Annotated in this window: 54 protein-coding genes and 2 pseudogenes (1 of these 56 only partly in view); 12 read left to right on the top strand and 44 right to left on the bottom strand. The window is 72.2% G+C overall.

Annotated features, from left to right (window positions below; genetic code table 11):
- The 4 genes from infB to rimP form a co-directional block, all read right to left on the bottom strand.
- Positions 1–2,271, bottom strand: partial view of a translation initiation factor IF-2 gene (gene infB / locus ABZ321_RS02150; RefSeq protein WP_354888662.1) — the 5' portion only. Its footprint begins 783 nt before the window's first position; 2,271 of the gene's 3,054 nt are visible here — the first part of the coding sequence; it begins with the start codon at positions 2,269–2,271; its stop codon lies beyond the left edge, outside the window.
- Positions 2,272–2,430: 159 nt separating this feature from the next.
- Positions 2,431–2,727, bottom strand: a complete 297-nt coding sequence (locus ABZ321_RS02155; RefSeq protein WP_344507850.1) for a YlxR family protein — start codon at positions 2,725–2,727, stop codon at positions 2,431–2,433.
- A 5-nt stretch (positions 2,728–2,732) separates the two neighbouring features.
- Positions 2,733–3,791 carry a transcription termination factor NusA gene (gene nusA / locus ABZ321_RS02160; protein WP_344507852.1) on the bottom strand — a complete coding sequence of 353 codons (1,059 nt, stop codon included), beginning with the start codon at positions 3,789–3,791 and terminating at the stop codon, positions 2,733–2,735.
- Complete coding sequence (rimP, locus tag ABZ321_RS02165; protein WP_344507854.1) at positions 3,788–4,390, bottom strand: ribosome maturation factor RimP; 603 nt, start codon at positions 4,388–4,390, stop codon at positions 3,788–3,790. The genes nusA and rimP overlap by 4 nt, the downstream gene beginning before the upstream one ends.
- A 278-nt stretch (positions 4,391–4,668) precedes the next feature.
- On the opposite strand from rimP, the gene ABZ321_RS02170 reads away from it, so the two are divergent.
- Complete coding sequence (locus tag ABZ321_RS02170; RefSeq protein ID WP_344507856.1) at positions 4,669–5,133, top strand: hypothetical protein; 465 nt, start codon at positions 4,669–4,671, stop codon at positions 5,131–5,133.
- Positions 5,130–5,561, top strand: a complete 432-nt coding sequence (locus ABZ321_RS02175; protein WP_344507858.1) for a ferritin-like domain-containing protein — start codon at positions 5,130–5,132, stop codon at positions 5,559–5,561. The genes ABZ321_RS02170 and ABZ321_RS02175 overlap by 4 nt, the downstream gene beginning before the upstream one ends.
- Before the next feature lie 270 nt (positions 5,562–5,831).
- On the opposite strand, the gene ABZ321_RS02180 is transcribed toward ABZ321_RS02175, so the two are convergent.
- Positions 5,832–6,566 carry a VIT1/CCC1 transporter family protein gene (locus ABZ321_RS02180; RefSeq protein ID WP_344507860.1) on the bottom strand — a complete coding sequence of 245 codons (735 nt, stop codon included), beginning with the start codon at positions 6,564–6,566 and terminating at the stop codon, positions 5,832–5,834.
- Positions 6,563–7,420, bottom strand: coding sequence for a type I methionyl aminopeptidase (gene map / locus ABZ321_RS02185; RefSeq protein WP_344507862.1), 858 nt, complete (start codon positions 7,418–7,420; stop codon positions 6,563–6,565). Before map ends, ABZ321_RS02180 begins: the two co-directional genes overlap by 4 nt.
- 53 nt (positions 7,421–7,473) lie before the next feature.
- On the opposite strand from map, the gene ABZ321_RS02190 reads away from it, so the two are divergent.
- Complete coding sequence (locus tag ABZ321_RS02190; RefSeq protein WP_354888667.1) at positions 7,474–7,734, top strand: hypothetical protein; 261 nt, start codon at positions 7,474–7,476, stop codon at positions 7,732–7,734.
- Between the two features lie 10 nt (positions 7,735–7,744).
- Here the strand turns inward: ABZ321_RS02190 and ABZ321_RS02195 are convergent, their stop codons facing one another.
- The 9 genes from ABZ321_RS02195 to ABZ321_RS02235 all read right to left on the bottom strand — a co-directional run bounded on the left by ABZ321_RS02195 (position 7,745) and on the right by ABZ321_RS02235 (position 16,841).
- Positions 7,745–8,464 carry a gamma-glutamyl-gamma-aminobutyrate hydrolase family protein gene (locus ABZ321_RS02195; RefSeq protein WP_344507866.1) on the bottom strand — a complete coding sequence of 240 codons (720 nt, stop codon included), beginning with the start codon at positions 8,462–8,464 and terminating at the stop codon, positions 7,745–7,747.
- A gap of 5 nt (positions 8,465–8,469) precedes the next feature.
- Positions 8,470–9,363, bottom strand: coding sequence for an LLM class flavin-dependent oxidoreductase (locus ABZ321_RS02200; protein WP_354888670.1), 894 nt, complete (start codon positions 9,361–9,363; stop codon positions 8,470–8,472).
- Between the two features lie 10 nt (positions 9,364–9,373).
- Positions 9,374–10,060, bottom strand: coding sequence for a gamma-glutamyl-gamma-aminobutyrate hydrolase family protein (locus ABZ321_RS02205; protein WP_344507871.1), 687 nt, complete (start codon positions 10,058–10,060; stop codon positions 9,374–9,376).
- A complete protein-coding gene (locus ABZ321_RS02210) occupies positions 10,057–10,824 on the bottom strand; it encodes a 3-oxoacyl-ACP reductase (RefSeq protein WP_344507873.1) in 768 nt (255 codons plus the stop codon). Before ABZ321_RS02210 ends, ABZ321_RS02205 begins: the two co-directional genes overlap by 4 nt.
- The gene (locus ABZ321_RS02215) at positions 10,825–12,174 is read right to left on the bottom strand and encodes an aldehyde dehydrogenase family protein (protein ID WP_344507875.1); all 1,350 of its coding nucleotides are present in this window, start codon (positions 12,172–12,174) and stop codon (positions 10,825–10,827) included.
- 6 nt (positions 12,175–12,180) lie between these two features.
- Positions 12,181–13,506: a glutamine synthetase family protein gene (locus tag ABZ321_RS02220; RefSeq protein WP_344507877.1), complete on the bottom strand. Its 1,326-nt coding sequence runs from the start codon at positions 13,504–13,506 to the stop codon at positions 12,181–12,183.
- A 37-nt stretch (positions 13,507–13,543) separates the two neighbouring features.
- Positions 13,544–14,281 carry an FCD domain-containing protein gene (locus ABZ321_RS02225; RefSeq protein WP_354888674.1) on the bottom strand — a complete coding sequence of 246 codons (738 nt, stop codon included), beginning with the start codon at positions 14,279–14,281 and terminating at the stop codon, positions 13,544–13,546.
- Between the two features lie 68 nt (positions 14,282–14,349).
- Positions 14,350–15,891 carry an amino acid permease gene (locus ABZ321_RS02230; RefSeq protein WP_354888677.1) on the bottom strand — a complete coding sequence of 514 codons (1,542 nt, stop codon included), beginning with the start codon at positions 15,889–15,891 and terminating at the stop codon, positions 14,350–14,352.
- 17 nt (positions 15,892–15,908) lie between these two features.
- A complete protein-coding gene (locus ABZ321_RS02235; protein WP_354888679.1) occupies positions 15,909–16,841 on the bottom strand; it encodes a phosphotransferase in 933 nt (310 codons plus the stop codon).
- Between the two features lie 190 nt (positions 16,842–17,031).
- Between ABZ321_RS02235 and ABZ321_RS02240 the strand changes: the two genes are divergently transcribed.
- Positions 17,032–19,455 (top strand): FAD-dependent oxidoreductase, encoded by a 2,424-nt coding sequence (locus ABZ321_RS02240; RefSeq protein WP_354888682.1) that lies wholly within the window; start codon positions 17,032–17,034, stop codon positions 19,453–19,455.
- Positions 19,456–19,504: 49 nt separating this feature from the next.
- On the opposite strand, the gene ABZ321_RS02245 is transcribed toward ABZ321_RS02240, so the two are convergent.
- On the bottom strand, positions 19,505–19,852 hold the full coding sequence (locus tag ABZ321_RS02245) for a nuclear transport factor 2 family protein (protein ID WP_354888685.1): 348 nt from the start codon (positions 19,850–19,852) through the stop codon (positions 19,505–19,507).
- 70 nt (positions 19,853–19,922) lie between these two features.
- Here ABZ321_RS02245 and ABZ321_RS02250 point away from each other — a divergent pair, with 70 nt between their 5' ends.
- Positions 19,923–20,813, top strand: a complete 891-nt coding sequence (locus ABZ321_RS02250; protein WP_354888688.1) for a LysR family transcriptional regulator — start codon at positions 19,923–19,925, stop codon at positions 20,811–20,813.
- A 26-nt stretch (positions 20,814–20,839) separates the two neighbouring features.
- On the opposite strand, the gene ABZ321_RS02255 is transcribed toward ABZ321_RS02250, so the two are convergent.
- Positions 20,840–21,547 (bottom strand): SDR family oxidoreductase, encoded by a 708-nt coding sequence (locus ABZ321_RS02255; protein WP_354888691.1) that lies wholly within the window; start codon positions 21,545–21,547, stop codon positions 20,840–20,842.
- A gap of 114 nt (positions 21,548–21,661) precedes the next feature.
- On the opposite strand from ABZ321_RS02255, the gene ABZ321_RS02260 reads away from it, so the two are divergent.
- Positions 21,662–22,480: a helix-turn-helix transcriptional regulator gene (locus tag ABZ321_RS02260; protein WP_344507893.1), complete on the top strand. Its 819-nt coding sequence runs from the start codon at positions 21,662–21,664 to the stop codon at positions 22,478–22,480.
- A gap of 7 nt (positions 22,481–22,487) precedes the next feature.
- Here the strand turns inward: ABZ321_RS02260 and ABZ321_RS02265 are convergent, their stop codons facing one another.
- The 6 genes from ABZ321_RS02265 to aspS all read right to left on the bottom strand — a co-directional run bounded on the left by ABZ321_RS02265 (position 22,488) and on the right by aspS (position 29,104).
- Positions 22,488–23,009, bottom strand: a complete 522-nt coding sequence (locus ABZ321_RS02265; protein WP_344507895.1) for a hypothetical protein — start codon at positions 23,007–23,009, stop codon at positions 22,488–22,490.
- Between the two features lie 76 nt (positions 23,010–23,085).
- Positions 23,086–23,925: a GNAT family N-acetyltransferase gene (locus tag ABZ321_RS02270; RefSeq protein WP_344507896.1), complete on the bottom strand. Its 840-nt coding sequence runs from the start codon at positions 23,923–23,925 to the stop codon at positions 23,086–23,088.
- A gap of 70 nt (positions 23,926–23,995) precedes the next feature.
- Positions 23,996–25,162: a flavodoxin-dependent (E)-4-hydroxy-3-methylbut-2-enyl-diphosphate synthase gene (ispG, locus tag ABZ321_RS02275; RefSeq protein WP_344507898.1), complete on the bottom strand. Its 1,167-nt coding sequence runs from the start codon at positions 25,160–25,162 to the stop codon at positions 23,996–23,998.
- A gap of 34 nt (positions 25,163–25,196) precedes the next feature.
- The gene (locus tag ABZ321_RS02280; protein WP_354888696.1) at positions 25,197–26,498 is read right to left on the bottom strand and encodes a site-2 protease family protein; all 1,302 of its coding nucleotides are present in this window, start codon (positions 26,496–26,498) and stop codon (positions 25,197–25,199) included.
- A complete protein-coding gene (gene dxr, locus ABZ321_RS02285) occupies positions 26,498–27,685 on the bottom strand; it encodes a 1-deoxy-D-xylulose-5-phosphate reductoisomerase (RefSeq protein WP_354888984.1) in 1,188 nt (395 codons plus the stop codon). The genes ABZ321_RS02280 and dxr overlap by 1 nt, the downstream gene beginning before the upstream one ends.
- A 189-nt stretch (positions 27,686–27,874) precedes the next feature.
- Positions 27,875–29,104: an aspartate--tRNA(Asn) ligase gene (aspS, locus tag ABZ321_RS02290; protein WP_344507902.1), complete on the bottom strand. Its 1,230-nt coding sequence runs from the start codon at positions 29,102–29,104 to the stop codon at positions 27,875–27,877.
- A gap of 217 nt (positions 29,105–29,321) precedes the next feature.
- Between aspS and ABZ321_RS02295 the strand changes: the two genes are divergently transcribed.
- On the top strand, positions 29,322–30,356 hold the full coding sequence (locus ABZ321_RS02295) for a YihY/virulence factor BrkB family protein (RefSeq protein ID WP_354888699.1): 1,035 nt from the start codon (positions 29,322–29,324) through the stop codon (positions 30,354–30,356).
- A gap of 946 nt (positions 30,357–31,302) precedes the next feature.
- On the opposite strand, the gene ABZ321_RS02300 is transcribed toward ABZ321_RS02295, so the two are convergent.
- Entirely contained in the window at positions 31,303–32,010 is a 708-nt protein-coding gene (locus ABZ321_RS02300) for a DUF2786 domain-containing protein (RefSeq protein ID WP_344507906.1), read from the bottom strand.
- 20 nt (positions 32,011–32,030) lie between these two features.
- On the bottom strand, positions 32,031–33,632 hold the full coding sequence (locus ABZ321_RS02305) for a Rieske 2Fe-2S domain-containing protein (protein WP_354888986.1): 1,602 nt from the start codon (positions 33,630–33,632) through the stop codon (positions 32,031–32,033).
- 132 nt (positions 33,633–33,764) lie between these two features.
- Here ABZ321_RS02305 and ABZ321_RS02310 point away from each other — a divergent pair, with 132 nt between their 5' ends.
- Entirely contained in the window at positions 33,765–33,983 is a 219-nt protein-coding gene (locus ABZ321_RS02310) for a DUF2631 domain-containing protein (protein ID WP_344507908.1), read from the top strand.
- A 63-nt stretch (positions 33,984–34,046) separates the two neighbouring features.
- Here ABZ321_RS02310 and ABZ321_RS02315 read toward each other — a convergent pair whose 3' ends face one another.
- The 8 genes and pseudogenes from ABZ321_RS02315 to ABZ321_RS02350 all read right to left on the bottom strand — a co-directional run bounded on the left by ABZ321_RS02315 (position 34,047) and on the right by ABZ321_RS02350 (position 41,881).
- Entirely contained in the window at positions 34,047–35,090 is a 1,044-nt protein-coding gene (locus ABZ321_RS02315; RefSeq protein ID WP_344507910.1) for a DivIVA domain-containing protein, read from the bottom strand.
- The gene (gene rlmN / locus ABZ321_RS02320; RefSeq protein WP_344508179.1) at positions 35,087–36,277 is read right to left on the bottom strand and encodes a 23S rRNA (adenine(2503)-C(2))-methyltransferase RlmN; all 1,191 of its coding nucleotides are present in this window, start codon (positions 36,275–36,277) and stop codon (positions 35,087–35,089) included. Before rlmN ends, ABZ321_RS02315 begins: the two co-directional genes overlap by 4 nt.
- A gap of 59 nt (positions 36,278–36,336) precedes the next feature.
- Positions 36,337–37,158: pseudogene (locus tag ABZ321_RS02325) on the bottom strand (phosphatidate cytidylyltransferase); the annotation flags it as partial.
- Between the two features lie 104 nt (positions 37,159–37,262).
- Entirely contained in the window at positions 37,263–37,820 is a 558-nt protein-coding gene (gene frr / locus ABZ321_RS02330; RefSeq protein WP_344507912.1) for a ribosome recycling factor, read from the bottom strand.
- A complete protein-coding gene (gene pyrH, locus ABZ321_RS02335) occupies positions 37,817–38,608 on the bottom strand; it encodes a UMP kinase (RefSeq protein ID WP_344507914.1) in 792 nt (263 codons plus the stop codon). The genes frr and pyrH overlap by 4 nt, the downstream gene beginning before the upstream one ends.
- 100 nt (positions 38,609–38,708) lie before the next feature.
- The gene (gene tsf, locus ABZ321_RS02340) at positions 38,709–39,536 is read right to left on the bottom strand and encodes a translation elongation factor Ts (RefSeq protein WP_344507916.1); all 828 of its coding nucleotides are present in this window, start codon (positions 39,534–39,536) and stop codon (positions 38,709–38,711) included.
- Positions 39,537–39,573: 37 nt separating this feature from the next.
- Complete coding sequence (gene rpsB / locus ABZ321_RS02345) at positions 39,574–40,398, bottom strand: 30S ribosomal protein S2 (RefSeq protein WP_344507918.1); 825 nt, start codon at positions 40,396–40,398, stop codon at positions 39,574–39,576.
- Positions 40,399–40,972: 574 nt separating this feature from the next.
- Positions 40,973–41,881 (bottom strand): hypothetical protein, encoded by a 909-nt coding sequence (locus tag ABZ321_RS02350; RefSeq protein ID WP_354888706.1) that lies wholly within the window; start codon positions 41,879–41,881, stop codon positions 40,973–40,975.
- Positions 41,882–41,995: 114 nt separating this feature from the next.
- Between ABZ321_RS02350 and ABZ321_RS02355 the strand changes: the two genes are divergently transcribed.
- On the top strand, positions 41,996–43,174 hold the full coding sequence (locus ABZ321_RS02355) for a pyridoxal phosphate-dependent aminotransferase (RefSeq protein WP_354888709.1): 1,179 nt from the start codon (positions 41,996–41,998) through the stop codon (positions 43,172–43,174).
- A gap of 682 nt (positions 43,175–43,856) precedes the next feature.
- Here the strand turns inward: ABZ321_RS02355 and dprA are convergent.
- The 5 genes and pseudogenes from dprA to ABZ321_RS02380 form a co-directional block, all read right to left on the bottom strand.
- Positions 43,857–45,062 carry a DNA-processing protein DprA gene (gene dprA, locus ABZ321_RS02360; RefSeq protein WP_354888712.1) on the bottom strand — a complete coding sequence of 402 codons (1,206 nt, stop codon included), beginning with the start codon at positions 45,060–45,062 and terminating at the stop codon, positions 43,857–43,859.
- Complete coding sequence (locus ABZ321_RS02365; RefSeq protein ID WP_354888715.1) at positions 45,059–46,573, bottom strand: YifB family Mg chelatase-like AAA ATPase; 1,515 nt, start codon at positions 46,571–46,573, stop codon at positions 45,059–45,061. Before ABZ321_RS02365 ends, dprA begins: the two co-directional genes overlap by 4 nt.
- Positions 46,573–46,932 (bottom strand): YraN family protein, encoded by a 360-nt coding sequence (locus ABZ321_RS02370; protein ID WP_344507927.1) that lies wholly within the window; start codon positions 46,930–46,932, stop codon positions 46,573–46,575. Before ABZ321_RS02370 ends, ABZ321_RS02365 begins: the two co-directional genes overlap by 1 nt.
- A gap of 87 nt (positions 46,933–47,019) precedes the next feature.
- On the bottom strand, positions 47,020–47,541 hold the full coding sequence (locus tag ABZ321_RS02375; RefSeq protein ID WP_354888988.1) for a GNAT family N-acetyltransferase: 522 nt from the start codon (positions 47,539–47,541) through the stop codon (positions 47,020–47,022).
- 93 nt (positions 47,542–47,634) lie between these two features.
- Positions 47,635–47,934, bottom strand: a pseudogene (locus ABZ321_RS02380) (MarR family transcriptional regulator); the annotation flags it as partial.
- Between the two features lie 77 nt (positions 47,935–48,011).
- Here ABZ321_RS02380 and ABZ321_RS02385 point away from each other — a divergent pair.
- The 3 genes from ABZ321_RS02385 to ABZ321_RS02395 are packed head-to-tail and all read left to right on the top strand — an operon-like array spanning position 48,012 to position 50,550.
- Positions 48,012–48,350 (top strand): hypothetical protein, encoded by a 339-nt coding sequence (locus tag ABZ321_RS02385; protein WP_354888718.1) that lies wholly within the window; start codon positions 48,012–48,014, stop codon positions 48,348–48,350.
- Positions 48,347–49,303 carry a tyrosine recombinase XerC gene (locus ABZ321_RS02390; RefSeq protein WP_344507931.1) on the top strand — a complete coding sequence of 319 codons (957 nt, stop codon included), beginning with the start codon at positions 48,347–48,349 and terminating at the stop codon, positions 49,301–49,303. The genes ABZ321_RS02385 and ABZ321_RS02390 overlap by 4 nt, the downstream gene beginning before the upstream one ends.
- A 50-nt stretch (positions 49,304–49,353) precedes the next feature.
- The gene (locus ABZ321_RS02395) at positions 49,354–50,550 is read left to right on the top strand and encodes an aminotransferase class V-fold PLP-dependent enzyme (protein ID WP_354888721.1); all 1,197 of its coding nucleotides are present in this window, start codon (positions 49,354–49,356) and stop codon (positions 50,548–50,550) included.
- On the opposite strand, the gene ABZ321_RS02400 is transcribed toward ABZ321_RS02395, so the two are convergent.
- From ABZ321_RS02400 to lepB (ABZ321_RS02425), 6 genes are all read right to left on the bottom strand, one after another.
- The gene (locus ABZ321_RS02400) at positions 50,547–51,065 is read right to left on the bottom strand and encodes a M23 family metallopeptidase (RefSeq protein ID WP_344507935.1); all 519 of its coding nucleotides are present in this window, start codon (positions 51,063–51,065) and stop codon (positions 50,547–50,549) included. The two genes, ABZ321_RS02395 and ABZ321_RS02400, sit on opposite strands and share 4 nt — an antisense overlap.
- 94 nt (positions 51,066–51,159) lie before the next feature.
- The gene (locus ABZ321_RS02405) at positions 51,160–51,480 is read right to left on the bottom strand and encodes a DUF2469 domain-containing protein (protein WP_033357832.1); all 321 of its coding nucleotides are present in this window, start codon (positions 51,478–51,480) and stop codon (positions 51,160–51,162) included.
- Positions 51,477–52,223 carry a ribonuclease HII gene (locus ABZ321_RS02410; protein ID WP_354888726.1) on the bottom strand — a complete coding sequence of 249 codons (747 nt, stop codon included), beginning with the start codon at positions 52,221–52,223 and terminating at the stop codon, positions 51,477–51,479. Before ABZ321_RS02410 ends, ABZ321_RS02405 begins: the two co-directional genes overlap by 4 nt.
- On the bottom strand, positions 52,223–52,681 hold the full coding sequence (locus ABZ321_RS02415; RefSeq protein ID WP_354888729.1) for an NUDIX domain-containing protein: 459 nt from the start codon (positions 52,679–52,681) through the stop codon (positions 52,223–52,225). The genes ABZ321_RS02410 and ABZ321_RS02415 overlap by 1 nt, the downstream gene beginning before the upstream one ends.
- 19 nt (positions 52,682–52,700) lie before the next feature.
- On the bottom strand, positions 52,701–53,342 hold the full coding sequence (lepB, locus tag ABZ321_RS02420) for a signal peptidase I (protein ID WP_344507940.1): 642 nt from the start codon (positions 53,340–53,342) through the stop codon (positions 52,701–52,703).
- Positions 53,343–53,363: 21 nt separating this feature from the next.
- Entirely contained in the window at positions 53,364–54,176 is an 813-nt protein-coding gene (gene lepB / locus ABZ321_RS02425; protein WP_344508182.1) for a signal peptidase I, read from the bottom strand.
- Positions 54,177–54,900: the final 724 nt, after the last annotated feature.

Consider the following 54,900-nt stretch of genomic DNA (forward strand, 5'->3'; position numbering starts at 1 on the left):
CAGACCGAGCACCAGGACCGGACGGGCCGGCCCCGCGGACGGCACGGGCGTGCCGTTCTCGTCGAGCATCGCCCGGACGCGGCCGTAGGCACGGCCGGCGACGATCGAGTCACCGACGTTGAGCGTGCCCTTCTCCACCAGCACGGTGGCGACGGGACCACGGCCACGGTCGAGGTGCGACTCGATCGCGATGCCCTGCGCCGGACCGTCGATCGGCGCGCGCAGGTCGAGCGCGGCGTCGGCGGTGAGCAGCACGGCCTCGAGGAGACCCTCGATGTTGATGCGGCTCTTCGCGGAGATGTCGACGAACATGGTCTCGCCGCCGTACTCCTCGGCGACCAGGCCGTACTGCGTCAGCTCCTGACGCACCTTGGCCGGGTTGGCGTTCTCCTTGTCGATCTTGTTGACCGCGACCACGATCGGCACCTCGGCCGCCTGGGCGTGGTTCAACGCCTCGATCGTCTGGGGCATGACGCCGTCGTCGGCCGCGACCACCAGGACCACGATGTCCGTGGCCTGCGCACCACGGGCACGCATGGCGGTGAACGCCTCGTGACCCGGGGTGTCGATGAAGGTGATCGCGCGGTCCTCGCCGTCCTCGCCGTGCGGCACGTGCACCTGGTAGGCACCGATGTGCTGGGTGATGCCACCGGCCTCGCCGGCCACGACGTTGGTGGAGCGGATCGCGTCGAGCAGCTTCGTCTTACCGTGGTCGACGTGACCCATGACGGTCACGACCGGCGGCCGGATGACCAGGCGCTCCTCGTCGACGTCGGCATCGATGTCGATGTCGAAGCGCGCGAGCAGCTCGCGGTCCTCGTCCTCGGGGCTGACGATCTCGACGTTGAAGCCCAGGTGCTCACCGAGCAGCAGCAGGGTCTCGTTGGTGCACGACTGGGTCGCCGTCACCATCTCACCCAGGTTGAACATCTCCTGGACGAGCGAGCCCGGGTTGGCGTTGATCCGGTCCGCGAAGTCGGACAGGGAGGCACCCTGCGGGAGCCGGATCGACTGACCCTGACCCCGGGGAGCGCCCGAACCCATCGTCGGCGCGGACAGGTTGTCGAACTCTTGTCTGCGCTGCTTCTTGGACTTGCGGCCACGGGTGGGCCGGCCACCGGGACGCCCGAAGGCACCCGCGGCACCGCCGCCGCGACCACGGCCACCGGCACCGCCGCCACCGGGACGACCGGCACCGCCGACGCCCGCGCCGGGCGCGCCGCCGCCGCCACCGGGACGGTAGCCACCACCGGCTCCGGCGCCGCCGCCGCCACCGGGACGGAAACCGCCACCGGCACCGCCGCCGCCACCGGGACGGAAACCGCCACCGCCGCCGCCACCGGGACCGCCGGGACGACCGCCGCCGCCGCCGGAGCGGAAGCCACCGCCGCCACCGCCGGGACCGCCACCCGGACGACCGGGACGGTCACCGGGCCCACCGGCCGGGCGACCCGGACGCTGGCTCGGCATCTGCGACGGGTTGGGCCGGGGGCCGCCCATCGAGGCCGGGTTGGGCCGCGGAGGCATCGCGGCCGGGTTGGGCCGCGGGATGTTGCCGCCACCCGGTGCGGGCCGCGCCGGAGCGCCGCCGGAGACACCGAACGGGTTGTTGCCCGGGGAGCGCGCCGGCGGGCGGGCGCCGCCGGGACGAGGCCCCTGGCCTGGACGTGGGGCACCCGGGGTCGGCGCGGCACCCGGCTGGGGCGCCGGCGTCGCCGGACCGGGACGCGGGCCGGGCGTCGGCGCACCACCGCTGGGCGGCGGCGTGCTCTCACGCCTGGTGGTCTCCCGCTGGCGGGCCTCCTTCGCGGCCTTCAGGGCCGCGTCCTGGTCCGCCTTCAGCGCGGCGGCACGCTGCTCGGCGGCCGCCACCTCGATGTCGTGCGCGCTCGTCGGCTTGACCGCGGGAGCCGCGGGGCGCGGCGGGCCGGGGATCGGGCCACGCCCGCCACCGGGTCCGCCACCCGCGGGCGGCTGCGGCCGCTTCGGGGGCGCGAAGGGCTTGGCTGCCGGGACTGCCGGGCCCGGACGCGGTGCCGTGGGCACTGGCGCGGCCGAGGGAGCCGACGATGCCGGCGCAGGAGGAGCCGAGGGTGCCGGTGCGGCCCCTCCGGATTCGAAGCTCGCTCGCAGCCGGCGCGCCACTGGCGCCTCGACCGTGCTGGATGCGGACTTCACGTACTCGCCAAGCTCCTGCAGCTTTGCGAGCACGGTCTTGCTCTCGACCCCGAGCTCTTTTGCCAGCTCGTGTACGCGGGCCTTGCCTGCCACTACACTCCTCACCTCGAGGCCGGGCGGCATGGGTCCGCGCCGACCTCACTCGTGCACTTGAAGCCTGGTCATCTCAGGGACTTCATCGTGTGCTCATGTCCGTCGTCCTACCTTGCGTGTCCGGGTGGGGCATCTCGCGCCCACCATCGGCGGTTCCGATCACTGCGATTGCTCCGCTGCCGCCAGGGTGACGGCTTCGGCCAGCGGGCCGGTGTCGAGGACTCCGGCGATACGCAAGGCCCGCCCGAAGGCGCGCCGACGCTCCGCTAGCGCCAGGCAAGCCGGATCAGGATGCAGGTGCGCTCCCCGACCCGGCCGTCTGCGGGCCGGATCGGGGACGGCCATGAACTGGTCAGGGCCGGACTCGATCGCGACAAACCGCAGTAACTCGGAGGATGACGCACGCAACCGGCAACCAACACAGGTGCGGACCGGGGGCGTGCGACGAACCGTCAAGAAGTCTACCCTGCGCTTTCGGCTTGTGCCGCGCCCGGTCCCGTGACGTGATCGACGTTGCCGGCCGAACCGTTGTCGGCGGCGCCGTCCGTGGCATTGTCCGGGCGGATGTCGATGCGCCAGCCGGTGAGCCTCGCGGCGAGCCGCGCGTTCTGGCCCTCACGGCCGATGGCCAGGGAAAGCTGGAAGTCCGGGACGGTCACCCGGGCGGCCCGGTTACCCGCGTCGACGACCTCCACGTTGAGCGCCTTGGCCGGCGACAGCGCGTTGCCGACGAACTGGGCCGGGTCGTCCGACCAGTCGATGATGTCGATCTTCTCGCCGTGCAGCTCGCTCATGACGGCCCGGACCCGCTGACCCATCGGGCCGATGCAGGCACCCTTGGCGTTGACCCCGGCGACCGTGGTGCGCACCGCGATCTTCGTACGGTGACCTGCCTCACGTGCGATCGCGGCGATCTCGACGGTCCCGTCGGCGATCTCCGGGACCTCCAGGGCGAAGAGCCGCTTCACCAGGTTGGGGTGGGACCGCGACAGCGTCACCTGCGGCCCGCGGAAGCCCTTCACCACGTGGACCACGATGCACTTGATGCGCTGGCCGTGCTCATACCGCTCGCCCGGCACCTGCTCCGCCGCGGGCAGCAGCCCCTCGATCTTGCCGAGGTCGATGGAGACGATGCCCTTCTCGGCGCGCGCGTCGTGCGCCTGGATCACGCCGGTGACCAGGTCGCCGTCGCGGCCGACGTACTCGCCGAAGTGCACCTCGTCGGTCGCCTCGCGCAGCCGCTGCAGGATGACCTGCTTGGCGGTCATCGCCGCGATCCGGCCGAAGTCGTGCGGGGTGTCCTCGTACTCGCGGACGATCGTGCCGTCCTCGTCGAGGTCCTGCGCCAGCACCGACGCCGCGCCGCTCCTGCGGTCGATCTCGACGCGGGCGTGCGGGTTGGCCCCCTCGGTGTGCCGGTACGCGGTCAGCAGCGCGGTCTCGATCGCCGCGAGGATGGTCTCGAACGGGATCTCCCGCTCACGCTCCAGCGCGCGGAGCGCCGCCAGGTCGATGTTCACGCCTCGTCCTCCCCTTCCTCGTCGTCGTCATCGTCTTCGTCATCCGCGAAGTCGTCGTCTTCGTCATCTGGCAGCTCGGCCAGACGCTTCATCTCTACCTGCACCCGGCCGGGGCCGAGGTCCTCGAAGGCGACCGTCCGCGCGGCGCCCTCCACGTCCAGGGTCACCCCGGTGTCGCTCACCGCCGTCACCCGGCCGGTGACGGGCACGCCGGCCGCGTCGACCTGCACCAGGCGGGTCCGGTTGCGCCGCCAGTGCCGCGGCTCGGTCAGCGGCCGGTCGACCCCGCGGGAGCCGACCTCCAGCTCGTACTCCCCCGCGATCAGCTCGTCGCCGCCCGCCTCGGCCTCGTCCAGCGCGGCCGACACGGCCCGCGACACCTCGGCGACGGCGTCCAGGTCGACACCCCGGTCGCTGTCGACCGCGACCCTCAGCAGGTGCCGCCGCCCGACCCGGCTGACCTCGAGCTCCTCCAGGTCGAAGCCCGCCGCCACGACGACCGGCTCGACGACCTTCCGCAGACGCTCGCGGTGCGCGCCGGCGTCACGGGCCCCAGCATCCCGCGAACCGCCGCTGCGGCGATCCCGCTGCTGAGCCATGATCGACACCTTCTCTCTGCACCGCCATGGGCGCGTCACGCCCACCCGGCAGCTCTGGCACGGCCTCACGCCGCCCGCGTCGGTACCCACGGGCGGCTCCCCGCAGAGCGTAACGCGACGTGACCTCCGGCGTTCCGGCGGCGCTCCCACCGTGTCCCCACCCGGGTCCCACCGTGTCCCCACCGTGTCTCCACCCGAGGTCTCACCCGTGTCGCGCCGGAGGCCACGACCGCGGGTCGTGTTCCCCCAAATCGCGCAGAATGGTGTTCACTGTGCGCGTGTCCTCCCGCAGAGCCGTCCTCGCCGCCGCAGCCGGGGTGGTGGCGACCCTCGCCGCCTGCGACGTCCCGAAGCGGTCCGCGGCGACCTGGCACCCGGCGCCCGATGTGCTGTTGCCGCTGCTCACCCGCACGGTGGCGCTGCGGGACCGCTACGCCGAGGTGCTCACCGCGTTCCCCGCCCTGCAGGACCGGCTCGGCCCGCTCAAGGACGACCACGCCGCGCACGTCGTCGCGTTGGCCCGCGAGATCGGCATCGACGAGCACGGCCCGATGCCGGTGGCGAGCGCGTCCGCCGGGCCGGTCGTGCAGGACCAGGCGGCCGCGATCAAGGAGCTCGTCGGGCTGGAGAAGACCGGCCAGGACGACGCGACCGGCGCCTGCCTGGCCGCTCCGTCCTACCGGGCGGCCCTGCTCGGCTCCATCGCCGCCTGCCGCGCCGCACACGTGGAGATCCTGACATGACGACGCCCGCCGACGAGCGGCTCGTGGCGGCGCTGCAGGCCGAGCACGCCGCCATCTACGCCTACGGCACCGCCGGCGCCAAGCTCGACGGCGGGACGGTCGGCCTGGCCCGCAACGCCGAGTCGGCCCACCGCGCCCGCCGCGACGACCTCGTGGTCCGGCTGTCCGGCGCCGGGGTCACGCCACCGCCCGCGGCGCCCGCGTATGCGCTGCCGTTCCCGGTCACCGACCGCGCGTCGGCACTGAAGCTCCTCGCCATGGTGGAGGACCGCACGGCCGCACAGTGGCGGCTGGCGCTGCCGCCGACCTCCGGCGAGGTGCGCAAGCTCGCCGTCGACGCGCTCGTCGACTGCGCCACCCGGGGCGCCGCCCTGCGCCAGGCGGCCGGCACGACGCCGCTGACCAGCGCGTTCCCCGGCAAGGCCTAGAAACCCGACAAACAGGGCGATCCGGCCTCGCGAGATCTGAAACCTCCGGTACTCCCGAAAGCGTGCCATCGCAAGGGCGCAGGACCCCACGGACGTGTCCGCTCCGCGACGATCGTTGCATCACGCCACGAGCGTCCGAACGAGAGGAGACCGACATGCGCCGCACCGCTTGGGCCGGTCCGACGATGCAGCCGCGTCGTTAAACACACCGTCTCGTGAGCCCTGCCGTCCGGGAAGAGCACCACCTGCGCCTTCCCGGACGATCAGGTCTCACACTCCGATGACCCTCCCGACCAGATACGTCGCACCGGCCGCCGCCGCACCGAGCAGCAGCTGCCGGACACCCGACGCCCACCAGCGCCGGCGGGTGTACCGGGCGATCAACGCCCCGGCGACGAACAGCCCGCCACCGCCCGCGGCCAGCGCCGGCCACAGGCTGGTGGCGCCGAGCAGATACGGCAGCAGCGGCACCAGCGCGCCGATCGAGAAGCACACGAACGACGACCCGGCGGCCACCCACGGGCTGGGTGCCTCGTCCGGGTCGACCCCGAGCTCCTCCTGCGCGTGGACCCGGACCGCTTCGTCGATGTCCCGCCCCAGCGTCGAGGCGACCTCCAGCGCCAGGTCCGGCGGCAGCCCCCGGCGCTCCCAGATCCTGGCGAGCTCCTCGGCCTCCTCCTGGGGGAAGCGGGTCAGCTCCCGCCGTTCCTTCGCCACCTCCGCGGCGACCTGCTCGTTCTGCGCGCGGACGCTGGTGAACTCGCCCAGCCCCATCGAGATCGCCCCGGCGACCAGGCCCGCCGCCCCGGTCAGCACGATCGTCCGCGGCGCGATCCCGCCACCGCCGACCCCGGCGATCAGCGCGATGTTGGTGACCAGCCCGTCCATCGCCCCGAACACCGCGGCCCGCAACCACCCACCCGAGACGTCGGCATGGTGATGCGCGTCCAGCGCTGCAGGATGCGCCGCGGGGTGCCCCGCCGGATGCCCCGCAGGACTCGTCACGGCAGGGTCAGGATCTCGAAGCCGTCGTCCGTCACCACGATGGTGTGCTCGAACTGGGCGGTCCACCTGCGGTCCTTGGTGACGACCGTCCAGCCGTCCTTCCAGATGTTGTAGTCGTGCGTGCCGAGCGTGATCATCGGCTCGATCGTGAACGTCATCCCGGGCTCCATCACCGTGGTGAGCCGCGGGTTGTCGTAGTGCGGCACGTAGAGGCCCGTGTGGAACACCTCGTTGATGCCGTGGCCGGTGAAGTCGCGCACCACGCCATAGCCGAAGCGCTTCGCATACGCCTCGATGACCCGCCCGATCGCGTTGATCGGCCGGCCGGGCGCGACGGCCCGGATGCCCCGCATCATCGCCTCGCGGGTCCGCTCGACCAGCAGCCGGGCCTCCTCGGTGACGTCACCGACGCAGAACGTCTGGTTGGTGTCGCCGTGCACCCCGCCGATGAACGCCGTCACGTCCACGTTGAGGATGTCGCCGTCCTCGATCACCGTCGAGTCGGGGATGCCGTGGCAGATCACCTCGTTGAGCGAGGTGCAGCACGACTTCGGGAACCCCTTGTAGCCCAGCGTCGACGGATACGCCCCGTGGTCGCAGAGGAACTCGTGCACCACCCGGTCGATCTCGTCGGTCGTCACCCCCGGCTTGGCGTGCTCCCCCGCCAGCACCGTCGCCTGCGCGGCGAGCCGGCTCGCCACCCGCATCCGCTCGATGATCTCCGGGGTCTGCACGTCCGACCCGCGCTGCTTGCTCGGCCCGCGCTTCCCCACATACTCGGGGCGCGCGATCGAGGCCGGAACCTGACGCCAGGGTGTTTGCGTGCCGGGGGCGAGCGGTGCGCGGACGGTCATGCCGAAAAGCCTAACGCGCATCAACACGACATGGTCTGGGTAACCCCCTGAGCATGATCGACGACGACCGCGTCTCCCAGCGCGCCGAGGACCTCCTGCCCGAAGAGCTCGCCGCCGGCAGCGACGACCCGAAGGCCCAGGCCGAGGCCCTCCTCGCCGACTCCGAGGACCGCGAGCACTACCGCGAGACCGCGCCCGACCTGCGCATCGACCACCGCACCTCGGACGAGGCCGCCGCCACCGGAGACGAGGCCGCCGCCACCGGAGACGAGGCCGCCGCCACCGGAGACGAGGCCGCCGCCACCGGCGAGTAGCCGAGCCGGCTCACGGCCGCGCGTACGCCGAGGCGCGGTAGGCGCGGGCGGCTTCGATGAAGGCGGCGAAGACGCGGAAGTCGGTGGTGTCCTCGGGGTGCCACTGGACGCCGACGGCGAAGGGCTTCGACGGGTCCTCGACGACCTCGATGAGGTTGTCGTCGGGGCACCAGCCGGTCGGGGTCAGCGTGCCGGGATCGGCGCAGCCCTGGTGGTGGAACGAGTTGACCATCACCGAGTCGCCCAGGATCTTGGCGGCGAGGGTGCCACCGGTCAGGACGACGGGGTGCTCGCCGAACTTGGGGCCGCTGACGGGGCGGTGGTCGTTGTGGCCCAGGACGTCGGGCAGGTGCTGGTGGAGGCGGCCGCCATACGCGACGCACATCAGCTGCATGCCGCGGCAGATGCCCAGCAGCGGCAGATCCAGGGCGAGCGCGGCGCGCATGAGCAGCAGCTCGGCGGTGTCACGCTCGGGCTTGACCTTCGTGGTGGCGTGGGGCGGCTCGCCGTAGAGGTCCGGGTTCACGTCGGAGCCGCCGGTGAACATGATCCCGTCGAGGCCGTCCAGGACGTCGATGTCGGGGTCGTCGGGGGTCACGAGGACCGCCCGGCCGCCGGAGGAGTGCACCGCGTGCACGTAGGACAGTGGAAGCACGGCCGAGAAGGTGTCGTTGAGCCCGAAGCGGGTCTCCTCGGCGTAGGTGGTCAGTCCGATCACCGGTCGCGACATGCCCATCAACTTAATCCCACCGGGGCGAGGTTGTGGAGGATCTCGAGTGCCCTGTCGCGGGCGGCCTCCGGGGCGAGGGTGATGAGCGGGTCCCAGTTCAGGTCGTAGAAGACCTCGGTGACGCCCTGCGTGCCGAGCCACGCGGCGCCCTCGCGGACCTGCTCGTAGCTGCCGGACAGCGGCGGCCGGCCGTCGGAGTCCAACTCGGTCTCGGTGAGCTTGACCACACCGCGGCAGACGATCCTCGGCGAAGCGCGACCCGAGGACCTGGCGCCCTCCCGTACAAGAGCGACATCCGACGCGATGTCGGACAGGTCGGTGGCGGAGCGGCTGACCCAGCCGTCGCCGATCTCACCCGCCCGGCGGATCGCGGCCTCGACGGCGCCGCCGAGGAGGATCGGCACGCCGGGGCGCTGCACCGGACGGGGCTCCATGCGGCCGTCCGGCACGGTGTAGAACTCGCCGTCGAACGAGGCGGCGCCCGACCACAGCGCCCGCAGCACCGCGACGTATTCGCGGGTCCGCGCCGCCCGCCGCGCCATCGAGGCGCCGGTCGCGGTGAACTCGTCGGACGACCAGCCGGCGCCGAGCCCGAGATCGACCCGGCCGCCGCTGAGCACGTCGAGGGTGGCGACCTGCTTGGCGAGCACGACCGGCGACACGAACGGCAGGTTGATCACGGCCACGCCGAGGCGGATCCGGCTGGTCCGGGCGGCGGCGAAGGTCAGCGCGACGATCGGGTCGAGGACGCTGCGGTACATCGGACCGTCCGCCGACAGCAGCCGCTGGAAGGTCCACAGCGAGTCGTAGCCGAGCCGCTCCGCCTCGGTGGCGATCTCCGCAAGGATCTCCGGCGTGGCCCACGACCCGGACACCGGCAGTCCGCACCCGATGCGCATGGCTCCCAACCTACCCAGGAATCGCCCGCACGAGGGCGGCAAACGGGCGGACGTCCAGGGCCTCCTCGGGGTGCCACTGGACACCGAGGACGAAGCGGCGCTCCGGGTGCTCCACGGCCTCGATCACGTCGTCGTCGGCCCATCCGGTGACGGTGAGCGCGCCCGCGTCGTCGACGGCCTGGTGGTGGTAGGAGTTGACCTCCGCCGTCCCGCCGAAGATCGCCTCGGCCCGGGAGCCGGGCGCGAAGCGGGCCGGGTGCGCCCCGTAGACGCCGGGGCTCGGCTGGTGCCGCTCGTTGCCCAGGACGTCGGGCAGGTGCTGGGTGAGCGTGCCGCCGCAGGCGACGGCGAGCAGCTCCATGCCGCGGCAGACCCCCAGCACCGGCAGGTCGGCGTCCAGCGCCGCGGCGAGCACGGCCAGCTCGCCGCTGTCGCGGTCCGGGCGGGTCTTCGTCGACGGGTGGGCCGGCGCGCCGTAGTGCGCCGGCTCGATGTCGGCACCGCCGGCCAGGACGAGGCCGTCGAGGCGGCGGACCAGGTCGGCGGCGTCGTCCGCCGACGGGGGCAGGATGACCGGCCGGGCGCCGGCCGCCCGCACCATCCGCACGTACCCCTCGGGGACGAGCACCGCCCGCGTGTCCCACACGCCCCAGCGGGCCGGCTCGACGTACGCGGTGATCCCGACCAGTGCGGTCACAGCGGCGTCACGTACGCGCCGGTGATGCCGCCGTCGACGAGGAACGTGGAGGCGGTGATGAACGACGCGTCGTCGCTGGCGAGGAACGCGACCGCGCCGGCGATCTCCTCCGGGGCGCCGAAGCGGCCCATCGGCACGTGCACGAGGCGCCGGGCGGCCCGCTCCGGGTCCTTGGCGAAGAGCTCCATGAGCAGCGGGGTGGCGATCGGGCCGGGGCACAGCGCGTTCACCCGGATGCCTTCGCGGGCGAACTGCACGCCGAGCTCGCGGGTCATCGACAGCACCGCGCCCTTGCTCGCGGTGTAGGCGATCTGCGAGGTGGCGGCGCCGAGCAGCGCGACGAAGCTCGCGGTGTTGATGATCGAGCCCTTGCCCTGGGCGCGCATGTGCGGGATGGCGTACTTGCAGCAGAAGTAGACGCTGGTGGTGTTGACCTTCAGCACCCGCTCCCACGCCTCGAGGCCGGTGTCGAGGATCGAGTCGTCGTCCGGCGGGGAGATGCCGGCGTTGTTGAAGGCGATGTCGAGCCGCCCGTGCCGCTCGGCGACGCCGTCGAAGAGCGCCCTGACCTGCTCCTCGTCGGAGACGTCGGCGGCGACGAACTCGCCGCCCACCTCCTCGGCGGCGGCCTTGCCGGCGTCGGGGTTGAGGTCTACGACGACGACCTTGGCGCCCTCGGACGCGAACCGGCGCGCCGTGGCGAGCCCGATGCCGCTGCCGGCGCCGGTGATGACCGCGACCCGGTCCTGGAGACGAGCCTGCACTTAGACCTCCGTGCTGAAGAAGACGTTCTTGACTTCGCTGAACGCGGCGACCGCGTCCGGGCCGAGCTCACGGCCGAGGCCGGACTGCTTCACGCCGCCGAACGGCGTCCAGTACCGCACCGAGGAGTTGGAGTTGACGCTGAGGTTGCCGGCCTCGACGCCACGGGCGACGCGGATCCCGCGGCCCAGGTCGCCGGTCCAGATGGAGCCGGACAGGCCATACTCGGTGTCGTTGGCGAGACGGATCGCGTCGGCCTCGTCGTCGAAGCGCAGCACCGACAGGACCGGGCCGAAGATCTCCTCGCGCCAGTGCCGGTCCTGCGTCGACTCCGCGGCGAGCACGGTCGGCGCCATCCAGTAACCGGGTCCGCCGGGCGCGGTGCCCGTGATCAGCGCGTTGTCCACATAGGACCGCACCGATGCCAGCTGCCCCGCGGAGATCAGCGGCCCCATCTGCGCGGTCTCCAGGGCGGGGTCCTCGCACCGGAATGCCGTCACCGACTGCTCCAGCAGGCCCATGAACTCGTCGTACACGCTGGCCTGGACGAGCAGGCGGGACCGGGCGCAGCAGTCCTGGCCCGCGTTGTCGAAGACCGCGCCCGGCGCACCGGCGGCCGCCTTCGCGAGGTCCGCGTCGGCGAAGACGATGTTGGCGCTCTTGCCGCCCAGCTCCAGGGTCACCCGCTTCACCTGCTGCGCGCAGCCGGCCATGATGCGCTTGCCGACCTCGGTGGAGCCGGTGAAGCAGACCTTGCGCACGAGCGGGTGGGTGACGAACCGCTCCCCGACGACCGAGCCCTTGCCCGGCAGCACCGTGAACACGCCCTCGGGCAGGCCGGCCGCCAGGGCCAGCTCGCCCAGGCGAAGGGCGGTCAGCGGGGTGAGCTCGGCGGGCTTGAGCACGACGGTGTTGCCGGCGGCGAGCGCGGGGGCGAAGCCCCAGCCGGCGATCGGCATCGGGAAGTTCCACGGCACGATGACCCCGACGACGCCCAGGGGCTCGTAGAACGTGACGTCCATGCCGCCGGCGACCGGGATCTGCCGCCCGCTCAGCCGCTCGGGCGCCCCGGCGTAGTAGTTGAGCACGTCCCGGACGTTGCCGGCCTCCCAGCGGGCGTTGCCGATGGTGTGCCCGGAGTTGCGGACCTCCAGCTGCGCGAGCTCCTCGTTGTGCTCGTCGACGAGCGCGGCGAAGCGGCGCAGCAGCCGGGCCCGGTCGCCCGGCGCCACGGCCCGCCATGCCTGGAACGCCTGGTGGGCCTTCTCGATCGCGGCGTCGGTCTCCTCGACGCCCAGGGATGGCACCGTGGCGACCACTTCCTCGGTCACCGGCGAAATGACGTCATGCATGCGTGTTCAGAGCCTTTCGAAGCCGCGCTGGAGTTCCCAGTCGGTGACCGCCGCGTCAAACGCTGCCAGCTCGACCCGGGCGTTGTTGGCGTAATGGGCGACGACGTCCTCACCGAATGCCGCGCGGGCCAGGTCGCTGCCCTCCCACAGGGTGAGCGCCTCGCGCAGCGTCGCGGGCACCCGGGGCGCGGTGTCGTCCTGGTACGCGTTGCCGGTGTAGATGTCCTCGAGGGGCAGCTCGTTGCGGATGCCGTGCAGCGCGCCGGCGGCCATCGCGGCGATCGCCAGGTAGGGGTTGACGTCGGCGCCGGGCACCCGGTTCTCGACCCGCAGCGACGGGCCGTGGCCGACGACGCGCAGCGCGCAGGTGCGGTTGTCGTTGCCCCAGCGCACCGCGGTCGGCGCGAACGAGCCCGCCTGGTAGCGCTTGTAGGAGTTGATGTTCGGCGCGTACATGAGGGTGAACTCGCGCATGGTCGCCAGCAGGCCGGCCATGGCGTGGTGGAAGGTCGGTTCGTCGACCCGCTGCCCGTCTCTTCTCAGGGAGAAGTGGATGTGGCAGGAGTTGCCCTCACGCGCGTTGGGCTTGGCCATGAAGGTGATCGACACGCCCTCCTGGGCCGCGATCTCCTTGGCGCCGTTCTTGTAGAGCACGTGCCCGTCGGCGTTGCGCAGCGCCTCGTCGTAGCGGAACGCGATCTCGTGCTGGCCGAGGTTGCACTCGCCCTTGGCGCTCTCCGGGACCAGGCCGGCGCCCGCCATGTCGTTGCGGATGCGGCGCAGCAGCGGCTCGATCCGGGCGGTCTGCAGCAGCGAATAGTCGGCGTTGAAGACGTTGGCCGGGGTGAGGTCGCGGTACCCCTTGGCGTACGCCTCCTCGTAGCTGTCCCGGTAGGCGATGAACTCCAGCTCCGTGCCGGTGTAGGCGGTGAGGCCGGCGTCGGCGAGCCCGGCCAGCTGCGCGCGCAGGATCTGCCGGGGCGAGGCGGCGACCGGCGACTCGCCGTCCAGCCAGCGCAGGTCGGCGAGGACCAGGGCGGTGCCGGGCTGCCACGGGATGCGGCGCAGGGTGGCGAAGTCGGGGATCATCGCGAAGTCGCCGTAGCCGGAGGACCAGGACGACATCGCATAGCCCTCGACGGTGTTCATGTCGACGTCGACCGCGAGCAGGTAGTTGCAGCCCTCGGTGCCGTGGGCGACGACCTCGTCGAGGAAGTGCTGGGCGTAGAACCGCTTGCCCTGCAACCGGCCCTGCATGTCGGTGACCGCCACGACGACCGTGTCGATCTCACCCTCGCTCACCGCAACGCGCAGCTGCTCGATCGTCAGCATCGCCCATCCCCTAAAGGTCTAGAAACAAACCATAAACTCAACCGAGCAGACCGCGCAACAGGGCGGCGGTCGCGTCGCAGTGCTCTTCCATCTCGGTGCGGGCGACGACCGGGTCGCCGCCGAGGATCGCCTCGACGACCCGCTCGTGCTGGGCGTCGGAGTGGTCAAGGTTGCGGCGCAGCACCGGGATCGCGGCGAGCAGCCGGTCCAGGCGCAGCTGCACGTCGGCGATGGAGGCGGCCACCGACGTGGAGCCGCTCGCCGAGGCGATCGCGAGGTGCAGCCGGGAGTCGTTGACCCGCCGGGTCCGCGGGTCGCGGGTGCGGGCCGCGGCCAGGCAGGCGACCAGGTGCGCCCGGTCCGCGGCGGACAGCGACCTCGTCGCGGCGAGCGCGGCCGCGCCCGGCTCCAGGACCCGCCGGAAGTCCAGCGCGTCGTGCAGCGCGTCGCCCATCTCGCGGGCGAGGGCGGCGGCGTCCTGCTCGGCGGCGTCGGGGTGCGAGTCGCCGGTGGCGCGCACCACGAACGTGCCGCCGGAGCGCCCGCGCCGCGACTCGAGGAAGCCGGCCTCCCGCAGGGCGGCGATCGCCTCGCGCAGCGTCACCCGGCTCACCTGCAGGCGCTCCGCCAGCTCGCGCTCCGGCGGGAGCCGCTCGCCGACCGGCACGAGACCCAGCCGGATCGCCTGGGCCAGGCGTGCCACGGTGATCTCGAAGGCGTTGCCGCCCCGGACCGGACGCCACATCGGCACACCCGACAGGGGCTCAGTGGCCACCGGCATCCGCCCTCCTCGCCTCGATGGGTCCGGACGGCGTTCGCGCGCCGCCCGGACCACATCATTCCCTAGTCGACGGACGCCGCGGTGTCCTCCGCGATCGCCTCGTCGATCGTGCGGATCGGGCCCTTGAACCAGTGCTTCGCCGACAGCGTCCACCACAGCGCGGCGCCGCCGATGACCAGCAGGATCGCCAGCGGCGCGTAGTTGACGTTGAGCCAGGAGAAGTCCTTGTTGCCGGGGATCGCGGCTGGCGACAGCGGCAGCACGAAGTAGACCGAGATGACGGCGATCTCGGTGACCGCGATCCAGCCCAGCACCTTGTACTTCGAGCCGAGCGTCCACGGGCCGGGCACGAACCTGTCGCCCATCCGCAGGCGCAGGTAGATCGGGATCAGGAAGGCCAGGTACAGGCCGATGACCGCGACCGAGACCACCGCGTAGAAGGCGGTGGGCGCGCCCGTCGGGCTCTTGTACAGCGCGGGCAGGGTGAGCACGAGCCCGGCCGCGGTAGCACCCAGGATCGCGTTCACCGGGGTGCCGTTGCGGTCCACCTTGGACCACAGCTGCCAGCCCGGCACGGCCCGGTCACGACTGAACGCATAGGTCATCCGGGACATGCTCGTCACGCAGCTCATGCCGCAGAAGAACTGCCCGATGGTGGAGATGAGGATGACCGCCTTGAAGAAGCCGGAGCTCAGCGACGTCTCGAAGATCGCGCCGGAGAAGCCGGCGGCCTCGGTGATCGCGTCGACGTCGGTCGCCGCGAACAGGAACGACAGCAGCAGGATCCAGCCGCCGATCGCCGAGTAGAAGATGGACTGCCACAGGCCCTTCGCGGCGGCCGTGGACGCGCCCTTCGTCTCCTCCGACACGTGCGCGCACGCGTCGAAGCCGGTGATCGTGTACTGGGTGAGCAGGAAGCCGAACGGCAGCACCAGGAACCAGTACAGCCCGTCGGAGTAGCCGGAGTGGTTGAAGCGCTCGGTGAAGACGAACTGCAGGCTCTGGTGCTTCTCCGGCACGATCACCAGGATCAGCACGACCGCGGCGGCACCGAACACGTGCCACCACACCGAGACGTTCTGCAGCACGTCGATGACGTTGTGCCCGAAGATGTTGATCGCCGCGTGCAGCACGAGGATCACCACGAACAGCAGGAACGTCAGGTACAGGTTGCCGCTGTCCCACGAGGTGTACGCGTCGAGCACCAGGCTCAGGAACGTCGCGCAGCCGTAGTCGACCGACGCGGTCACGGCGATCAGCCCGATCAGGTTGAGCCAGCCGGTGAACCAGCCGTGGATCGGCTTGCCCATCTTGGCGGCCCACCAGTAGATGCCGCCGGCCGTCGGGTACGCCGACACCAGCTCCGACATGCAGAAGCCGATGATCAGGATGAAGATCGAGATGAGCGGCCAGCCCCAGGAGATGGCGACCGGGCCGCCGTTCATCCACGCCTGGCCGAACGTGGTGAAGCAGCCCGCAAGGATCGAGATGATGGAGAACGAGATGGCGAAGTTGGAGAAGCCGCTCCACTTGCGGCGCAGCTCCTGCTTGTAGCCCAGCTCGGCGAGCCGCTGTTCGTCTGCGTCGACGGTCGGTGATGCCATGGGCACCTCCTCGGTTTTTAGGGGTGGGGGTTCCTTCCGTTGGCCGCCGCCAGGAGCCTGCCGAGGCCGGGGTCGTCGTCCAAGGCATCCTTGGCCTGGCCCCACTTCTCGGCCGCCTCCGCCGCGTAGTCGAACGCGGCGGACTTGAACAGTCCATGGTGGACGGTGAACCACAGCGTCCAGGTGACGTTGGACGCGACTTGATACAGCCGAACCCTCGCGCGGAGGGCCTCGTCGGCTTCGGCGAAGTACTCCCCCGCCAGCAGGCCGACCAGATCCGGGTCGTAGTCGGCCTCCGCGGCGATGTCGCCGAGCTCGAATGCGGGGTCGTTGTTGCCGGACAGCTGGTAGTCGATGATCCGCACACCGTCGCCGGTGGCGATGAAGTTCTCGGCGAGCAGGTCGTTGTGGCACGGCACGCGCGGCAGCGGCCGCGCCGCCAGTGCCCTTTCCAGGGCATCCACTGTGGACGAGCGGTCCAGGTAGCCGTCCGGCAGCGGCAGGTCGTGCCGCGCACAGACGCCGAGCAGCTCGGCCCGCTTGGCGAAGATGTCGAATTCGTTGCCGAACGCCGGGCCGGCGTGCAGCCGGCGGCAGGCGGTCGCGATGGACGGGACGATCTCGGGGCGGCGCACGTCGGCGGCGCCGAGGGTCCGGCCCGGGAGGTACTCGATGACGACCGCCGGGACGTCCGGCAGGACCTCGTAGACCTGCGCACCGACGGTCCGCGCCGCGAGCACGGTGTTGGCGATCTCCTGCTCCGGCGGGACGCCGAGGCCGGCGGCGGACACCGCGGGCTCCAGCACCCGCAGCACGTAGGGCACCCGGTCGACGTCGACCCGGTAGATGTGATGGGACAGCCCGCCCTGCAGCCGCTGCCATTCGACCGCGCGGCCCACCCACGACGGGACCCGCTCCAGCAGGTCCGCGATGGACGGCACCGCAGTCATGGCACCCGGCCCCTTCGCCGCGCGGTCCACGCCGGTTACAGACCTTTTACACCCCGGGGACTGTAGTGACCGACGTCATAGTGGGGCACAGTTAACGCCTGCCACGGCCGGTCGTCAAGAGGGATCTTCGCGTTTACCGGTATCGCTTCAGACCTTTTACAAGCCCGGCACGCGGGATCACAATCATGCAATGTCGGACCTTCCAGCAGCCGCCCGCGCGGTGGTCGTCGGCGGCGGCGTCGCCGGTTGCAGCGTGGCGTATCACCTGGCGCGACTCGGCTGGACCGACGTCGTGCTGCTCGAACAGCACGAGCTCACCGACGGCACGACCTGGCATTCGGCCGGCTTCGTGGGGCAGCTGCGCTCCACGATCAGCCAGACCCGGATGATCATGTATTCGTCCGGCCTGTACGCCGAGCTGCGCACCCTCACCGGGCTGGACCCCGGCTGGCGGGGCGTCGGCGGGCTGCGCCTGGCGACCACCCCTTCGCGCGTCGAGGAGCTGCGCCGGCAGGTCAGCTCGGCGACCACGTACGGCCTGGAGCTCGACCTGCTGACCGCCGCGCAGGCGAAGGAGCGGCTGCCGCTACTCGACGTCGGCGACGTCCTCGCGGCCGGCTGGCTGCCCGGCGACGGCTGGCTGGAGCCCGCGCAGCTGGCCGCCGCGCTCGCCGCGGGCGCGACCGCGCTCGGCGTCCGGATCGTCACCGGGGTCCGCGTCACCGGCGTCGAGACGGTCTCCGGCCGGGTCGCCGCGGTCACGACGAGCGCCGGCCGGATCGCCACCGAGGTCGTCGTCAACGCCGCCGGCGCCGCCGCGGGGCACGTCGGGCGGCTCGCCGGCGTCGACATCCCGATCGTGCCGATCAAGCACCAGTACGTCGTCACCGGCGCGCTGGACGGCGCCGGCTCCACAGTGGACATCCCTACGGTCCGGGACCCCGACCGGATCGTGTACTTCCGCGGCGCCCCCGCGCCGGTCGGCGGCCTGCTCGTCGGCGGCTACGTGCGGCAGCCGGCGCTGTGGGACGACCCCGACCCGCTGTCGGCGGCGCGGACCCTGTTCGAGCCCGACCTGGACACGTTCGCCGAGTCGTGGGGCAACGCGCGGCACCGCGTCCCGGCGCTGCGCACGGTCGGCATGGACCGGATCGTGCACGGGCCGGAGGCGTTCACCCCGGACGGGGAGTTCCTGCTCGGCGAGACCTCGGTCGCCGGCTTCTGGGTCGCCGCCGGGTTCTGCGTGCACGGGCTCGCCGCGGCCGGCGGCGTCGGCAAGGTGATCTCCGAGTGGATCGTCGGCGGCGCCCCGGAGTGGGACGTGTCCACGATGGACGTCCGCCGCTTCGGCGCCCACGCGGCGAGCCGCACCTGGGCGGCGGCGAAGGCGCTCGACGGCTACTCTCGCTACTACGACGTGGTGTACCCCGGGCAGGAGTGGACCGCCGGCCGCCCGCTGCGGCGCTCCCCCGTGTGGCCGCGCCTGGCCCCGCTCGACGCCGCGCTCGGCGAGAAGGCCGGGTGGGAGCGGGCGAACTGGTTCGGCGTCAACGCGGCGCTCGCCGTGCCCGGCGTCACCGCGCCGCGCGGATGGGCCGGGCGACACTGGTCGCCGGCGATCGCCGCCGAGGTCGCCGCGACCGCCACCGCCGCCGGGCTGTTCGACCAGTCGTCGTTCGCGAAGCTCGACGTGCGCGGCCCGGGCGCGCTGCGGCTGCTGCAGCGGCTGTGCGCCAACGACGTCGACCGTCCGGCGGGCGGGCTCACGTACACCTCGATGCTCAACGCCCGCGGAGGGGTCGAGGCGGACCTGACCGTGACGCGACTCGGCGAGGCACACTTCCGGATCGTCACCAGCACTGCGAGCGGGGTGCGGGACGCGGCCTGGATCCGCCGGTTCGCGGGTCCGGACGTGCTGGTGGACGACGTCACGTCGGCGCACGGCTGCCTGTGCCTGTGGGGGCCGGCGGCCCGCGACATCCTCCAGCCGCTCACCGACGCGTCGCTGGCCAACGCGGACTTCCCGTTCATGCGTGCCGCACGGCTGACGGTCGGCCCGGTGCCGGTCCTCGCCCAGCGGGTCACCTTCGTCGGCGAGCTCGGCTGGGAGCTGTACGCGCCGGCCGAGTACACGCTGACGCTGTGGGACCTGCTGATGGAGGCCGGCGCCCCGCTCGGGCTGCGGCCGGGCGGCTACCGGGCGATCGACTCGATGCGCCTGGAGAAGGGGTACCGCGTCTGGGGCGCCGACCTCACCACCGACACCGACCCGATCTCCGCCGGCCTCGGCCCGTTCGTCGCGCGGTCGAAGGACTTCATCGGCCGGGACGCCCTTCCCGACGCCCCCGACCGGGTGCTGCGCTGCCTCGTGCTGGACGACCCCGCCACCGTCTGCCTCGGCGGCGAGCCGGTCCGCGTCGACGGCGTGCCGTGCGGACGGGTCACGTCCGGCGGGTTCGGCTACCGGGTCGGGGCGTCGATCGCCTACGCGTACCTGCCGGCAGCGACGCCGATCGGCACCCCCGTCGAGATCTCCGTCTTCGACCGCTGGTCCCCCGCCGTCGTGCGCGCCGAGCCCCTCTACGACCCGAAGATGCTCCGGGTGCGCGCCTGATCCTGCTTCGCGGACGCCGGTGCGGGTGCGGACGCGGGTGCGGGTGCGGTCAGGGCTGCTCGGGCCTGTCGATGACGCGCAGCCAGGAGCCGTCGGGCTGGCGGCGCACGACCTGGACGCGGCCGCCCTTGCCATCGGCGGACCGGGTCCCGGTCAGTGCCAGGTCGCCGTTGAGGACGGTCGGCGTGAGCGGCTCCAGCGCGAAGTGCGGCACGTGCCCGATCATCGCCTCGCAGACCTTCCGGATGGCGTCGCGACCGACGGTGGTCTCGCCCGGCGGGTAGGCCAGGACGGCGTCCGGCTCGTACAGCGCGGCGAGCCCCTCCGCGTCGCCGGCGTTGGCACGCTCGACGAAGAGTCGGGTCAGGTCCTCGGGTGTCTTCGCTGTCGCAGTCATGCCTCCACCGTGCGCCCGTTCGACGTATAACTCCAAGACCTGTTCCTGCTGACTTCTAGCATCGGTGCTTATGGAGCTGCATCAGCTGGTGTACCTGGTGACCGTCGCCGAGGAGGCGAGCTTCACCCGCGCGGCGGCCCGGCTGCGGGTGGCGCAGCCGGGGGTGAGCGCGCAGGTCAGGAAGCTGGAGCGGGAGCTGGGGCAGGAGCTGCTGGACCGGTCCGGCCGGGAGGTCCGGCTGACCGCGGCCGGCGCGGCGGTCCTGCCCTACGCCCTCGCGGCCCTCGCGGCCCTCGCGGCCCTCGCGGCCGTCGAGGGCGCCCGGCAGACCGCCGCGGAGCTCGCCGGGCTGGCCCGCGGCCGGCTCGCGATCGGCACCGTGACCTCGCACGACGTCGACCTGCCCGGGGTGCTCGCGGACTTTCACGCCGCGCACCCGGGGGTCGAGATCACCCTCACCGAGGACACCACCGACCGGCTCGTCGAAGGGCTGCTCTCCGGGCGTCTGGACGCGGCGGTCATCGCGTACGACACCCCGCCGCCCGACCTCGGCGTGCGCATGCTCACCGACGAGGCGATCGACGCCGCGGTCGCCACCGGTCACGCCTGGGCCCGGCGGTCGGCGGTGCGGATCGCGGACCTGCGGGACCGGCCCCTCGTCTGCCTCCCCGGCGGCACCGGCATCCGCGGCATCCTCGAGTCGGCGTGCGCGGCCGCCGGGTTCGCACCGCGGGTGGCGTTCGAGGCGGGAACGCCGCAGGTGGTGGCCCGGCTGGCCGCGCGCGGGTTGGGCGTGGCGATCCTGCCGGCGTCGATCGCCCGCGGCTTCGACGGGCTGCACGCGCTGCGGATCACGCGCCCCGCGCTGAGCGGCCGGCTCGGCCTCGCGTGGCGCCGCACCGGCCCCCGCTCGGCCGCCGCCGCGGCGTTCCTCGCCCGCTTCCCGTCCCACGGGGCCTGATCACGGTGCCTGATCACGGTGCCTGATTACCAGGGCACCGGACCGTCCTCGTCGTAGAAGCCCCCGGTCGGGCCGTCCGCCGGGAGGGTGGCCAGGCGGACCGCCGCGATCGCACCCTGCGCCGGGGTCCGCGGGCCGGCGTGGCCGTTCATGTCGGTCGCGCAGTAGCCGGGGTCGGCGGCGTTGACCTTGATCGCCGTCGCGCGCAGCTCGTTGGCGTAGGAGACGGTGACCGCGTTCAGCGCGCTCTTGGACGCGTTGTACGCCAGGAGCGGGTTCTGCGCGTACACGTGCGACGGCTCCGTGGTGAACGCGAGGGACCCCAGCCCGCTGCTGAGGTTCACGATCCGCCCCGCGTCGGAGCGCCGCAGCGCGGGCAGCGCCGCGTTGGTGACCGCGACGACGCCGAACACGTTCGTCGCGAACGTGTTCCGCAGCAGGTCGACCGGGGTCCCGCTGGGCGGCGCGCCCCGCTCCAGCAGCACGCCGGCGTTGTTGACCAGCACGTCGAGCCGCTCCAGGGCCGCCAGCCGGCCGGCGCTGTCCTCGTCGGTCACGTCCAGGGTGATCGCCGTCGCGAACGGGCCGAGCGCCGCGGCCGCCTCCTTGCCGCGCACCGCGTCCCGCGCGCCGACCAGGACCTTCATGCCGTGCCTGGTGCCGAGCAGCTTCGCGATCTCGAATCCGATGCCTTTGTTCGCGCCCGTGACGAGGGCGACGCGTGGTTCGTCCATGCCCGCCACGCTGCCCGCCGGGCGGCGATCGCGGCAGAGCCGTGCCGAACATCGGATCGGCGGTCCCTGGTTGGCGCCTGGCCTGCCGCCGCGCGGTCCGGCAGCATGGAGCGCATGGACCGGGAACAGCTCGCCGCGTTTCTCCGCAGCCGTCGGGCGAAGGTCCTCCCGGCCGACGTCGGCATCGACGGCGGCGCCCGCCGGCGCACCCCCGGCCTGCGCCGCGAGGAGGTGGCCCGGCTCGCGGGCATCTCGGTCGACTACTACGCCCGCCTGGAGCAGGCCCGCGGCCCCCGCCCGTCCCGGCAGGTGCTGGGCGCGCTCGCCCGGGCGCTGCGCCTCCACGACGATGAGCGCACCTACCTCTTCCAGGTCGCCGGCGAGCAGCCCGCCCTCCCCGCGGGGCCGTCGCCGCACGTGTCGCCGGGCATCCTGCACCTGCTGGACCGCCTCGACGACACTCCCGCGTTCGTGATCGACGCGAAGTACGACCTCCTCGCCTGGAACCCGATGGCCGTCGCGCTGATGGGCGACCCCACCGCGACAGGCTCACGCAACATGATCTGGAACCTGTTCACCGGCCCGACCGGCCTGACGTCGCAGGAAGCGTCCCGGTTCGCCGACGAGTGCGTGGCGGACCTACGGGCGGCGTCCGTCCGGTACCCCGGCGACCCCGGCATCCAGTCGCTGATCGCACGCCTCCGCTCGACCAGCCCGGACTTCACCCGCCGCTGGGACGAGCACCAGGTGTGCGTCCGCCGCGTCACGACGAAGCGCTTCGAGCACCCTGTCCACGGCGAGCTGGTCTTCGACTGCGAGGTCCTCGACCTCGCCGACGCCGGCCAGAAGGTGATCTTCTACACCGCCGAGGCGGGCTCGCACAGCGCGTGGGTGCTGTGCTCGCTGCGCCAGCGCCCCGCGTACGCGGGCTGACTCGCCGTCAGTGGCGGGCGGCCTGGGCGATCTGGTTGCGGAAGCCGGGGCCCAGGGTCGAGGCCTTCGCCGACTCGTGGGTGAGGCGGGCGCTGAGCAGGCCGCCCTGGCGGGCGATCCCCGCGGCGAGCGCCGGCACCAGCGGCAGCAGCCAGTCGGCCAGGAGGCCACGGGCCGGCAGGTATGCGACGAGCAGCACGGCGAGCGCGACCGCGACCCCCTCGACCATGCCGCGCCAGGCGCCCCGGCCCGAGGCGGCGACCGCCTCGCGGCGGGTGATCGTGGCGGTGTCCAGGCCGTCGAGCGCCCTGGTGTCGCGGCGGCCGAGGTTGAAGCAGGCACACCCGACGCTCGTGGAGACGCCGAGCACCGTCGCGGCGACGACGCTCCTGGTCAGCAGGACCGTCAGCCCGAACACCGCCCCGCCGGCCCCGCAGGCGACGAGGGCGCGCAGCCACTCCTTCTTGTCCCCCGGGTACCAGTAGTAACGCGTGGTGTTGGGCGTCAGCTGCCGGATGATGTGGCCCATGCGAAGCTTCCCTTGTTCAGCCGGGTGGCCTCTTGATCATCCTGCACGCGGGGGCAGTTTGCGGGGAAATGGCGGTTTAGAACAGTACGGTCGCGAAGGTGCCCACCTGCTGGAACCCGCACCGTTCGTACACCGCGCGGGCAGGGGTGTTGTAGTCGTTGACATACAGGCTTACCGATGGCGCCACCCGCCGCAGGGCGTCGCGCACGATCGCGGCGATCCCGCCCCGGGCCAGCCCCCGGCCGCGCCACTCCGGCGCGGTCCAGACGCCCTGGATCTGCGCGGTGTGCTTGGTGACCACCGCCAGCTCGGCCTTGAACACGACCTTGCCGTTGATCACCCGCGCGTAGGCCCGGCGGGCCCGGACGAGCTCGCCGACCCGCTCCCGGTAGGAGCGCTCGCCGCCGTCGGCGGTCGGTGAGACGCCGACCTCCTCGGTGTACATCGCGACCGCCGCCGGGAAGAGCAGGTCGATCTCGTCGGGCCGGACGAGGCGCACCCCGGGGTCGGCGGGCACCGGCGCCGGCGACGAGGTCGCCATCAGCGGCTGGTTCGGCCGTACGTCACGCGCCGGCCCCCACGAGGGTGCCAGCCGGCTCCACAGGCCGAGGACCGCGTCGGCGGACCCGACGATCGACGAACAGCCGCGCGGCTCACCCGCGACCATGTCCGCGAACGCCGCGACGGCCGGCGCCGAGGCGTTGACGGGGATCAGGTTGGCGCCGAGCCAGCACAGCGACTCCAGGTGGCGGCGCGAACCGTAACCGAAGATCCGGGCGTCCTGTCGCCACCACGCGAGCCCGGCCATCGAGATCCGCTCGGCGACCTGGGCGCCGCCGAACGGGTCGCCGTCGAGCAGCCGCTCGACCGCGCCGCGCTCGGCGTCGCCGAGGAGCCTCGCCGCCACCGTTAGCATGCGTACAAGCCTGCCAGATCCACCCGGGGACAGCCGCACATACCCGCCGCCGCCGTCCCCGTGTCAGGCACTAGTGGACCGTGACCGAGGGTCCGAGGCCGCGCAGCTCCTCGGGCAGATCGACGCCCATCTCCTCGGCGAGGCGCAGCGCCTCCTCGACCAGGGTCTCCACGATCTGCGACTCGGGCACCGTCTTGATGACCTTGCCCTGGACGAAGATCTGCCCCTTGCCGTTGCCGGACGCGACGCCGAGGTCCGCCTCGCGCGCCTCACCCGGACCGTTGACGACGCAGCCCATGACCGCGACCCGCAGCGGCGCCGGGAACCCGTCAAGCGCGGCGGTGACCTGCTCCGCCAGGGTGTAGACGTCGACCTGGGCGCGGCCGCAGGACGGGCACGAGACGATCTCCAGGCCGCGCTCGCGTAGGCCGAGCGCCTCGAGGATCGCGTTGCCGACCTTGATCTCCTCGACCGGCGGCGCCGACAGGGAGACGCGGATCGTGTCGCCGATGCCCTCGGCGAGCAGCGCGCCGAACGCGACGGACGACTTGATCGTGCCCTGGAACGCCGGGCCGGCCTCGGTGACGCCCAGGTGCAGCGGGTAGTCGCACTGCTCGGCGAGCTGCCGGTACGCGCGGATCATCACGACGGGGTCGTTGTGCTTGACCGAGATCTTGATGTCGCGGAAGCCGTGCTCCTCGAACAACGAGCACTCCCACAGCGCCGACTCGACCAGCGCCTCGGCGGTCGCCTTGCCGTACTTCTCCAGCAGGCGCTTGTCGAGGGAGCCGGCGTTGACGCCGATGCGGATCGGGATGCCCGCGTCGGAGGCCGCCTTCGCGATCTCCTTGACCTTGTCGTCGAACTGGCGGATGTTGCCCGGGTTGACCCGGACGGCCGCACAGCCGGCGTCGATCGCCGCGAACACGTACTTCGGCTGGAAGTGGATGTCGGCGATGACCGGGATCTGCGACTTCTTCGCGATCGCCGGCAGCGCCTCGACGTCGTCCTGGCTGGGCACGGCGACCCGCACGATCTGGCAGCCCGAGGCGGTGAGCTCGGCGATCTGCTGGAGCGTGCTGTTGACGTCGGCGGTGAGCGTGGTCGCCATGGACTGCACGGACACCGGCGCGCCGCCACCGACCGGCACGGAGCCGACCATGATCTGGCGTGACTTGCGGCGCGGTGCGAGCGCCGGCGGGGGGACGGCCGGCAGGCCGAGGCTGACAGCGGTCATGGAATGCGCCACCTGTTTCAGGTCTTGTGATCGTCTACTTGAGGCTGATCGGGTTCACGAAGTCGGCGGTCACCGTCAGCAGGACGAAGACGCCGAGGATGCCTATCACGCCCAGCGTGATGGGCGCCAGCTTGTAGTAGTCCACCCGACCTGGGTCGGGTTTGCCCAGCTTGGCCGCGAACCAGGACCGCACGCGCTCGAACCAGGCGATCGCGATGTGACCGCCGTCCATCGGCAGCAGCGGGAACAGGTTGAAGATGCCGAAGAACAGGTTCAGGCTGGCGAAGAGCAGCAGCAGCGAGGCCCAGTCGCCGAGCTCGAACAGCTCGCCGCCGATCCGGCTGGCGCCGACGACGCTGACCGGGGTCTCCGGGTCGCGCTTCTCGCCGAAGATCGCCTTGAACAGGTTGGGCACCTTCTCCGGGATGTCCTTGAACGAGGCGAACGTGCGGTCGATCAGCGACCAGGTGATGGTGAACGTCTTGTCGACGCCCTCGACCGGACCGTACGAGACGTGCGGGATGTCCGAGGTCCGCGGGGCGATGCTGATGCCCAGCAGGCCGCCCTGCTCCAGGTCGTCGGCGGTGATCTTGTCGGCGGGCTTGACGACGTCGGCCTTGATCCGCTGTGCCTCGGGGATGGCGGCGGTGCCGCTGAGCGTCTTGCCGTCGCGGGTCCACGTCACCGCGACGCTCTTGTTGGTGGCCTTCTTGAGCTCCTCGCGCAGCACGCTGGAGCTCGGGGTCGCGACGCCGTCGATGGACGTGATCAGGTCGCCGGACTGCAGGCCGAGCTGCGCCGCCGGGCTCTTCGGGTCCCCCTTGGCCAGGTCGCAGGCCTTGGGCGCCTTGGTGGCGGGGTCGTACTCCCACTTGGTGCTGATGCACTCGGCGACCGGGCCGACGCGGACCGGCCAGGAGTCCTGCTTGGTCTCCGGGTCGGGGATGCCGACGAACGAGAAGAGCACCCACAGCGTGATGAGGGTGATCGCGAAGTGGGTGATCGAGCCCGCGCTCATCACGATGGTCCGCTTCCACACCGGGAAGCGCCACATGGCCCGCGGGTCGTCAGCGCCGGCGACGCCGGTCACCGGGTCGACGTCGTCCTCCTGGGGGGTCATCCCGACGATCTTCACGAAGCCGCCGAACGGCAGCGCCTTGATGCCGTACTCGGTCTCGCCGCGCTTGAACGACCAGATCGTCGGGCCGAACCCGGCGAAGTACTTGGTCACCCGCATGCCGAACCATTTGGCGGTCAGCATGTGCCCCGCTTCGTGCAGACACACCGCGAACAGGATCCCCACCGCGAAGAGGACGATCCCCACCGTGAACGCCATCAGGCCCCTTCCCCGCCCGCGATCCGCTCGCGCGCATAGGCCCGCGCCCAGGATTCGGCGGCGAGCACGTCATCGACGGTACCTGGTTCGGCAAAGTCCGGTGCGTCCGTAAGGGTCTGCTCCAAAGTCTCCACAATTCCGAGGAATGGAAGCTCACCCGCTGTGAACGCGGCAACACATTCCTCGTTGGCGGCGTTGTAGATCGCCGGCCGGCACCGGCCCGCCTCCCCGGCCGCCTTGGCGAGGGCGACCGCGGGGAACGCCTCCTCGTCGAGCGGGCGCAGCTCCCACGTATGGGCCTTGGTCCAGTCCACGCCCGGCGCGGCGTCGGCGACCCGGTCGGGCCAGCCGAGGGCGAGCGCGATCGGCAGGCGCATGTCGGGCGGGCTGCACTGGGCGAGCGTCGAACCGTCGTGGAACTCGACCAGCGAGTGGATCACCGACTGCGGGTGGACCATGACGTGGATGTCGCGGTACGGCACCCCGAACAGCTCGTGCGTCTCGATCACCTCGAGGCCCTTGTTGACGAGCGTGGCGCTGTTGATCGTGACGACCGGGCCCATGTCCCAGGTCGGGTGGGCGAGCGCCTCCTGCGGGGTGACCCCGACGAGCTGCTCGCGGGTCCGGCCGCGGAACGCACCGCCCGACGCGGTCAGGATCAGGCGCCGGACCTCCTTGGCCGCGCCGCCCCGCAGCCCCTGTGCGAGGGCCGAGTGCTCCGAGTCGACCGGGACGATCTGGCCCGGCCGGGCGGCGGCTCGTACGAGCGGACCACCGGCGACCAGGGACTCCTTGTTGGCCAGGGCCAGGATGCGCCCGGCGCGCAGGGCGGCGAGCGTCGGGGCCAGGCCCAGCGAGCCGACGACCCCGTTGAGGACCATGTCGCACGGCCAATGCGCCAGCTCGGTCATCGCGTCGGGGCCGGCAAGGATCTTCGGCAGCCGGAAGTCGCCGGTCGCCCAGCCGCGGCGGGCGGCCTCGGTGTAGAACGCGAGCTGCAGGTCCTGCGCGGCGGTGGCCTTCGCCACGCCGACCGCGTCGACGCCGAGCTCCAGCGCCTGCTCGGCGAGCAGGCGGACGTTGCCACCGCCGGCGCCGATCGCGACCACTCGGAACTTGTCGGGATTACGACGGACGATGTCGATCGCTTGGGTGCCGATCGAGCCGGTCGAGCCCAGCAGGACGATCTCGCGGGGGATCACCCGTCCATTGTCTCAGGCGTGCACGTGTCGAGGTGGCCGACCGGGTGCCGATGCCGCGGGGGCACACAGTGGTGCGCCCCCGCGACCGACCGTCATCGCGGTGAATCCCAGATGCCGTCCCCGTTAGTACACATGTACCAATTATAGATCATCACTTGCCACCGAGCAATCGAATTACGGAGCCACTCGGTGCAGGTCACGCGGGAAGAGCGTGGTCTCGCGGACGTTCGAAGCGCCGGTCAGACGGGCCATGAACCGCTCCAGCCCGATCGCGAACCCGCCGTGCGGCGGCATGCCGTGACGGAACGCCTCGAGGTACGTCTCCAGCGACCCCGTGTCGTGGTTCAGGGCCGCCAGGTAGTCCTCGTGCCGGTGCAGCCGCTGACCGCCCGTGACCAGCTCAAGGCCCCGGAACAGCAGGTCGAAGGAGTTGGACCAGCGCGGCTCACCCGGCTGGGGGTGGGTGTAGAAGGGCCGCTTGCGCATCGGGTAGCCCTCCACGTAGAGGAAGTCCGAACCGTGCTCCCGCGCGGCCCACTCCCCCAGCGCGCGCTCGTGCTCCGGGGCGAGGTCGGGCTCGTCCTCCGGTGCCCCCGCGATCTTGAGCGCCTCCTGGAAGTGCAGCACCGGGATCTGCGCCGGCACCGCCGCCTGGAACCCGAACTCCTCCACGGCGCCGACCATCGCCCGGATCACCTCGGTGAGCACGGCCATGACGTCGCGGTGGTTCTCGATGAACCCCAGCTCGGCGTCGAGGGACGTGTACGTCGCCAGATGGCGGGACGTGTCGTGCGGCTCCGCCCGGAAGACGGGGCCGACCTCGTACACCCGCTCGAAGACACCGACCATGGTCTGCTTGTAGAACTGCGGCGACTGCGCCAGGTACGCCTTCGCGCCGAAGTAGTCGATCTCGAACACGTTGGCGCCGCTCTCCGTGGCGCTGCCGACGATCTTCGGCGTGAACACCTCGGTGAAGCCCCGCTCGTCCAGCGCCCGGCGGAACGCGCCGACCGCCTTCGCCGACGCCGCGAACACCTTCTTGCGCTGCGGGTGCCGCAACGTCACGGCGGCGTGGTCCAGCAGCATCGGCAGCGACGCGTTGAGCTCCGGCCGGAACAGCTCCACGGGCGGCGGCTCGGCCTCCCCCAGCACGGTGAACACCGGCTCGACCAGCTCCACCCCGCCGGGCGCCGCCTCGTTGGCGACGACCCGCCCCGTCACCGCGACGACCTGCTCCTCCGCCGGCACCGCCGACTCCTTGCACACGATCTGCAGCAGGCCTTCGCGGTCGCGCAGGACCACGAACGCGACCTTGGCGAGCAGCCGCCGCCGATGGACCCAGCCAGCGACGTTCACCGTTTCGCCGATGTACTGAGGAAGCTGGCTGGACAGGATGCGATGCATGACACCTCCCGAGAGACTCCGCTCCCCGGAGGTGTGGGCGATGGGGCCGGTCGCGGTGCCACCACACCTTCGCCACGGCATGCCGCCGTGACCTCGATGCAACGGCTCAGCGGTAGCACCACCATGCGTTCGTCAGGCGCGGATGCGTCCGCCTCATCGCCGTACCCATCGATCATAGGCAAGTTTTCGGTTCCGCCGCGACGGGAAATCAACCCGCGTGAGCAGCACCCGGCAGGTCCCCGAAACGCGCCTGATGTCCCGCGACGACCTCTCCGCCGACGACGCCTGGCACACGCTGCGGCGACACGGCGGCTGGTGCCTGCTGCGCGACGCCTTCCTGCGCTTCCGGTACGGCGACGGCTTCAGCCACGCGCGCGCCCTCGGGCTGCAGCTCTGCCTCGCGATCGTGCCGTTCCTGATCGCCCTCACCGGTCTTGTCAGCAAGCTCGGCGTCGCCGAGGGCGGCGAGGTCGTCGCGGACACCGTCCTCGCCCTCACCCCCGGCGCCAGCGACCAGCTCGTCCACGACCTGCTCGCCGACTCCGAGCGCGCCGAGGACATCGGCGAGTTCGCCCTCACCGCCGGTCTGCTCACCGGGATGGTCGCCCTCACCACCGCCATGGCCCAGATCGAGCGCGGCGCCAACCGCATCTACGGCGTCGAACGCGACCGCCCCGCCCACCTCAAGTACGGCCGCGCGGTCCTGCTCGCCGCCGGCGCCGGCATCCCCGCCCTGGCCGGCTTCCTCATGCTGGTGGCCGGCGGCGACCTCGGCCGCTCCGTCCGCGCCCACTACCCCTCCTGGGGCGCCCCCGTCGACGCCGTCTGGCAGTTCCTGCGCTGGCCCTTCAGCGTCGCCCTCGTCGTCACCGCGGTCGCCGCCATCTTCCGCTTCGCCCCGCGCCGCCGCCAGCCCGCCTTCTCCTGGCTCCTCTTCGGCGCCGCCCTCTCCACCGCCTTCTGGTGGCTCATCAGCGCCCTCCTGGCGTTCTACGTCAGCAGCAGCGACGCCTTCGGCGCCACCTACGGCGCCCTCACCGGCATCATGGCCCTCCTCCTGTGGGCGAACCTGACGGGGATCGCCCTGTTCCTGGGGATCGCCTTCGGCGCCCAGCTGGAGGCCCTGCGCGTCGGCGTCCCCGAACCCGTCGTCGAGGACCAGTGGGTCCCCGTCGACGAACAACTCGACCGCGACCCCGACACCGACCCCCATGCCTTCGCCCACAACCAGCTCAACACCCCCACCCGCTGACTCCCCTGCTCCCAAGCGATTCCGGCAGCCAGAACCACCACAACCATCCGGGGATCACGAGACGAGCCACCTCGACACCGCTGCGGAAGCGGGACTCCGAGCCGACCGGGAATAGCTTGGTCGCCGCCGCCCGGCCGAGACCAGCGCAGCAACGCCGCTTCCCCGATGACCGCGGACCCCAGCCAGGATCAGCCCGGCCAGCCAACGACGACGCCCCCGGCGGTCGGACCGGAGTCCGCGAACCCGAGAGCAGCCAGCAGCCGTGCCACGACGGATACCCCGACTCGGACGCTCCCGGGACAAGCCCAAGCTGACGCGACCAACCAGGCGAGCGACTGGCAGCCACCAGCTGGGACACAGGGGTTGCCGCCACCGGCAGCTCTGCGACCAGCCGACGACAACACCGCAGCCAACGGTGCCGCACAGACGAACCCCCCTCGGCGTCCGCGGCGTTCAGCCCCGTGGGCAGGCCCAGGCTGGTGCGGGACGAATCAGGCAACACCGACGGACACCAGCCAGAACACGGGAAGGTCTCCACCGACGACCCCGCAGGCAGCCGAACACACCACCGCAGCCAACGGCCCAGCGCAGACGACCCCTCCTTGCCACCCGCGACGGCCAACCCGTGGACAAGCCCAGACCGGCGCGGGGCAAGTCAGGCGAACACCCACAGACAGCGACCGGAACACGGGAACGCCGCCGCCGACCCCCGCGACAGCCGGGGAGCGGTCAGGAGCGGGTCAAGTCCGCCTTCAGGTGCGGGCACCGGCATTGCATGATCCAGTCGCCCAGCTGGCGGCCAGGAGCCCAGCCAGCACGCCCAGCCAGCACCCCAAGCACGCCGAGCACCCCAAGCACGCCGAGCACGCCGAGCACGCCGAGCGGGAACGCCGGAGCCGGGTCAGGCGGTGGGGGTGAGATCCCGGGTGAGTCCCGGGTGGGGCGGTCAGCCTGGTAAGGGCTGGCGGGCGGCGGTGGGAACGCGGGGGTTGCCGAGGTCGGCGCGGTGGCCGGCGGCGCTGCCCGCGTCGAAGCCGCCGCCCGTCAAGCGGCGGGGGCGGGCGGTGCGCAGGTCCGGATACTGCTCGTCGACCGCCACGTCGACGGCGCGGCCGCGGTCGGCCAGGACGAGGGCCATGCCCGGCTGGTCGGGGGTGGCGGCGCGGCTGCGCTCGTCGGCCTCGGCGAAGCGGTGGGCGACCGCCGAGCCGAAGCCGATGAGCCAGGAGCGGCGCCAGGCGGCGACCTGCTCGCCGGGCGGGACGGGCTCGGTGAGGACGCCGCGGGCCGCCTGGACGAGCAGGGACGCGAACAGCAGCTCGACGCCGGCGACGTCGGACTCGAAGCCGAACAGGTGCATGGAGATGCGCAGGCCGTCGCGGGTGCGGTGCTGCAGGCGGACCGAGCGGCAGCGCAGGGAGGTGGCGACCACGTGCAGGAGATGGGCCTTCTCGCGCAGATACGGCGGGTGCAGCTCGACCAGCCGGTTGCCGACGGTCTGCGGGCGCAGGCCGTCGGTGGCGGCGAGCAGTGCCTGATCGATGCCGTACTTGCCGATGAGCTCGGCGGCCTTGGCGGTCAGCGCCTCGGCCTCTTCCCGCGTGCACGCGGGATCCTCGGCCTTGGCGAGCAGCTTCCGAACCTTCTCCAACACGAACAGAGGCTACCGCCGACCTACGACAATTCCGCCGCAGCGCCGTCCCCGGAAGCAGGAGCAGGAGCAGGAGCAGAAGCCGGCGCCGAAGCACCGGCAGCACGGGAGCGCAGCTCGTGCCCCACGCTCGTCAGGCAGCGCCCGCTGGGCAGGTCGAACTTCCAGCCGTGCAGCTGGCAGGTGAGCGTGTTGCCGTCGACGATGCCGAAGCGGGTCAGGTCGGCCTTCAGGTGCGGGCACCGGCGCTGCACGATCCAGTCGCCCAGCTTGATGTCCTCGGCGTCGGGCTTCTGCTCGGCGAACCAGCCCTCCGCGTACTGCAGGCGCTCCTCCGACAGGCACTTGAAGAACGAGTAGACGAACTCGTTGTACTGGCCGATGCGGGTGGCGGTGAAGCGGCAGGACAGGAAGAGCGAGTTGACCCAGTCGACCTCCTCGATGAAGAGGAGGTGCTCGATGAGGGCGCGCTCGGTGCGGAAGCGGTAGCGGACCTTCTCGTCGGCGTACTGGCGGACCTGCTTGCCCGGGAAGTCCACGACGATCGACTCGACGGAGGTGCCGTCATACCCCACCAGGTCGAAGCGGACCGGGCCGCCGACGCCCTTCGCGAGGTAGACGGACTCGTCGAGCAGCGGCTCGATGCGCCGCTTCATCTCCTTGAGCACGTCGACCTCGGGGTGCCGCCAGGACGCCTTCGCGGCCTCGATGATCGGCCGCTTCCGGTCACGCATCTCCTCCAGGTGCTCCCGCTTGTGCGCGAAGAACTCCTCCACGTCGACCGGGTGCACGGTGGAGACCGAGTCGGGGGTCACCGTCATCACCGACCCGGGCAGCAGCACCGTGGAGTTGGTGCCGCCGTGCTTGGCGTACTCCTGCTGGAACACCCACTGGTCGGGGAAGATGTTGCCCTCGTCACCGAAGATGTCGTTGAACTGCCAGAGCTCGTCGTCGAGGAAGCACGGCGGCCCCGCGATGGGCACCACGTGCGAGGCCTTGAGGTCGTCGATGTACCGGAAGGTCCGGTCGAACTGCCGGTCGCGCTTCTGCTTGCCGAACGCGGTCTTCGCGGCCTGCGGCAGGTCGTAGACCATCGGGTACCAGATGGCGCCGGAGAACTGGAGCAGGTGCGCGTGCACGTGGCCGAGCTCGGCATACGTGGTGAGGTCGGTCGGGCGGGCGTCGTTCTGGTTGAGGATGCGGACGCCGTTGTGCTCGACCCACAGCGAGGAGTCACCGATCGGCCCGTCGGTCGGCGAGGTGAGCGCCTGGATCATGATCTTCAGGCCGCCGTCGAGCTCGTGGACGTGGTCGCTCTTCGTCTCCAGGAACCTGGTGAAGCCGAGCGCCTCGAGCTCGTCGCGCATCTCCGACGTGGGGAACTCGGGCAGCAGCACCGTCGCCTTCTTCGACACGAAGCGCTTCAGGTGCTCCGCGTCGAAGTGGTCCCGGTGCAGGTGGGACACGTAGAGGTAGTCGCAGTCGCCGAGCGTCTCCCAGTCGAGCAGGGAGTTGTCGGGGAACGGGAACCACGACGCGAAGTACGCCGGGTTGACCCACGGGTCACAGAGGATGCTGCCGGCATCGGTGTCGATGCGCAGGCTGGCGTGTCCCGTCCCGGTGATCCGCACCGCGTTCCTCCCTCGAACTACAACTGGCATGCCGCTCCGACGCTACCCGACCGACCCGCAACCGTCGGTCCGGGTGCCGCATGCCAGACTTTGTCGCGAAGCACACCTGCAGCGAAAGGACGCGTCGTGGCCGAGCACGAGCCTGTGACCTCTCCCGACCAGCACAAGCCGGGACACCCGCGGGCCGCCCGCTTCGGTGCTGCCGTCACCGTGCTGCTCATCCTCGGGATGCTGGTCGGCAACCACAAGGGCCGGGTCGAGGACATCTGGTTGATCGCGACCGCCGGTGTACTGGTGCTCGCCCTCGTCGGGGACTGGGTGCTGCGCCGGAACGGCCTTCGGTAGTCGCTGGTCGTACATGCGGCAAAGGCGCACCGGAAGCACCGGTGCGCCTTTTCGCGTCTGCGCTCAGCGGCGGCGCATCACGAGGTCACGGACCTCCTTGAGGGCGGCGTCGACCTCCGCCTCGAAGTAGCCGCCGGGCACCAGGTTGAAGTGCGACGGGTCGAGGTCACCGTCGGTGAGCGGGCCGCCACGGCCGGACAGCGACGCCATGACGCCCTCGAACAGCCGGTCGACCTGCGCGCGGTCGTAGCCGCTGCCGAAGCGGCGCAGCTGGAACGTGCGGCGCAGCTGGTCGATGCGGGCCACCTCGGTCGACTGGTGCTGCACCGGCGCGCCCTGGGGCGGGCCGCCGTAGGGCTCGCCGTACGGGTCGCGGTCGGGGCCGCCGCCATACGGGTCGCGGTCACGGTCGGGCGCGCCGCCGTAGGTCGCCGGCTCGGGCCGGTCGCGGTCCATGCGGATCTCGGCGGTCATGTCCGCGCGCGGCTGGCGCGGCGCCTCGTAGCCCCGGTCGTCGTCGAAGGCGCCACCGTACGTGGGCTCGTCGTAACGGCCGTAGTTCGGGTCGCGGGGCGGGCCGGCGGGAGCGGGGGCCGGCCGCGGCGGCAGGGGCGGCGGCGGCGCCATCGGCGGGGGACCCATCCGCTCGGGCTGCATCCGCTCCATCGGGGGCGGACCCATCCGCTCCGGCTGCATGCGCTCCATGGGCGGGGGGCCCATGCGCTCGGGCTGCATCCGCTCCATCGGGGGCGGGCCCATGCGCTCGGGCTGCATGCGCTCGGGCATCCGCTCGGGGGCCATGCGCATCTCGCCGCTGCGCATCTCGCCGCCGCGGGAGTCGAGGGCGCGGCCGAAGCCACCGCCGCCGCGCTCCTCCAGCTCGGCCAGCTGGCGCTCGACCCGGTCGAGGTGCAGGTCCACCTGCCACTCGTCATATCCGCCGAAGCGCACCCGGAAGACCACATCGTGGACCTCCTGAGCGCTCACCGGCGCGCCCATCGGGTCACCGGAGAGGGTGGCCTCGACCCGGTCGAGGAACGAGTCGACCTCGTCGACCTTGTATCCCCGCCGCAGCGCACGGCGCCGGAACCGTTGACCCTGACTCACTGTGTCTCCTCGTTCGCTCGCCGTGCTAGCAAGCCTGTTTCACGCTCTCCCACCTTGCCACCGTTTGAGGCGGCAAGCTGCCCGCAGGCCCCGTCGATCTCCCGGCCGCGGGTGTCGCGCACCGTGGTCGCGACCCCTGCCGCCCGGAGGCGCCGGACGAACTCTCGCTCCACCGGCTTGGGACTAGCGTCCCACTTACTCCCGGGTGTCGGATTGAGCGGGATGAGATTGACATGCGCGAGACGGCCGGACAAGAGCCGGCCGAGCAAATCCGCCCGCCACGGGTGGTCGTTCACATCCCGGATCATTGCGTATTCAATGGACACGCGCCGACCAGTGCGAGCCGCATACTCCCACGCGGCATCAAGCACTTCGGCGACCTTCCAACGTTGGTTGACCGGCACGAGCGTGTCGCGCAGATCATCATCGGGTGCGTGCAGCGACAGCGCAAGCGTCACCGACAGCCCCTCCTGCGTCAACCGGCGCATCGCCGGGACCAGCCCGACGGTGGACACGGTGATGTGCCGCTGGGAGAGCCCGAGCCCTTCCGGGGCGGGGTCGGTGAGCCTGCGGACCGCCGCGACGACCCGGTTGTAGTTGGCGAGGGGCTCGCCCATGCCCATGAACACGACCCGCGACAGCCGGTCCGGGCTGCCGGGCAGGACCCCGCGGGCGGCCATCCCGGCGAACCAGACGACCTGGTCGACGATCTCCGCGGTGGAGAGGTTGCGGGTGAGCCCGGCCTGGCCGGTGGCGCAGAACGGGCACGCCATCCCGCAGCCCGCCTGGCTCGACACGCACACCGTCACGCGGTCTGGATATCCCATGAGGACGCTCTCGACGAGGGAGCCGTCGTGAAGCCGCCACAACGTCTTGCGGGTCGCCCCGTCGTCGGTGGCTTTCTCATGTACGGGGTGCAGCAGGCGCGGCAGCAGCGCTTCCGCGATCGCGTCCCTGCTCCTGGCGGGAAGGTCCGTCATGTCGGCGGGGTCGCGGACCAGCCGGCCGAAGTAGTGCGCCGACACCTGCCCCGCGCGGAACGCCTGCTCCCCCAGCTCGGCGACGGCGGCCCGGCGCCCGGCGAGATCGAGGTCGGCCAGGTGACGCGGTGGCATGGTCGCCCGGCGGCCGTCACTCGTCGTGCCGGTCGCGGTGGATTCGAGGTTCAGAACGGGAAGCTGTGTCATGACGTCTTCAAGTGTCCCATGCCGAGTCGCGTGATCTTCAGTACCGCTGGCCAAGGGCACTAGGACGGGGGCACCAGGAACGCCAGAACGGCGTACGCGGTCGGCAGGGCGAGCAGGATCGAGTCCAGCCGGTCCATGAGCCCACCGTGACCCGGTAGCAGGTTGCTCATGTCCTTGACGCCCAGGTCGCGCTTGATCAGCGACTCGCCGAGGTCACCGAGCACCGACGCGGCCGCGACCGCGACCCCGAAGACGACCCCGTGCCACCAGACGGCGTCGGACAGGAGCAGCGGAATCGCCACCGCGCTGCCGGCACCGGTCCACACGACCGACCCCGCGAAGCCCTCCCACGACTTCGCCGGGCTGACGGAAGGTGCCATCGGGTGCTTGCCGAGGAAGACACCGGTCACATATCCACCCGTGTCGGACAGCACCACGGCGACGATCGTCACCAGGACCCGCACCGCGCCGTCGGAGACGTCCTTGCCGGGGTGCGCGAGCAGCGCCGCGAAGGCGCCGAGGAACGGCACGTACACCGCGATCAGGGCACCGGCCGTGACGTCCCGCTGGTAGTCGCGGGGACCGCCGGCGAACCGCCACACGAACACCGCCAGCAGCGTCAGGAGCAGGCCGACCGGCAGGACCTCGGCGCCGCCGAACCAGGCGAGCACCACCATGGCCGACCCGCCGACGAGCAGCGGTGCGAGCGGCGGCCTCGCCTTGTTGACGCTGACGGCCCGGACCATCTCCCAGATGCCGACCAGGACGGCGAGCACCACCAGACCGAGGAACGCCGGGATCCACACGAAGAGCGAGGCGATGACCGCGCCGCCCAGGCCCACGCCGACACCGATCGCGGCGGGAAGGTTGCGGCCGGCACGGCGCTTGGGTTTCTCGCCGGCCGGCACTTGTTCGTTTGGCATAGACGCCTCGGGCGCGGCATCAACGTGCCGCGCCCTGGTCGAAGGGTTACCGGGGGGCGTCATCAGACCTCGAGGAGCTCTGATTCCTTGTGCTTGAGCAGCTCGTCGATCTGGGCGACGAACCTGTGCGTCAGGTCGTCGAGCTCCTTCTCGCCGCGGCGCCCGTCGTCCTCGCCCGCCTCGCCGTCCTTGACGATGCGGTCGAGCTCTTCCTTCGCCTTGCGGCGCACGTTGCGCACGGCGACCCGGGCGTCCTCGGCCTTGTGCCGCGCGATCTTGATCATCTCGCGGCGCCGCTCCTCGGTCATCTGCGGGAGGTTGATCCGGATCTGCGTGCCCTCGTTGTTGGGGTTGACCCCGAGGTCCGAGTCGCGGATCGCCTTCTCCATCGCACCGATCACCGAGGCGTCGTACGGCTTGATGATCGCCATACGAGGCTCCGGGATGGCGATCGACGACATCTGCGGCAGCGGGGTGGGCGTGCCGTAGTAGTCGACCATCACCTTGCCGAACATCGCCGGGGTCGCTCGGCCGGTCCTGATGACCGCGAACTCCTCCTTGGCGTGCTCGATCGCGCGCTCCATCTTCTCTTCGGCCTCGAAGAGAGCTTCTTCGATCACGTGGTCTTTCCTCCTCGGTCCGGGATGGGCTCAGCGGTGATGAGCGTGCCGATCCTCTCACCACTCAACGCGCGAGCCACGCTGTCCTCCCCCTCGGCGCCGAACACGAGCATCGGCAGCGCGTTTTCCTGGCAGAGGCTGAACGCGGTCTGGTCGACGACCCGCAGGCCCTGCAGCAGGGCATCGGCGAACGTCAGGCTGTCGAGTTTGCGGGCCGTCGGGTCGGTACGGGGGTCGGCCGTGTACACACCGTCGACGCCGTTCTTGCTCATCAGGACCGTGTGCGCGTGGATCTCCAGGGCGCGCTGCACGGCGACGGTGTCGGTCGAGAAGTACGGCATGCCGGCGCCGGCGCCGAAGATCACGACCCGCCCCTTCTCCATGTGCCGGATCGCGCGGCGCGGGATGTACGGCTCCGCGACCTGCGCCATGCTGATCGCGCTCTGCACCCGCGTGTCGATGCCTTCCTTCTCCAGGAAGTCCTGCAGCGCGAGGCAGTTCATGACGGTGCCGAGCATGCCCATGTAGTCCGCGCGGGACCGGTCCATGCCGGCCCGGGACAGCTCGGCGCCCCGGAAGAAGTTGCCGCCACCGACGACGACGGCCACCTGGACACCGCGGCGGACCACGGCCGCGATCTGGCGGGCCATGTGCCGCACCACGTTCGGGTCGACGCCGACGGCGCCACCGCCGAACACCTCGCCGGAGAGCTTCAGCACGACGCGTCGCACCCCGATCGGGGCCGGCGTCAATGCCTGCCTTGCCGCTTCCACAGCGGTGTGCGTCATCTGGGCAACCTCTCCGTGTCCGTTCTGCCGCTGGAAGGGGATATGACGAGGGGGTCCCGGCATCCAGTGTGGATTCCGTGACCCCCTCCGCGCCCTGCTATCAGGCCTGGCCGACCTCGAAGTGGACGAACCGTGTCACCTCGATGCCGGCTTCGGCCAGCACCTGCTTGACGGTCTTCTTGTTGTCGCTGACCGACGCCTGCTCGATGAGGACGAAGTCCTTGAAGAAGCCGTTGACCCGGCCCTCGATGATCTTCGGCAGGGCGCCTTCCGGCTTGCCCTCCTCGCGAGCGGTCTGCTCGGCGATGCGGCGCTCGGACTCGACCGTGTCGGCCGGGACGTCCTCGCGGGTCAGGTACTTCGGCCGCATGGCCGCGATCTGCATCGCGACGCCACGCGCGTCGGCGAGGGCAGCCTCGTCGTCCTTGCCGGTGAACTCGACCGCGACGCCGACCTGCGGGGGCAGGTCCGGGCTCTTGCGGTGCATGTAGATCGCGACCGGCGAGCCCAGGACCGCGAGGCGGTTGATGACGAGCTTCTCGCCGATGCGCGCCGACTCGGTCTGGATCAGCTCGGCCACCGTGCTGTCGCCGAGCTTCGAGCCCAGCAGGGCCTCGACGTCGGCCGGCTTGGTCTCGTCGATGTGCTTGGCCAGCTTCTGGCCGAGCTCGACGAACGCCTCGTTCTTGGCGACGAAGTCGGTCTCACAGTTGATCTCGACCAGACCCGAGCCGACGTGGGCGACCAGGCCGTTGGCCGTGGTGCGGCCGGCGCGCTTGCCGACGTCCTTCGCACCCTTGATACGCAGCAGCTCGACGGCCTTGTCGAAGTCGCCCTCGGCCTCCTCGAGCGCCTTCTTGCAGTCCATCATGCCGGAGCCGGTCAGATCGCGGAGTCGCTTGACATCCGCGGCGGTGAAGTTGGACATGACTCTCTCTCGCTTGAGTTCGCCTTGACGGCTCGTGTCAGGCCTGGGTGGGTTCGGCGGCGGGAGCGGCGTCGTCGGGCTTGGCACCCTCGAGCAGCTCACGCTCCCACTCAGCGAGCGGCTCGTCGCCGGCCACGACGCCCGGCTCGGGCTTCTGGTCGGCACGGGTGGCGCGGCCCGACCGGGCGATGAGACCGTCCGCGACCGCGTCCGCGACCACGCGGGTCAGCAGGGCGGCGGAGCGGATGGCGTCGTCGTTGCCCGGGATCGGGAAGTCGACCTCGTCGGGGTCGCAGTTGGTGTCGAGCACGGCGATGACCGGGATACCCAGCTTGCGGGCCTCGTCAACCGCGATGTGCTCCTTCTTGGTGTCGATGACCCAGATCGCCGACGGGAGCTTCTGCATGTCGCGCAGACCACCGAGCGTGCGGCTCAGCTTGGTCTGCTCGCGCGACAGCTGCAGGGTCTCCTTCTTCGTGTAGCCCTGCGCGGTGCCGGTGAGGTCGAGGGACTCGAGCTCCTTCATCCGCTGCAGCCGCTTGTAGACGGTCTGGAAGTTGGTCAGCATGCCACCCAGCCAGCGGTGGTTGACGTACGGCTGACCGACACGCGTCGCCTGCTCGGCGATCGCCTCCTGCGCCTGCTTCTTCGTGCCCACGAACAGCACCGAGCCACCCTCGGCGACGGTGTTGCGGATGTAGTCGTAGGCCTTGTCGATGTAGTCCAGCGTCTGGCGCAGGTCGATGATGTAGATACCGTTGCGCTCCGTGAAGATGAAGCGCTTCATCTTCGGGTTCCAACGGCGGGTCTGGTGTCCGAAGTGCACGCCGCTTTCCAGCAGCTGACGCATGGTCACAGCCATGTTCGTGGGATCCTTTCGATCCTGGTTTCCACGGCGGTCCGGTCGGTCCGCCGTCCTGGCGCCCGGTCGTCGGCCGTCTCACCCGACCCAGCGCGTGGCTGCGGATCGGGACCAGGGCGGCCGCCGCCCTGATTTCTGGCCCGGCGCGAGAAAGCGGCGGGCTGCGGGAGGGCGCGCGAGGTCGACCGTGCGTGCACGGTCGCCGTCCGGAAGTGTACGCGCAGTCGCCGCCGACCCACGAATCCGCCCCCGGCTGCCGCGCCGACCAGGCCGATCCGTCACCCGGCAGGGCCTCGTCCGCCCACCGCGGCGGAGGGCCTCGGTCGCCGGTTCAGCGCTCGCCGGTCAGCCGGTCGTCGGCTCGTCACGTGGGCAGGGCCGCAGCCCGTCGGGCTGGACAAGCCGAGGCTGGTCACGTGCGCAAGCCGCGGCGCGTCCGGTGGACAGGCCGAGGCTGGTCACGTGGACCGGCCGTGGCTCGTCACGTGGACAGGGCTGCGACTCGTCCGGTGGACAGGCCGCGGCTGGTCACTTGGACCGGCCGCGGCTCGTCACGCGGGAACGGCGCGGCCGGTCAGGTGGACAGGGCCGCGGCGATGAACAGCAGCACCGCGATCGGCAGGTACGCCAGCGGCGTGCGCAGCCAGGCCCGCGCCCCCGAGGCGGCGGCCGCGGCGCCACCGATCAGCCCGTACAGGCCGAGGGCGAACATCGGCAGCCCAAGGATCATGAAGATGCTCGCAAGCGTGCCGGTGGCCTCGATCTTGTCGGCGGTCATCGCGGTCAGGAACAACCGCAGCACCGGCACCTCGAAGACGATCGTGAGCAGCACCAGCACGACGGCCAGCCCCGGCCGCTTCGACCGGTACACCGCACCGCCCGGCTCCGCGGCAGCGGCAGCGGCCGCGGGCGCTGCCGACGGCGGCGGGATCGCCGCGGTCAGGGTCGTCGGCGCCGCGAACGCGTCCTGCTGGCTCTGCTGAGCCTGCTGGCCGTACCCGCCCTGCGGCGCCGCCGGAGGCGCCGGCACCGTGGGCACCGTCACCACGGGCGACGACAGAGCACTCACGGGCGCGCTCGGCGCACCGCCTGACACCGGCCGCTGCAGCGCGCTGCGGTCGATCGCCTCGGAGCGCCGCGACCTGGAGACCGACTCGGCGGCGTCGGGGTGCTCGGGAGCCGGCGGGAGCGGGGCGCTGAACTGCCCGCTCGGGCTGTCGCCGTACGGCAGGGAGTCGCCGCCGTAACCGCGGGACGCGCTGCGCGGCTCCGGGACCCGGTAGCCGTCGTCGTACTCGCGCTCGTCGGCGTACCGCGTCGGCGTGTAGCCGCGGTCGTCCCCGTAGCCCCGGTCGTCGCGCGACCGGTCTTCCCGGCGGTCGTCGCGGCGCTCGCCGCGGCCAGGCTCGTCGTATCCACGGTCGTCCGGGTACCAGCGGGGCTCCGCATCCGGGTCCGGGGAGTAGTTCCGGCGTCCATCCACGGTCCGTCACGGTAGGCGGTCCGGATGATCCCCGCCACTCCGGTGCACTGCCGGATATCCGCCGGTGACGGTCCTGGGCAACTCCAGCAGTGACCGGCGTCGCATACTCGGTGGGTGACTGACGCCTCGCGTGATCAACTCGTCGCCCGGATGCGCCCCTTCGGCACGACCATCTTCGCCGAGATGTCGGCACTCGCGGTCCGCACCGGCGCGGTCAACCTCGGCCAGGGCTTTCCCGACACCGACGGCCCCACCGCCATGCTCGACGCCGCCGCCGAGGCCCTCCGCTCCGGCCGCAACCAGTACCCGCCGGGCCCCGGCGTCCCCGAGCTCCGCGCGGCGATCTCGGCCCACCAGAAGGCGTTCTGGGGCCTGGACTACGACCCCGACGGAGAGATCATCGTCACGGCCGGCGCGACCGAGGCGATCGCCGCCACCATCCTCGCCCTCTGCGAGCCCGGCGACGAGGTCGTCTGCTTCGAGCCCTACTACGACTCCTACGCCGCCTCCATCGCCCTCGCCGGCGCGGTCCGCCGCCCGGTGACCCTGCGCGCCCACGACGGCGGCTACGCCTTCGACCCGGCGGAGCTGCGCGCCGCCTTCGGCCCCCGCACCCGGCTCGTCCTGCTCAACTCCCCCCACAACCCGACCGGCAAGGTCTTCACCCCCGACGAGCTGGCGCAGATCGCCGCCCTCTGCGAGGAGTTCGACGCGGTCGCCGTCACCGACGAGGTCTACGAGCACCTGGTCTTCACCGACGCCGACGCCCCCCACGTGCCGATCGCGTCCCTGCCCGGCATGCGCGCCCGCACGCTGCAGATCTCCTCCGCCGGCAAGACCTTCTCCTGCACCGGCTGGAAGATCGGCTGGATCTGCGGCCCCCGCGACCTGGTCTCCGCCGCCCTGCGCGTCAAGCAGTTCCTCACCTTCGTCAACGCCGGCCCCCTCCAGCCCGCGATCGCCGTGGCCCTGAACTCCCCGCCCTCCTACTACGAGCAGTTTCGCGACGACCTCCAGCGCAAGCGCGACCGCCTCTGCGAGGGCCTGACCGCCGCCGGCTTCGCCGTCCTCCGCTCGGAGGGCACCTACTTCGTCACCGCCGACATCACCCCCCTCGGCGGCACCGACGGCGTCGACTTCTGCCTCGCCCTGCCCGACCGCTGCGGCGTCGTCGCCGTGCCCACCCAGGTCTTCTACGACGACGCCGCCGCCGGCCGCCACATCATCCGGTTCGCCTTCTGCAAGCGCGACGAGGTCATCGAGGAAGCCATCACCCGCCTCCGCCGCCTCTGACCCCCGCCCCCGTCACATGATCGTGGGTGTGGGCGGCCACAGCAGCCGTTCGACAAGCGGCACAGCACCACGCCCAGAGCGCTGAACATCCACGAACCCGGCCGACCCGACTGATCAGAGAACACATCTGGCTGCCGACGCCGCCAGACACGACGCCCCCGGACACGAGCCGCCCAGACGCAACCCGACCCAGACCCGCCCCCGCCTGACACGACAACCCGGACACGACAACCCCGGACCCGACCCCCGCCCAGACTCGACCCCGCAGGACGCGACGCCGCCCAACCGCAACGCCGCCCGGGGGCAACGCCGCCCAGCCGCAACGCCGCCCGAACGCAACGCCGCCCGGACGTGACGTCGCCCGGACGTGACGTCGCCCGGAGGCGCGGGGCGAATCGGCGACGGCCGGGGGCCAGGGCTGCGGGCCAGGGCTGCGGGCCAGGGCTGCGGGCCAGGGCTGCGGGCCAGGGCTGCGGGCCAGGGCTGCGGGCCAGGGCTGCGGGCCAGGCGTCCGCAACCCAGGCAGGGCATCCCGGGCGGCCCGGCGCTCCTTCCGCGGGGGCGGTCTGGCCACTGCTCGGGGGCGGTCTGGCCACTGCTCGGGGGCGCACCAGTGCGGACGCGGCCGGCGTGCGCGGTGGCAAGGACGGCCGGCTGACGGCGTGCCGGGTCGGGGATGCTGTCACGAGCGGGCCTTCGGAGCGAGGCGGTAGCCGGCTTCGGTGCTGACGACGAAGCCGTGCTGCTCCAGAACGGGAAGGGTCCGGCGGGCGGCGCGGGTGGCGACGCCCGCGATGGCGGCGATCTCCTCCGCCGAGCGGGCGGCGCGAGGGGCCACCGCGTCGAGGACCCTGGCCTGGGTGGCGTCCAGGGCGTCCTCGGGGCGCTCGTCGCCGTGGATGGGGTCGGCGAGCTCCCCGAGCCGGCCGACCTCCTCGACGATCTCGTCGACGCGGGTGACGAGGACGGTGCCGGGGGTGCGGAGCTCGACGTGGCAGCCGACCGACATCGCCGAGGTGATCGGGCCGGGGACGACCATGGCGGAGCGCTCCAGGCGGCGGGCATAGGACAGCGTGTTGCGGGCGCCGCTGCGGGAGCCGGCCTCGACCATCACGGTGCCGCGGGTGGCGGCGGCGATGACCCGGTTGCGGGTCAGGAACCTGGTCTTGTGCGGCCGGGTGCCCGGCGGCCACTCGGTCAGCAGGAGCCCCTCCTCGGTGATGCGCTCGAACACGGCCGCGTTGGAGACCGGGTAGACCTGGTCGATGCCGCAGGCGAGCACCGCGCAGGTCACCCCACCGGCGGCGAGGGCGCCCCGGTGGGCGGTGACGTCGACGCCGAGCGCGCCGCCGGAGACCACCGCCCAGCCGCGCTCCGCCAGGCCGAAGGCGAGCTCCGACGCGACGAACTCGCCATAGTGGGTGATGGCCCGGGCACCGACCACGGACACCGACCGCTCCAGCGCCTCCTCCAGCCGGACGGGCCCGCGCAGCCACAGGCACAGCGGCGGGTCGGTGTCGCGGCGGAGCGCGTCGGCGCCGTCGCGGCTGACCCGGGTGAGGTCGTCGAGCGCGGTGAGCCACTCCTCGTCGACGGCGGTGACCATGCGAGCGCCGAGCCGGCCCGCCCGCTCGGTCATCTCGCCGGCCAGGGTGAGCGCGACCCGCTCGGCCCACGCGTCGGCGGAGCCGGTGCGCGCGTCGAGCAGGGTGGCGTCGAGGCGGGCGTGGACCGCGCCGGCGAGCGCCTCGGTGACGCCGTGCCCGTGCAGCACCATGACAAGCGCCTCCGGCGCCCCGACAGCCCGCACCAGCAGCCCGAGCTCCCGGCTGCCGGGCTCCACCAGATGGGCCAGCGCCAGCCGCGCCGCCCGGTCGATGGTGCTCATCGGCCTCTCCTTGACCGCATCTCGAGGGCTTCGTGGACATCGCCGATGGTGGGGCGGTCACGGCCGTCGAGGTCGGCGACGGTCCACGCGACGCGGGTCGCGCGGTCCATGCCCCGGGCCGACAGCTGGCCGCGGTCCATCGCGGTGGCCAGCGGGTGCAGCACGGCGCGCGGCAGCCGGAAGCGCCGGTCGCGCAGGACGGCGGCGGGGACCTCCCCGTTGGACCGGGCGTGCGGCGCCCACCGGCTCGCCGCCGCCTGCCGCGCCCGCACGACCCGTGCCGCGACGGTCGCGGACGACTCGGCCGGCTCGGTGCCGAAGAGCGCCGCCGCGCGCACCGCCACCACGTCGACCTGGAGGTCGACCCGGTCCAGCAGCGGGCCGGAGAGCCTGGACCGGTACCGGACGCGCACCCCCGGCGGGCACTGGCACATGGCGTCGCCGCCGGGCCTCGCGCACGGGCACGGGTTGGCGGCGAGGACCAGCTGGGCCCTGGCGGGATAGACCGTCTCGCCGTGGACCCGGCGCAGCCGCACCTCACCGTGCTCCAGCGGCTCACGCAGGGCATTGAGGGCGCTGGCCTGGAACTCGGCGCACTCGTCGAGGAACAGCACCCCGTGATGGGCGAGGCTGATCGCGCCGGGCTTGGCGATGCCGGAGCCGCCGCCGACGAGCGCCGCGATCGAGGACGTGTGGTGCGGCGCCTGCAGCGGCGCCCGGCGGATCAGGCCGGCGCCGGCAGGCAGCTCGCCGGCGACCGAGTGCAGCGCCGTGACCTCGATGGACTCCCGCTCGGTGAGCTCGGGCAGGATGCCGGGCAGCCGCTGGGCGAGCAGCGTCTTGCCGGCGCCGGGCGGGCCGAACATCGCCAGGTGGTGCCGGCCGGCGGCGGCCAGCTCGATGGCTCGGCGGCCGCGCTCCTGGCCGAGGACGTCGGCGAGGTCGGCCGGCGGGCGCTGCGCCGGTGGCGGCTGCGTGGGCGGGTCGAGCAGCGTCTCGGTGCCGTGGACGAAGCCGATGATGCGGCCGAGGCAGTCGGCGGCGCGGACCCGCACGTCGGGCACGAGCCGCGCCTCGTCGACGTTGCCGGGTGGGACGACGACGAGGCCGGCGCCGGCGCGGCTGGCGGCGAGCACGGCGGGCAGCACCCCGCGGACGGGCCGGAGGGTGCCGTCGAGGCCGAGCTCGCCGAGGATGACCGCGTCGACCAGCAGGCGCGTCGGCAGGTCGGCGCCGGCGGCGAGCACGGCGAGCGCCATGGCGGTGTCGAACCCGGAGCCGTGCTTGCGCACGTGGGCGGGCAACAGGTTGACCGTGATGCGCTGCTGCGGCCAGGTGGCCCCGGAGTTGTGCACGGCGGCCCGGATGCGGTCGCGGGCCTCGGTGAGCGCGGCGTCGGGCAGGCCCGACACGACGAGGCTCGGCAGCCCGGGCGCGACGTCGGCCTCGACCACGATCACCTGCCCGGCCACCCCTTGCAGGGCGACGGAGCGGATCTTCGCGTAGCCCATCAGAAGACCCCGCGGAGGTGCCGCACGCCGACGGTGTCGGCGCCGAGCAGGACGGCCACCACGTCGAAGCGGACCTGCCGCCGGTCGCCGGCGCCGTGCGTGGCCAGCCAGCGGGCGGCGAGCCGGCGCACGCGGCGGGCCTTGTCCGCGCTGACCGCCTCCGCCGGCGCCCCGAACTTGGCGCCCCGGCGGGTCTTCACCTCGACGAACACCAGCACCGGCCCATCGCGGGCGACCACGTCGATCTCACCGGACGGGCAGCGCCAGTTGCGGTCGAGGGGGACGAGGCCACGGGCGATGAGGTGCCGCACGGCCAGGCGCTCGCCGAAGCGGCCCACGATCTGGTTGGTGTTGGTCATGTGGGGAGCCTGCCGCGTTTCGCGAAACGGGGCGCGACGCGAGCGGGCAACCTGTGGACAACGGGCCGCCTGTGGAAAACGTGAACGTCACAGCGACAGGCGCCACTGCTCCTCGGCGACGTCCACGCCGTACACGAACGCCGGGGCGGCGCTCTCCAGCACGAACCCGGCCCGCTGGTAGATGCGCCGGGCGGCGAGCAGCACGTCCTGCGTGTAGAGCACCATCTCCCGGTACCCGGCCCGGCGCGCGAACCGCACGCACTCGTCCACCAGCGTGCCGCCGACGCCCATCCCCCGCGCCGCCGGCTCCACGAACAGAAGCCGGAGCTTCGCCACGCCCTCGTCCGCCCGTACGCAGAAGATCGACCCGACGGGAGCGCCGTCGACCTCGGCGATCCACCCCGCCTCGGTCCGCGGGTCGTGCAAGGCCGCGTAGTCGGCGACGATGCGGGCCACCAGCGCCTCGAAGGTGGCGTCCAGCCCGTACTCCGCGGCGTAGAGCGCGCCGTGGCGCTGCACGACCCAGCCCAGGTCGCCGGGCAGCGGCGGCCGCAGGACCACGGCGCGCGGCGGCAGGACGCCCTCGAACACCGACCGGATCGTGTCCATCGCGCCGACCAGCCGCCGCCGGTCGACCTCGCCGACGGAGGCGAGCAGCCCGGCGATCTGCTCCTCGGAGCGCGCGTCCAGCGCCGCGAACGCCTCCCGCCCGGCCGGCGTCAGCTCGATGTGGCGGCGGCGCGCGTCCGATGCGGACCGGGACCGCGCGACGAGCCCGTCGGCCTCCAGCCTGCCGAGGATCCGGCTCAGGTACCCGGCGTCGATGTCGAGCAGCCGCCGCAGCTCGGCCGTGTCGTGCGCGCTGTCCACGGCCAGCTCGTACAGCACCCGCACCTCGGCCAGCGAGTATGCGGAGTCGTGCAGGCCGGCCCGCAGCACCCCGATGAGGTTCGTGTAGTAGCGGTTGAACTCCCGTACGGCCGCGACAGTCATAATTGACATAGTCAACGATTTTCCTGACGGAGTCAAAGAACTCAAGGCGATATCGCACAGCGATAGCGGGCACTATCGTTGGTGGCATGACTGCCCCTGCCGACAAGCTCGTGGAGCTGCTCGAGACGCTCCCCGCCCCAACCCGCCAGGAGATCACCGTCTGGCTCCTCGACCGCGGCACGCCGGCCCAGGTCGGCGGCGGCAACCTGCTCGCCGCAGCCGTCGAGATGCGCGCCGGCGTGCTGAACAACGCCCTCGGCGGCGCCCTGCCGGTGGGCGAGGAGAGCCAGCTCGTCACGTTTCGCCTGCCGACCGAGCGGCACGCCGAGCTGCGCGCCTGGTGCGCCGAGCACGGTTTCACGATGGCGGCGGTCGTCCGGGGCCTGATCGAGCGGTTCCTCGAAGACCAACTCCGTCGCAAATGACGAGAAGACCAGCTCCGCCGCAGACGACCGGCGTCGCGGAGCAGCACGAAGCGCTACCGGACGGCATGCGCACGGCGGTCGACGACTTCGCCCGCCACCTCGCCGCCGAGCGCAACCGCTCCGAGCACACCGTCCGCGCGTACGTCGGCGACGTCGTCTCCCTGCTCGACCACGCCTCCCGCGCTGGCGCGACCGCCCCGGGCGAGCTGACGCTGGCGGTGCTGCGCGGCTGGCTCGCCCGCCGGCGCGCGGCCGGCGCCGCCCGTGCCAGCCTGGCCAGGCACGCCGCCGCCGCGCGGACGTTCACCGCCTGGGCCCACCGCGAGGGCCTGCTCGCCACCGACCCGGGCCAGCGCCTCGCCAGCCCGAAGGCGCACCGCGACCTGCCGACCGTGCTGCGCGCCGACCAGGCCGAGACGCTCGTGACCGCCCCCGCGGGCCGCGACGACGCCGTGGGGCTGCGCGACCGGCTGGTGCTGGAGCTGCTGTACGCCACCGGCATCCGGGTCAGCGAGCTGTGCGGCCTGGACGTCGGCGACGTCGACCGGATGCGCCGCGTCGTGCGGGTCATCGGCAAGGGTGACAAGGAACGCGCGGTGCCCTACGGGCTGCCCGCCGAGCAGGCGCTGACCGAGTGGCTGCGCAGCGGCCGCCCGGCCCTCGCCGGCCCCGCGAGCGGCGCGGCGCTGCTCCTCGGCGCGCGCGGCGGCCGCCTGCAGCCCGCGGCCGCCCGGCGCCTCGTCGACGGGCACGCCAGGGCGACCGGCCTGCCGCACACCTCCCCGCACGACCTGCGCCACTCCGCCGCGACCCACCTGCTCGAGGGCGGCGCCGACCTGCGCTCGGTGCAGGAGCTGCTGGGGCACGCCTCGCTGGCCAGCACCCAGATCTACACCCACGTGTCGATCGAGCGGCTCCGGTCCGCGTACGAGCAGGCCCACCCCCGCGCCTGACTCCGGCAACGCGACCCGGAAGGGCGGCGCAGGACCTTAAGATCGTGGATATGTCCGCTCCGGAGCCGATTCCCGGCGCACGCCTGCTGTTCTCCAACGACGCGGCGGTCGCGCAGCTCAACCACGGCTCCTTCGGCCTGGTGCCGATCCCGGTGCAGCGGGCCCAGCAGCGGCTGCGCGACGAGGTCGAGGCCAACCCGCCACGGTTCTTCAGCGTCGGCCTGGAGGAGCGCATCGCGCACGTGCGCCGGCACCTCGCCGCGTTCGTCGGCGCCGACCCCGACCTGACGGCCCTCGTCGACAACGCCACGACCGGCACGTCCACGGTCCTCGCCGCGCTCGGCGGCGGCGATGGCGGCGACGGCGACGACGGCGGGAGCCTCGGCAGCGGCGACGAGATCGTCACCACCGACCACGGCTACGGCGCCGTCGACCTCGCCGTGGACGCCTTCTGCCGCCGGACCGGCGCGAGCCGGAGGGTGGCCCGCATGCCGCTCGCCCCCGACGACGACGCCGCGGTCGAGGCGGTCCTCGACGCCGTCACCGGCAGGACGCGGCTGGTGGTCGTCGACCACATCACCGCGGCGACCGCGCGGGTCCTGCCGGTCCGCAGGATCGTCGAGGCGGTCCGCGGCCGCGCCGGCGAGCGGGCCGCGGTCCTGGTCGACGCGGCGCACGCGCCCGGCATCCTGCCCGACCCGGTCGCCGGCATCGGCGCCGACTTCTGGGTCGGCAACCTGCACAAGTGGGCCTACGCACCCCGCGGCACGGCACTGCTGTCGGTGGCGCCGCGCTGGCGGGGGCGGCTCCAGTCGCTGGTCGTGTCCTGGAACCAGGACGCCGGCTTCCCCGACAGCCTGGAGTGGCTGGGCGCGCGCGACTACACGCCGTGGCTCGCCGCGCCGACGGGCCTCTTCGTGCTGCGCTCCCTCGGCCTCGACGCGGTGCACCGGCACAACACCGCGCTCGCCGAGCACGGCCAGGCACTGCTCGCCGAGGCCCTCGGCGAGGCCGTGCCGCCGCGGACCGGGCTGCCGATGACCGTCGTGCCGCTGCCCCAGGGCGCGGTGACGGAGCCGGCGGCGGCCACCGCCCTGCGCCGCAGGATCTCCGACGAGCTCGCCACCGAGGTCGGGCTCGCCGCCTGGCGCGGCCGCGGCTACCTGCGGCTGTCGGCGCAGGTCTACAACCGCGAGGACGACTTCCAGCGCCTCGTGGAGGGCCTGCCCAAGCTGCTGCGCCGCTAGCGCGGCAGGAGCCGGACCCGGCCGCGGCGCAGCAGCGTCAGCGGGTCGAGATACACCTCCCCGGAGCGCAGCCCCCAGTGCAGGCAGGCGGCCGCCGGGCAGCCGGCGTGGCCGGGCCGCAGCGTGCCGAGCGGGGTGCCGGCGGAGACGACGGTGCCGGCCTTCACGGAGGGGTCCACGGGCTCGTAGGTCGTGCGCAGCCCGCCCGGGTGCGACACGCTCACCACCGGCCGCCCGGCGACCATCCCGGCGAACGCGACCACCCCGGGGCCCGCGCTGTGCACCACGGCGTCCGGGGAGCCGCGCAGATCCACGCCGCGATGTCCGGCACCATACGGTCCGGGTGGCGGCTCGAACCGGCGGACCACCGCCACCGGCGGCCCCAGCGGCCAGCGAAACGCCCCCGGGCCACCGTCGGGCACCGCCGGTGCGGCACGCGCGGGAGCGCCAGGGGCGACAGCGGGAACAGCGAACGACAGCGCTACCAGTACCAGCGCCAAGAAGCGGAACGGCATGCGACGAAGCTATGCCGATCCCACCCGCCCCCTCACCCGCCGGCCCACCGACCTGTGGACAACAGAGGCCTTGTGGACAAGCGGGCGGGCAGCGTCAGCCTCCGAAGCCGTTGTCGGGCAGCGAGATGTCGGGCTTCTCCAGCTCCTCGACGTTGACGTCCTTGAAGGTCATCACCCGGACGTTCTTCACGAACCGGGCAGGACGATACATGTCCCAGACCCACGCGTCGTGCATCTCGACCTCGAAGTAGACCTCGCCGTCGGAGTTGCGCACGTGCAGATCGACCTGGTTGGCCAGGTAGAACCGGCGCTCGGTCTCCACCACGTACGAGAACTGGCGGACGATGTCGCGATACTCCCGGTAGAGCTGGAGCTCCATCTCGGTTTCGTACTTCTCGAGATCCTCGGCGCTCATCGCGGTCCGCCTTCCATAGCCACATTGTCGCCCACTTGCGCCGGCACCGTCGCGGCCACGCCGGGCGCCACGCCGACGTTACCGCGCCTTTGCCTCCGCTGCCCCACCGCCGCCACGTTCGCGTAGGAGAAACGATGCTCGGTGCACGGCCCGTGCGCAACGAGCGCCGCCTGGTGCACCGGCGTGCAATACCCTTTGTGCTCGTCGAAGCCGTATTCAGGGTGCGTGGCGTGCAGCCCCCGCATGATCCGGTCCCGGGTGACCTTCGCCACCACGCTCGCCGCCGCCACACAGGCGGCGACCTGGTCACCCTTCCACACGGCGAGGCCGGGCGTGCCGAGCCCGTCGACCCGGAAGCCGTCGGTGAGGGCGTAGTCGGGGCGCTCGGCGAGGCCGGCCAAGGCGCGCCGCATGCCGGCAAGGTTGGACACGTGCAGCCCCCGGCGGTCGATCTCACCCGGCGGGATGATCACCACGGACCAGGCGAGGGCCCGGGCGACGACCTCGTCGTAGATCCGCTCCCGGGCGGCGGCGGTGAGCAGCTTCGAGTCGTTGAGCTCGTCGATCTCGCCGCGGCGGCCCTGCGGGAGGATGACCGCGGCAACCACGAGCGGCCCGGCGCAGGCGCCCCGGCCGGCCTCGTCAGCGCCGGCGACCCGCTCGAAGCCGCGCCGCTGCAGCGCCCGCTCCAGGGCCCACAGCCCGGCGGCACGGTGCACGACGGTGCGGGGAGGCGCCAGCATCACGCCACCTCCCGCAGCAGGGACGGCAGGTCCGGCGGGTAGAAGCGCTCGCCCGAGCTGGACAGCGCGTCGACGGACCACCACCGGGCCTCGTCGATGCAGCCCTGCTCCACCTCGTTGAGCCGGGACAGGTCGACCGCCGTGGAAACAGCACGGGCCACGAAGAACGACTGCTCCTGCGAGAACCACGAACCGTCGAACGGGAACGACACCGTGTCGCTGCGCACCGGGCCGACCAGGTCCGCCGCCGCGAACAGCAGCCCGGTCTCCTCGAACAGCTCCCGCACGGCGGCGTCCAGCAGCGTCTCGCCCGGCTCCACGCCGCCGCCCACGGTGAACCAGTACGTGTGAGACGGGCGCGCGGGGTCCCACCCGTGCAGCATGAGCACGCGGCCGTCCGGGTCGAGCAGGAGCACCCGCGCGGCCCGGCGGTCGATGTGTCCCCCGTCGTGGGTCATACGACGAGATTACGACGTCTCACTTCGCAGTCGGCGCCGGCACCTTGTCGAAGGTCTCCGGCACGCTGAGCCATTTCGCCCTGGAGAAGGGCCAGAACACCACGAACGCCCTGCCCACGACGTTGTCCTCGGGGATCGTCGCCTGGACGGGGTCCTTGTACCGGACGAAGTTGTACCGCGAGTCGCCCGATCTCGACCGGTGGTCGCCCATCACCCACAGCCGCCCGGCCGGCACCGTGACGTCGAACTGCTCCTCGCTGGGGAGATCCTGCAGCCCGTTCTCGTCGGCGTAGATGTAGGTCTCGTCGAGGGCCTTGCCGTTGATGGTGATCCGCTGCTTGTCGTCGCAGCACACGACGTGGTCGCCGCCGGTCGCGATGACCCGCTTGATGAAGTCCTCCTCGGACGGGTCGTTGCGCCACGACGCGGGCGCCTCGAAGACGATCACCTCACCCCGGTGCGGGGAGCGGAAGTCGTAGACGAGCTTGTTGACGAGCACGCGGTCGCGGATGAGGAGGGTGTTCTCCATCGACTCGGACGGGATGTAGAACGTCTGAAGGACGAATGCCCGCACCACGACGGCGACGATGATCGCCACGCCCAGCAGCACTGGCAACTCGCGCCAAAACGTGTTGGGGCGCTTGGTCTGCTCGTCAATCACGCCCTGAAGGGTACGTGCTCGTCACCATTGGCGACGTCTCAACCGCTCCTGACGCGCCGAACGGGTCGAAACCGTGAGAGTCACCGCGAGTGGTGCAAGCACCATATCGGGCACCAAAGGTAAATCAGGCGTTCTGGTGACCCGCGGGCCGACCGAGGCCGAAGCGCTCTTCGGCACGTTCTTGAATGTGTCCGGCACCGGCAGCCAGGCCCACCGCCCGCTCGGCCACAGGATGACGAAGGCCCGGCCGATGACGTTGTCGATCGGCACCTGCCCCTGGCAGCGGGAGTCCTGCGAGACGCCGCGGTGGTCGCCCATCACGAACATCTGCCCCGGCTCGACCTTGATCGGGCCGAAGCGGCGCGCCGTGCACTGCTTCGGGTTGGGGGTGGCGTCCAGGGGTGAGTCCTCGTAGACATACGCGGACTCGTCCAGCGGGTAGCCGTTGACGAAGACGCGGCCCTGCACGTCGCAGCAGGAGACGGTGTCGCCGGGCAGGCCGATGACCCGTTTGATGAAGTCCTTCTCGCCGGGCTGGCTGAAGCCGACCAGGTCGCCGACCGTGCGGCCGAGCTCGGCGAAGAAGCCGGCGTCCTTGTCGACCTGGTTCTCCGGCGCCCAGTTGGCCGGGCCCTCGAACACGACGACCTCGCCGCGCTGAGGCTCGCGGACGTCGTAGAGCACCTTGTTGACCAGCACCCGGTCGCCGACGAGGAGGGTGTTCTCCATCGAGCCGGACGGGATGAAGAACGCCTGCACGAGGAACGTGCGGATGAGCACCGCCAGGCAGAACGCGACGATCAGCAGCAGCGGCAGCTCCTGCCACAGCGGCATGTTCTTGCGCTTCTTGCGGACCTTGCTGCTCCACGAGGCGGCGGAGCTGTCGTCGTCGTAGGCGCCGCGGCGGCCGGCGGACGCGCCCCGGCCCCGGTACGAGCCCTGCTCGCCGGAGCGGCGGTCGTCGTAGCCGTCGCGGTCGTCGTACCCACGGTCGTCATAGCCACGGTCGTCGTAGCCGCGGCGGTTGTAGCCGCGCGTGTCGTAACCCTGCGCGTCATGGCCGCGGTCGTCGCGGCCCCGCTGGTCATAGCCGCGGTCGTCATAGCCCCCGCCGTCGCGCCCACGGTCGCCGTAGCCCTGGTCGGCGTAGCCCCGGTCCTCGAACGCGCGGTCGCGCACGACCGGCGGCTCGTCGCGGTCCCACCGGCCCCGGCCGGAGTCGCGACCGCGGTCGCCGTGCGGGTCGTCGTCCCAGGACCGGGCGGGCCGGTTCCAGTCACCGCCGCGCTGATCATCCCGGTCCGGGTCACCACCACGGTGCCGCCCCCAGGCGTCGAACGCCTGCTGGGACTGCCCCGCCTGCGTCTGGCCCCAGTAGTCGTGCTCCGGGTAGGTGTTGCCGCCGAAACCAGGACGCCCACGCTCCCCGCCCTCCTGATCCAGGGGGCGGCGGCGTGGGTGTATGTCATCGCCGCGATCGTCGTAACCATCGCGGCCGTAGTCGCTTGCCATCGGCGTCAGCCTAGAGGCACAAGACCAAAATGGGGAGCCCGGCGCC

It is taken from the genome of Dactylosporangium sp. NPDC006015 (assembly GCF_040614215.1).
GTDB lineage: Bacteria > Actinomycetota > Actinomycetes > Mycobacteriales > Micromonosporaceae > Dactylosporangium > Dactylosporangium maewongense.

What these genes read in the sequence shown, in the direction of transcription:
- tsf (WP_344507916.1), bottom strand. Translation starts at nt 39,536, where the DNA reads ATGTCCAACTTCACCGCCGCGGATGTCAAGCGACTCCGCGATCTGACC.
- ABZ321_RS02175 (WP_344507858.1), top strand. Translation starts at nt 5,130, where the DNA reads ATGACGACGCCCGCCGACGAGCGGCTCGTGGCGGCGCTGCAGGCCGAG.
- ABZ321_RS02390 (WP_344507931.1), top strand. Translation starts at nt 48,347, where the DNA reads ATGACGAGAAGACCAGCTCCGCCGCAGACGACCGGCGTCGCGGAGCAG.
- ABZ321_RS02385 (WP_354888718.1), top strand. Translation starts at nt 48,012, where the DNA reads ATGACTGCCCCTGCCGACAAGCTCGTGGAGCTGCTCGAGACGCTCCCC.
- ABZ321_RS02260 (WP_344507893.1), top strand. Translation starts at nt 21,662, where the DNA reads ATGGACCGGGAACAGCTCGCCGCGTTTCTCCGCAGCCGTCGGGCGAAG.
- ABZ321_RS02280 (WP_354888696.1), bottom strand. Translation starts at nt 26,498, where the DNA reads ATGGCGTTCACGGTGGGGATCGTCCTCTTCGCGGTGGGGATCCTGTTC.
- dprA (WP_354888712.1), bottom strand. Translation starts at nt 45,062, where the DNA reads ATGAGCACCATCGACCGGGCGGCGCGGCTGGCGCTGGCCCATCTGGTG.
- lepB (WP_344508182.1), bottom strand. Translation starts at nt 54,176, where the DNA reads ATGCCGCTGTGGCAGGAGCTGCCGCTGCTGCTGATCGTCGCGTTCTGC.
- ABZ321_RS02400 (WP_344507935.1), bottom strand. Translation starts at nt 51,065, where the DNA reads ATGCCGTTCCGCTTCTTGGCGCTGGTACTGGTAGCGCTGTCGTTCGCT.
- ABZ321_RS02265 (WP_344507895.1), bottom strand. Translation starts at nt 23,009, where the DNA reads ATGGGCCACATCATCCGGCAGCTGACGCCCAACACCACGCGTTACTAC.
- aspS (WP_344507902.1), bottom strand. Translation starts at nt 29,104, where the DNA reads ATGCATCGCATCCTGTCCAGCCAGCTTCCTCAGTACATCGGCGAAACG.
- pyrH (WP_344507914.1), bottom strand. Translation starts at nt 38,608, where the DNA reads ATGACGCACACCGCTGTGGAAGCGGCAAGGCAGGCATTGACGCCGGCC.
- ABZ321_RS02410 (WP_354888726.1), bottom strand. Translation starts at nt 52,223, where the DNA reads ATGCTGGCGCCTCCCCGCACCGTCGTGCACCGTGCCGCCGGGCTGTGG.
- ispG (WP_344507898.1), bottom strand. Translation starts at nt 25,162, where the DNA reads ATGACCGCTGTCAGCCTCGGCCTGCCGGCCGTCCCCCCGCCGGCGCTC.
- ABZ321_RS02395 (WP_354888721.1), top strand. Translation starts at nt 49,354, where the DNA reads ATGTCCGCTCCGGAGCCGATTCCCGGCGCACGCCTGCTGTTCTCCAAC.
- rpsB (WP_344507918.1), bottom strand. Translation starts at nt 40,398, where the DNA reads ATGGCTGTGACCATGCGTCAGCTGCTGGAAAGCGGCGTGCACTTCGGA.
- ABZ321_RS02195 (WP_344507866.1), bottom strand. Translation starts at nt 8,464, where the DNA reads ATGTCGCGACCGGTGATCGGACTGACCACCTACGCCGAGGAGACCCGC.
- ABZ321_RS02375 (WP_354888988.1), bottom strand. Translation starts at nt 47,541, where the DNA reads ATGGACACGATCCGGTCGGTGTTCGAGGGCGTCCTGCCGCCGCGCGCC.
- ABZ321_RS02235 (WP_354888679.1), bottom strand. Translation starts at nt 16,841, where the DNA reads ATGACTGCGGTGCCGTCCATCGCGGACCTGCTGGAGCGGGTCCCGTCG.
- ABZ321_RS02215 (WP_344507875.1), bottom strand. Translation starts at nt 12,174, where the DNA reads ATGCATGACGTCATTTCGCCGGTGACCGAGGAAGTGGTCGCCACGGTG.
- rlmN (WP_344508179.1), bottom strand. Translation starts at nt 36,277, where the DNA reads ATGACACAGCTTCCCGTTCTGAACCTCGAATCCACCGCGACCGGCACG.
- ABZ321_RS02370 (WP_344507927.1), bottom strand. Translation starts at nt 46,932, where the DNA reads ATGACCAACACCAACCAGATCGTGGGCCGCTTCGGCGAGCGCCTGGCC.
- ABZ321_RS02255 (WP_354888691.1), bottom strand. Translation starts at nt 21,547, where the DNA reads ATGGACGAACCACGCGTCGCCCTCGTCACGGGCGCGAACAAAGGCATC.
- map (WP_344507862.1), bottom strand. Translation starts at nt 7,420, where the DNA reads ATGACCGTCCGCGCACCGCTCGCCCCCGGCACGCAAACACCCTGGCGT.
- ABZ321_RS02270 (WP_344507896.1), bottom strand. Translation starts at nt 23,925, where the DNA reads ATGCTAACGGTGGCGGCGAGGCTCCTCGGCGACGCCGAGCGCGGCGCG.
- ABZ321_RS02245 (WP_354888685.1), bottom strand. Translation starts at nt 19,852, where the DNA reads ATGACTGCGACAGCGAAGACACCCGAGGACCTGACCCGACTCTTCGTC.
- ABZ321_RS02415 (WP_354888729.1), bottom strand. Translation starts at nt 52,681, where the DNA reads ATGACCCACGACGGGGGACACATCGACCGCCGGGCCGCGCGGGTGCTC.
- ABZ321_RS02240 (WP_354888682.1), top strand. Translation starts at nt 17,032, where the DNA reads ATGTCGGACCTTCCAGCAGCCGCCCGCGCGGTGGTCGTCGGCGGCGGC.
- ABZ321_RS02250 (WP_354888688.1), top strand. Translation starts at nt 19,923, where the DNA reads ATGGAGCTGCATCAGCTGGTGTACCTGGTGACCGTCGCCGAGGAGGCG.
- ABZ321_RS02230 (WP_354888677.1), bottom strand. Translation starts at nt 15,891, where the DNA reads ATGGCATCACCGACCGTCGACGCAGACGAACAGCGGCTCGCCGAGCTG.
- ABZ321_RS02190 (WP_354888667.1), top strand. Translation starts at nt 7,474, where the DNA reads ATGATCGACGACGACCGCGTCTCCCAGCGCGCCGAGGACCTCCTGCCC.
- ABZ321_RS02200 (WP_354888670.1), bottom strand. Translation starts at nt 9,363, where the DNA reads ATGCGCATCGGGTGCGGACTGCCGGTGTCCGGGTCGTGGGCCACGCCG.
- ABZ321_RS02365 (WP_354888715.1), bottom strand. Translation starts at nt 46,573, where the DNA reads ATGGGCTACGCGAAGATCCGCTCCGTCGCCCTGCAAGGGGTGGCCGGG.
- ABZ321_RS02220 (WP_344507877.1), bottom strand. Translation starts at nt 13,506, where the DNA reads ATGCTGACGATCGAGCAGCTGCGCGTTGCGGTGAGCGAGGGTGAGATC.
- rimP (WP_344507854.1), bottom strand. Translation starts at nt 4,390, where the DNA reads ATGGCTCAGCAGCGGGATCGCCGCAGCGGCGGTTCGCGGGATGCTGGG.
- ABZ321_RS02405 (WP_033357832.1), bottom strand. Translation starts at nt 51,480, where the DNA reads ATGAGCGCCGAGGATCTCGAGAAGTACGAAACCGAGATGGAGCTCCAG.